Raw genomic sequence first — 57,061 nt, 5'->3', positions numbered from 1 at the left:
CCGTGGTCGAGGTCAGCCCGAGCCGTTTGTTGGCCGCTTCCAGACCGGGAGCCATCCCGATCCGCCGCCACAGCGCGTTCGCCGCCGCGTTGTCGCTGTGCTGGATCATCTCCTCCGCCTGGGTACGTTCCTGCTCGGAGAGGTGACGCCCGGCGTCCTGCGCCTGGAGCAGCGTGGCGGCGAGAATGTCGACCTTGATGATGCTGGCGGTGTCGTAGGGGACGTCGTCGCCGTAGACCTGCGGCTCCCGGCCAGGCAAGTCCAGGTCGAGCACCGCGGCCGTGACCCGTGTCTTTCTCTGCGGCTGGACTCGCGGGGCGTCGGAGTCCGCGGTGTCGGGACGCGCTGACACCGTAGCCGCGACCGCGGGGGCGACCGTGCCCGTCGCGATGAGCGTGGCCACCGATCCGGCGAGCAGCGCCGCGCGGAACCCGGCACGCCTGCCGCCCGGGGCATGGCTTCCCACACGCTTCGGGGACGGCTGGGACGACAGGGGGTACGGCATGAAGGGCCCTCGGCGGTTCGTGGTCTGCGGCTCGCGGTTCGTGGTCTGCGATCCGCGCTTCGTGTTCTGCGGCTCATGGTTCGGCGGTCCGCGGTCCGCGGGTCGTGACTCTCGGCTCGCGGTCCTTGTGACAGGGCGGACCCTGCGAACGTAGACAAGACGCCCGCCCTACGACGTGACGAATGCCACGAAAAGGCCTGTTCAACGGCATTTGTGACGATAGCCACTGCCTGCGATGGGGACGGCATGACGGCCGACGACGCCCCCCTCCATGCCTCCCGCCGAAGTCACCGCAGCGCTCCTCCATGACACCGGCGGACCTGCCTGGCACCACTGGGGATTGATACCTTTGCCCAGGTCGATCATGGTCACGGGGTCCCGCACGTCGGCAGGCCCGGACGGTCGGAGGGATGGGGAAGTGTCGGTCGCCGAGCTGATCGAAGAGGTCAAGCCGCGACTGCGCGGCTGGCTGCACGCGGGCATGGCGCCTCTGGTGTGCGCCGCCGGCATCGCGCTGATCGCGCTGGCGCCCGCGGGCAGGGCCAGAGCCGCCGCGACGGTGTACACGGTGTCCGGCCTGCTGCTGTTCGCGACCAGTGGTCTCTTTCACCGCGGTACCTGGTCGCCGCGCGTGTACGAGGCCCTGCGGCGCGCGGACCACTCGAACGTGTATCTGCTGATCGCCGGAACCTACACACCGATCGTCGTGCTGGGCCTGACCGGGACGGTCCGCACACTCCTGCTGTGGGAGATCTGGATCGGCGCCGGCGTGGGAATCGTCTTCCGCTGCCTGTGGCCGTACGCGCCGCGGATCCTCTACACCGCGCTGTACATCGTGCTGGGCTGGTCCCTCGCCCCGGCCTTCGGTCCGCTGGTGCGGCAGGCGGGCGTGGCGGTGTTCGTGCTGACGCTGGCCGGCGGAATCCTCTACACGGCCGGCGGCATGGTCTACGGGCTGCGCCGTCCAGACCCCTCTCCGGCCTGGTTCGGCTTCCACGAGCTCTTCCACGCGTTCACTGTCGCCGCGTGGGTGTGCCAGTACGTGGCCATCAGTCTGCTCACCTACCGGTTGAGGTAGCCCGGCAGGACGCCGGGGCCTTCGACGACGGGTTCGCCGACGCGCTCACGCCTCCCACCAGCTCATGCCAGCGGTTTGTGACCCGCCACGTCCCCGCCCGGGTCGTCCGCGAGCATCACCGAGGCGGTCGTACGTTTGCCGACCGGTTCCCGGTGCACCTCGAAGCTCTGGCAAACGGCCATCACGATCTCCAGGCCGTGCTGGCCCACGCGGCCGGGGTCGGCGGCACGGGCCACCGGCAGCACCGGGGCACTGTCCCAGACCGTGATGTGGACACTGCCCCCGGCCAGCTCGAGATCAAGGAGATTGGGCCCCGGCGCGTACTTGCACGCGTTCGTCACCAGCTCGCTGACCACGAGCTGTACGACGCCCAGCACCCGTTCCGACACGGGCAGCCCCTGCTCGGCCTGTACACGCGTCAGGAATTCACCGGCGAGATCACGGGCACGGGCGACGTCGGGCGGTCTGCCCTCGTACGCCTCCGACGCGCGGATCAGCCGCACATCCAGCTGATCCCGTTCCCGGGCAGCCTCGTCCATGAACACCGCCCTCTTCCTGAGCGCCTGCTGCTGGGCCACACCTACCCGCAAACCGAGATAACACCAGCGATCACCAGTATCGACCACGGTAACGGGCGAGTGATCCCCCCACTGTCCGGAGAGGGCGGAAGACAAACGCGGACGAGCTCGGCAAACCGGGTGCGCTCGGGTGCGAGTGGCGTGGGCCGTACGCAGGACGCGGTGGGGAGCCGCGCGGTCAGGCGGTCTGTGCCCGGCGAGAGCACCGATGTCCGCACCGCAGGCCGGCCGACGGGCGTGAACGCCCAACTGAGTGGCGCGGCCGCCCGGGCCGCCGCGCCACTCGTCCGGTGCCGGGTGTACGTCGGTCAGTTCGTGCCGCAGGTGACGGTGGGCCAGGTCCAGGTGCCGTTGGCCTGGAGGGTGACGCCGAAGGTGTTGCCGCTGCCGTTGGGCTTGGCGGTGAGCACCTGCGCGCTGGGGTAACTCGCGCTGACGTTCCAGGTCGACAGGACCTTCTCGGGTGACGGGACGTTCATCGTCACCGTCCAGTTGCTGGAGCCTGACACCGCGACGTTCAGGTTGTACCGGTCACTCCACTGCTGCCCCGCGGACAACGTCGCGCTGCAACCACCACTCCCCCCGCCACCACCGGAACCGCCGTCCGGGGCCACGGCGCGGCCGGTCTGCGGGGAGATCATCCCGGCGCACAGGCCGCGGGAGGCCAGCCCCTGCGCGATGCGCGGGATCGCGGCGAGTGTGTTGGCGGGCCAGTCGTGCATGAGGATGACCTGGCCGTTGGTGAGGCGGTTGGCGGCCTGCACGATCGCGTCGGTACCGGCGCCGTTCCAGTCCTGCGAGTCGACGTCCCAGATGATCTCGGTCAGGCCGTACTTGGCCTCCACGGACTTCACCGTCGAGTTGGTCTCGCCGTACGGCGGGCGGAACAGTTTCGGTGTGCCGCCGCCCCCGTTGGCGATGGCCTGCTGCGTCCGGGAGATCTCCGAGTCGATCTGGGACTGGCTCTGCTGGGTCAGGTGCGGGTGGGTGTAGCTGTGGTTGCCGACCCACATGCCGGCGTCGACCTGTGCCCGGACCTGGGACGGGGAGGAAGCGGCGTACTGGCCCTGGTTGAACATCGTGGCCCGCAGCCCGTTCTGCTTGAGCGCGTTGAGCAGGTTCGAGGTGGTGGCGGACGGGCCGTCGTCGAAGGTGAGTCCGACGTACCCGTTGCAGGTGGCGGCGTGCGACGGGGTGGCGTCGACGACGCAGATGACGGTGCCGGCCACGGCGGTCGCGGCGACGGCCAGTCCCGTGGTCAGGGAGCGTAACGACAGAGTCGGTCGGGTGCGCATGGCAAAGAGTCCTCCTCTCGGGTGTACGTCGGTCAGTTCGTGCCGCAGGTGACGGTGGGCCAGGTCCAGGTGCCGTTGGCCTGGAGGGTGACGCCGAAGGTGTTGCCGCTGCCGTTGGGCCTGGCGGTGAGCACCTGCGCGCTGGGGTAACTCGCGCTGACGTTCCAGGTCGACAGGACCTTCTCGGGTGACGGGACGTTCATGGTCACCGTCCAGTTGCTGGAGCCCGACACCGCGACGTTCAGGTTGTACCGGTCACTCCACTGCTGCCCCGCGGACAACGTCGCGCTGCAACCACCACTCCCCCCGCCACCACCGGAACCGCCACCGTCGGACGAGCCCAACGTGATGTCGGAGTTTCCGCTGCTCTGGTATCCCTCGGTCGCGAGGATCATGTAGTTGAAGGTGCCCAGGTTCATTCCGTGACTGGCCCACGCGTCGAAGTGGTTGCCGGTGGTGATGGTCCCGCCGGTCCGCTTCGACTGCCGGACACTCCAGTACTGGTTGAACGTCCTGGTGCCCTCGATGGAGGGGGCGTTGTACCGCGTCGTCTCGTAGATGTCGTACGTGCCGCCGTCGCTGGTGACCGTGCCCTTGTACGTTCCCGTGGGCCGGTAGGTGCCCCAGTTGTCGACGATGTAGTACTCCACGAGCGGATTCGTCGACCATCCGTAGAGGGCCAGGTACGCGTTGCCCGACGGGTTGAAGCTGCCCGAGTAGGTCACACTCCGGCGTCCGCCGGTGCTCCAGCCCTTGCCGGCGACGAAGTTGCCGCTGTTGCCCCATGAGGTGCCGTACTTGCCGCCGGCTCCCAGGTTCATGGAGACCGATCCGCCGCCATCGGTCCAGAAGGAGTAGAAGTAGCCGTTGTCGGTGCCGGTCTGGTTCGAGGTGATGACCGTGTCGGCGTTGGCGGTGCCGGGAAAGGTCATCGCGGCCACAGCGACCAGCACTGTTGCGCAGGCACTGCTGAAGAGCAGCCTGAAACGGCTGAGCAGCTCGAAGCGTCCGCGTCTGCGGCTCGACGTGTGTGCGGGTGCGTCGTACATGTGCGTGCTTCCTCCTCGTCCTCGTGAGGCCCGTGGGCGCGCCCTCGTAAGGCTTCGTGGGGCTGGGCAGCGTGACACGACCCTGCGGGTTGTCGCCGGACAGCTGTCACTGCGATGACGTCGCGGCGACCGCGAGCCGGCGTCGCGGAACACGGCCGGGCCCGGCCGGTCGCCCCGCGCTCGACGACCGCGGTGACCGGGTCGTGATGACGACCCGGATCAACAGTGAGTGAGCCCTGTCGATGGCGAACAGTGTTGACCTGACCCCGTCAAGTGTCAACTGTTTCGACACGAATTACGAAAGCTTCGCCGAGCCCTCGTCTTGGAGGATGCGATAACTGTGCAGCTCACAGGGGTGATGCAGAGCACCAGCCAACCGCAGCAGTGCCGCCCCTCTCGCGATCGTGATCATTTTCCGAGTCGAATATCTCGAAAGTTTCGATGGGTTTCCGGATTGATCTGCTTTCAAGGGGGACGGGGAACGGCACAGCGACGCTCCCGACGGCCAAGCCCGTCGGGAGCGAATGGCGCCCTCACGTCAGATTGAGCCCGCCGTCGAGCATGATGACCTCGCCGGTGAGATAGGTGCTGGCGATCACCGACGCCACCAGGTCGGCCACGTCGGCGGGTTGAGCCGGGCGGTGCATGGGCGCCCGGTCCCGCCACAGCTCGTGTGCCTGTGCCCAGTCCTTCGTCATCGGCGTGTCCACCAGCCCCGGAGCCACCGCGTTGACCCGCACCTCGGGCCCGAGAGCGGCCGCGAGCAGCCGGGTCACGTGGTTCAGCGCGGCCTTGCTCGCCGCGTACGGCACCGACGATCCCTTGGGACGCACCCCGGCATGGCTGGTGACGTTCACGATGCTGCCGCCGGCGGGGGCTCGGCGCAGCGCGGGAAGTGCCGCGGTGCACAGTACCCACGGCGCGATCAGGTTGACCTCCAGCAGCTGCCGCCAGTCCGCCGGCGTCGCCGCGGCCAGGTCGTCGTGCGGGATCGGCCAACTGATGCCCGCGTTGTTCACCAGCACGTCCAGCCGCCCGTACCGGTCGACCGCGGCCTCGGCCAGCCCCCGGGCCTCGTCCTCCACCGCGAGATCCGCCCGCAGATACGCCCCGCCGAGCTCCGCCGCCAGCGCCTCTCCGGTCTCCACGCTGCTTCGCGAGTGCACGATCACGCGCATGCCGTCCGCCGCCAGCCGCCGCACGACGGCTTCCCCGATCCCCGACGTGGACCCGCTGACCAGGGCGACGGGCCGATCCGTCTGTTCCGTCCTCATGGTGGCGGATCTTGCCACGGGTTCCGTGTGCCGGATCGGCCGGTGCCCGAGATGGACGCCCCACGTTCGTCCGGAGGCGGGCGGCGGTCAGCGGTCAGCGGTCAGCGGTCAGCGGTCAGCGGTCAGCTCATGAGACCAGCTCCGAGGAGCCTTGCGATGCCGTACGGATACAACCACGCGCTGTGATCGCCGGCTTGGAGTCGGTCGAGTGCGATCAGGGCGTCCGCCGCGGTCTTGCAGTGGGGGTGCCGCGCGGCGAAGGCGGTGACGCGGGCGCGTTGGGTGGGCAGCCAGTCCGCGATGACTTGGGGGTCACCGTCGTACCACCACGAGAACCGCAGCTCCTCCCAGAGAAGGTCGATCGCCCAGTCGCAGACGAGCCGGACGAGGCCGGCGTCCGCGGTGGGACCCGGAAGCCCGGCGAGGTACTCCAGCCACGGCTCCATACCGCCCGTCGCGTGAGCGATTCCCTCGATCAGTTCGGTCATCTCCACCGGCTCCCGGCCATCGACCAGGGCGATGGCCAGCAGCGCCCGGAACGCCTGCTCGGCGGCGGCGCGTTCGGGGGCGGGCCAGTCGACGAAGTTCGCCCCCCTGCTCCCCGAGATGACCCAGTTCGGCGGCCGCATCGACACCATGGCCCTGCGGCCCCCAGTAGCGCAGCGCACGAGGCATGAGGCGCCGCCACAGCAGGGGGTACTGGTCCGCGTCCCAGTGGCTGGGGACCTCACGCATGAAGTGTCCGAGGAGATCATCCGGTACGGCGTCGGGAGGACCGCCGAGCACCCGCAGCTCGGACTCAGGAGTGCAGTAGGTGCAGCCGCCCACCGGTCTGTCGAGGACGGGGGACGACGCGAAGACGCGGTCGGCCTCGACGAGGGAGCGCTGCCACATCGCGTAGGGATCCGGGTCGGCGTATGCGGACACAGTAGGACCTGCCAGAGGGACTCCGCGCGGTGAAACCGGCGAAGAGAGGGACTCTACACCGGACATGGCCAGGTGATCACGGTGGCCGAGAGGCCCCTCCATGATCCATCCCGGCTGCCGTGCAGCGGCATTTGGTGGCCCCCGCGCGAGGAAACCCGCCGCGTGTGCCGCGGCGCCCGCTTCCGATCGGTGAGGGAGCACGGGAAGAGAGCACTGGTACCCCCAGGCTGCCGCCGCGGCACACCAGGGGCCCTGCCCGGACGCTCCGCGTCCCCGACTGAGCCGGGTGACCGGACCGCGACCGATGCCGGGGCCCGGCGGATGCGCCGGGCCCCGGCCTGGAGTCATCGCCGTCGCGGCTCAGGCTCCGTCCTGACGACCGTCGTCAGGAGACAGCCGGACCGGCGGCCTCGGTGCCGGACAGTTCGGCGAGGAACTCGTGGCAGCGCGCCGCCCGTTCGGAGTCCTGGTCCATGACCGTACGGAAGAACTCCGCGATCTCCTTCTTGTTCGCGTTCTCCGCGTCGCGTACGTACTGGCCGTAGTCGTGCCCGGCCTTCAGGGAGTGGTACTGCACGGAAACCAGGTCGTACACGACGTCACTGAATCCGGTTTCACCTGTCGCCATGGGTGGTCCTCCTGAAGTGGGAAGAGTAGGACGAGGACCGGGTAACACCTTCCCGGCGGCCGAAACGGCCTGCGGCCCCCGGTCCGTCACACCGAGGTAGGCGCACCGGGACCGGCGACCGATCTCGGTCACCACCTTCCGTGCCGTCCGGCGCCGTGCCGCACCGGACGGATCGGTCGGAGCGCGGTTCCAGGAGGCCGCCAGGTGGAGGCCGGTCACGAAGGCCATGGCCTCCTGAGGCGAACCCGCTGGTCACAACCGTCGACGAGCGGCTCCCCCGACCATCGGCAGGCGCCCTGAGGCATGAGCGATTGACATTAGGCAGGCAATCACCTGCATAATGAGGATGTGAGCCTCGAAGCGAGAGCGATGGACTCGGCCTTCAAAGCACTGGCCGACCCCACCCGACGACTACTTCTCGACCGGCTGCGCGAGCACAACGGCCAGACGCTGCGCGAGCTGTGCGAGCGCCTGGACATGGCGCGCCAGTCGGCGACACAGCATCTCGACATCCTCCAGAAGGCCAACCTCGTGACCGTCGTACGGCGGGGACGCGAGCGGCTGCACTACCTCAATCCGGCACCGATCCACGAGATCGAGGAGCGCTGGATCTCAGGGTTCGACCGGCCCCGGCTGCAGGCGATCAGTGCCATCAGGAACCAGGCAGAGGAGTACGCCATGACCGACACCACCGCATCCGTCCCGACCTACGTCTACGTCACCTACATCCGCGCGAGCGCGGAGCAGGTGTGGCGGGCGCTGACGGACGCAGACCTGACGGCACGCTACTGGGGACACGCCAACGTCTCGGACTGGCAGCCGGGCTCGGCCTGGGAGCACCGGCGCGTCGACGGATCGGGGGTCATCGATGTCGTCGGCCGGGTGATCGAGACCGAGCCTCCCACGCGCCTGGTCATCACCTTCGACGACGTCCCCGACCCGGAATCACCGAGGGAGCCGTCGGTCGTCACCTTCCTCGTCGAACCGCACCACGACATCGTCCGCCTCACCGTGACCCACGAGAAGCTCCCCAACGAGGCGATGCTCAAGGGGATCTCCAACGGCTGGCCGGCCGTGCTGGCAAACCTCAAGTCACTGCTCGAGACCGGCGAGGTACTCCCCCAGGCACCTTGGGAGATGTCCGGCACGCACACCTGAGACGACGGCCACCACAGAGAGGAAGACGCGATGGACACCACACCGCTTCGCGACGCCTACCGCGCCCTGCTGGACGCCGCCGGCACGGTGGCCGACTCGGACGCGACCACCGTCCCGCCCGCCGGCGAGTGGAACGCCGACCAGATCCTGGCCCACGTCAGCCTCGTCAACGCCGCCACCATCACCGCCGTCTCCTCCGCGGCCTCGGGAGGAGTCACGACATACGACAACCGCATCGCGCTCGACACCTGGACCATCGAACGCGTCATCGCGCTCGCCGGCGGCAACAAGGGGCTGCGGGACCGCATCCGCCTTCAGGCCGACGCCTTGTGCGCCCTCGGCGGGCCGATGCTGAGCGAGGCGGAACTCGACACACCGGTGCCCACCCTGCTGCTGTCCCACGACAGCGTCCTGGTCGATGAGCCCGTGCCACTGCGAGGCCTGATCAGCGGCCTCGCGGAGGTGGAGCTGCCCGGCCACAGGCGACAGCTCCTGGCCCTGCTCCCCGACGGCGCCGGAGCCGAAGCCGGCAGGTGATCTCCCGGCGGCCGGCTTCGGCCGGGTCCCGTAGGCGTGGCCCAGGCAGTAAGGCGGCGGTCCGCGCCACCGCCTCGGTCCGTCAGCGGAGGGCAACGGCCTCGGCGAGTTGCGGCCTTCGGGGCTGGCGGGGTTCCACCTGGGCGACGACGGTGGCGTAGAAGCGGTCCACGGCATCGTCGACGCTGCGGATGAAGCCGGACTCGGCGTTGCCTCGCGTGCTGCCCATGCTCTTGAGGAGAGACAGGCGGAAGCCGGTGATCTGGGAGCCGTCCTTCGGCAGGAGGTCCCCCGGCTCGGGGCGCAGGTGTTCCAGTGTGCCTCGCGGTCCCCCGCTCTGGCCGTGGACGAGGGTCTCGATGTGCAGCGCGGCGGGCGCCTCGGCGAGTTGACGGATCAGGCGCTTCGCCCAGGTGAGGGGATAGCCGTCCTCGGGCGCGGGAACCTCGATCGCCGTCCGGAGCTTGCCCGTGCGCAGGTCGGCCACGATGGCCATGGTGCCCGGCGTGCCCTCGATACGGATCTCGGCGTTGAGACGGCCGTCCTCGCAGAAGCTGTCGGCGAGCGCGGTGCGGCGGGAGTGGGGGTCGGTGCCGCGCTTGGCCCGCTGCACGGGCAGCACCTTCTGCCCCAGCTCGCCGCCCAGCCGCAGGCAGACCTGGCGCACGAGCCGCTCCCAGCTCTCGACTACCTCGACGGCACGCTTGTCGCCCTGGCACAGCGTCTCTTCCTCGATCCCCCGGCGGGCCGGCACCCAGGCGGGACCCATGTTCTGGAAGCCGTGACAGCCGGAGTTCTCGTGCTGGAGATAGTGGAGCAGCTCGTGCAGGAGCCAGGCATGGGCCGCGTTCCCGACGCCCTCGTGGCGAATCAGCATCTGCGCCTGGTGCGTGACCTCCGCCCAGGACAGGTGCCACAGGGTCACCTTGTTCTTGCGCCTCTTGTCGATCTTGACATCGACGAGCGGCCTGCCTTCGAGCTCCACGTCGTTGGACAGCGTGATGACGGCCTCGTAGCCGCGCCGGGCGGCGATGTCCACGTAGTCCTGCACCTGCTCGGACCTCAGAGAGTTCCCGTTGGTCTTCGTCTCCACGAGCGCGGTCCACAGCTTGCCGGCCCGCTCGACCCGGATGACGCCGTCGGGGCGCTTGGGTGTGTCCCCATGAGGCAGGGACACCTCGGTGAAGGTCTCCATCCGTCCCGCGGGGGCGCCGAAGGCGGCGGTGAGCCTGCGCCCGAACTCCGGCACCTGGGCCATCACCGAGAGAAGGACGGAGGTCGCCCGCATCTCCCGTTCACGGTCGTTCTTGAGCGAGGACGCCGGGAAGAGCCGGGCCTGCCGCCAGGCCTCGTTCTCGGCAAGGGACTTACGGGCCGTCCTGGGCAGCGTGACCTTCCTCTTGGCGGTCCGGGGACGCCGCTTCCGCTCGACGGTCCGCGTCGTCTCACCGGCCTCGATCGCCGCCGCCTGCGCCGGTACGGTCACCGGGGACTCGGCCGGTGCCTCGACAGACGTGGCAGACGGCGACGTCCCCGTCTCCTCCACTGGGTCCTGGGACTCCTCCGGGGCATCGTCCACGTCGATACCGAAGTCCGTTGCCAGGCCCGCCAGTCCCGTCTCGTAGCCCTGGCCGACCGCGCGGAGCTTCCATCCCCCGTCCCTTCGGTAGAGCTCCCCGAAGACGACCGCGCTCTCCGCTCCCGCGTCGGTGATGGAGAACCCGAGGAGTGCCTCACCCGTGCGGTCGGCGATCGTCATCCGCAGATCGTCGAGGTCCCCGAACCGCGCGTCCCCGTAGCGGCTCGCCGCCACCACGACCCTTTCCACGCCCGAGGACATTGCGGTCAGATCGAGGCTGATGCGGTCCTCGCTGCCGTCGGCGGTCGGCGTCTTCCCCAGCAACTGCACGCTTCCGTCAGGGGCTGCCGGGTTGTTGTAGAAGAAGAAGTCGGCGTCGCTGCGCACCTTGCCGTCCGCGTCCAGCAGCAGGACGGATACATCCGCGTCCCCGTCGCCCGTTCCACTGCGCCAGGCCAGGCTCACCACCACCGAGCCGACGTCCTCGCTCAGCGAAGCGAGTCCCACATTGGCGCCCTTGACCATTTCCAGCATGTCGCCCCCCAGCACATCGGCCGGCGCCGAACCCCCCAGGGCAGCCCGACCGATCATGAAACGTGTACAGCACATCTTGCTGTGCGGACTGAACTTTAGCGCCCCATGGGCGTCTTGCGGCATTTACCTCGAAGAATCGGACGGGACGCCCTGACACCCGGCGGAGTCGACCTGCCGGCGTCACCGCCATAGCGCGGTCGACTCCGGGGGGTGGCTCGTGCCGGGCCTCCGGACGTCCCGGCACACCCTCACGCGCCGACTGGATACGGACAAAGTTGCAGGTTAGCGCGGTGTTGCAGGTGCGTAAACGTACACGTGGCGGTTCAGCGCCGGCCCTCGTCGACTCCCGTCGCGGTGACCGGATTTCGGACATCGATCTCCGCAGTGGTGACACCGCGGCGGACCGCCTGGAACGATCACCGCACACCGAGCCGCACTCTCGTGCCAACCCGTCGCCCGCCGCCCCGCACAGGGCGCGGTGATCCCTGCCCGCGTCGGCTGCCCCGTGGCATCCGGCGAGAGGAGATGTACTCGTGTCGAACCTTCCCTCGTGGGGCCGAAAGCCCCACTCGCCCTCGTACTCCACCACCCGTCACAGACGCACGGCCCTGACCGCGGCCGCCCTCGCCGCGTTCCTGGCCCTGCCCGTCCCGGCCTACGCCGGGCCCGCTCCGACCGCCGGCACCGTCGCCGAGGGCACGCCCGCCCCGCAGCGCGTCGACGCCCGTCCGCGACCGGGTGCCCAGGCGGTCCCGTTGACCGGCGCGCAGCGCCGGCGGATGCTCACGCAGGCCACCGGGGACAGCGCCGGCACCGCGCGCGAACTCGGGCTCGGCAGCCGGGAGAAGCTGGTGGCGAAGGACGTCGTCAAGGACGCCGACGGCACGGTGCACACCCGCTACGCACGTACGTATGCCGGGCTTCCGGTGATAGGCGGCGACCTCGTCGTGGCGGAGCGGGACGGCGAGCAGAGCCTCGCCGGCGCTTCCGCGACGACGCTGTCCGTGGCCACCACGAAGGCCGCCGTGTCCGCGGCGGATGCCGGGAAGTCGGCTCTCCGCGCCGCCAGGAAGCAGAGCTCACCCGCCGAGGCGCGAGCCGTCGCCTCCTCGCGGCGGATCGTCTGGGCGGCCACCGGGATAGCACGACTCGCGTGGGACAACGTTGTCACGGGCACGGACGAGGACGGCACACCGAGCCGTACCCATGTGATCACGGACGCCGGCACAGGCGCCCGACTGACCTCCTACGACGAGATACGCACCGGCGAGGGACACAGCCAGTACAGCGGAACCGTGCCGGTGACCTCTGTACGCGGCGGCGCGCTCTACGAGTTGGCGGACCCTCAGCGAGGCGGCCACCGCACCTACGACGTCACCGGCGGCACACGGACCCTCCTCACCGACACCGACGACGTGTGGGGCGACGGCACACCCGCCGACCGACAGACGGCGGCCGTGGACGCGGCGTACGGGGCGCAGCGGACCTGGGACTTCTACCACGACCGCTTCGGCCGCAACGGGATAGCCGACGACGGTGTCGGCGCGACGTCACGCGTGCACTACGGAAGCGGGTACGCCAACGCGTTCTGGGACGACCTCTGCTTCTGCATGACCTACGGCGACGGCCTCGACGACAAACGGCCGCTCACCGAACTCGACATCGCCGCACACGAGATGACGCACGGCGTCACCTCCGTCACCGCGGGCCTGATCTACACCGGGGAGTCCGGTGGTCTGAACGAGGCCACCAGCGACATCATGGGCACCGCCGTGGAGTTCTTCGCCGACAGCCCCGCGGACACGCCCGACTACCAGATCGGTGAGCTCGCCGACGTCCGCGGCACCGGCAAGCCCCTGCGCTACATGGACCAGCCGTCCAAGGACGCCTCCGCGAAGGGCACTTCGCAGGACTACTGGACCACCGGGACGAAGAAGCTGGACCCGCACTTCAGCTCCGGCGTGGCCAACCACTTCTTCTACCTGCTCACCGAGGGCAGCGGCAGCAGGACCGTCAACGGCATCGGCTACGACAGCCCCACCTACGACGGCCTGCCCGTCGCCGGCCTGGGCCTGCACAACGCCACCAACGTCTGGTACCGGGCCCTGACCCGGTACATGACCAGCACCACCGACTACGCCGGCGCACGGACCGCCACCCTGCAGGCCGCGGCCGACCTGTTCGGCACCACCAGCGACGCCTACGAAGCGGTCGGCAACGCCTGGGCCGCCGTCAACGTCGGCCCCCGCTACGTCAGTCACATCGCCGCGGACGCCCCCTCCACGAGGGCTGCCGCCGTCGGCCAGCCTGTCGACCGGCGCATCAGCGCCACCTCGACGCGGCCCGGCGCGCTGGCCTACGCGGCGACCGGCCTGCCCGACGGACTCACCATCGACCCCGCGACCGGCCGTATCTCGGGCACCCCGACCCGGGCCGACGACTTCGCCGTCACCGTGCGCGTGACCAACTCGGCGGCCGAGACGCGCAGCCTTCCCTTCACCTGGAGCGTCCTGGCGTCCGGCGGCGACCACTTCGTCAATCCCGACCGCTACGACATCCCCAACTGGCGCACCATCGAGTCGCCTCTGACCGTCAGCGGCCGCTCGGGCAACGCCTCCGCCGACCTGAAGGTGACCGTCGACCTCGTCCACGACTTCATCGGCGGGCAGGTCATCCAGCTCGTCGCCGAGGACGGAACCGCCCTGCTGGTCAAGGACTTCGTCTGGGACACCGGCACCGAGCTCCACGCCACGTTCACCGTGGACGCCTCGACGCTTCCGGCCGACGGCACCTGGAAACTGCGCGTCACGGACAACACCCCCGGCATCTTCACCGTCGACCCCGGCTATCTCGACCGCTGGAGCCTGACGTTCTGATCGCCGCCGCGGCAACGGTGTGGCGTTCCGGCGAACCGGTCCGGAGCTCACACCGTTGTGTGACACGGCGAGGTGGCGGGGAAGGCCGGGTGGTCAAGCGGCCCATCGCCGTCGCCCGCTGCACGGCGGCCCTGTCCTCTCGTCCGACACAGACCGGCCGCCACCCCTGGGGGATGGCGGCCGGGCCGGCTGCTGCCGCGTTCCGAGCACAGGCGGACGGGGTGAGTGTCAGCCGCCGCTCTTGCGACGGAACGACCGCTGGCTGGACGCCGGGCCGTGCGCGCCGCGGATCTTCGACGCGTCGGTGCTCGCGGCTTGGGCGGCGGCGTCCGCCTGCTGACCACGCTTGCGCGCCAGGCTCTCGCGGAACTTGCGCTTCAGGTCGTACTGGCCGTCCTCGTCGGGTGCCAGGGCAGGGCTTGGGGCGTCAGCCGGTTCGGGACTGTCCTGCGGGGCAGACTCGGCAGCCATGGTGACCTCCTGAGATCGGGCAGTGGGAACCACAGCTTGTCATGCCGGGCGCCGTGCCGGGGCCGCGTCCCGCGGCGACCTCGGCCGCGGGAACGCCGCGAGAGCTGCCTTCAGGCCTCCGGAATCCGCAGGTCGGTGACGACGAAGCCGCTCTGCGGCCGCGCCGGGACGCGCCGCAGCGAGATGCGCAGGTCCTGCTCCGGGACCGTGTACTCCAGCCGCGCCACCCGCACGGCCAGCGCCTCCAGGAGCCCGATGGTGATGCCCTCGCCCGGGCAGCGGTGCCCGGTTCATGGATCGCCGCCGCCCTGCGGGATCAGTTCGTCGCGCTCGACCGGAGACTCCAGGAACCGCTGCGGGCGGAAGGCGTACGGATCGCCCCAGAGTTTCTCGTCGTGGTTCTGGCCGTGGATGTCCAGGAGCACCATGCCGCCGGTGGGCACGCGCTCGCCGTGCCAGGACAGGTCCGTGACGGCCCGGCCGCCCAGGAACGGCGCGAACGGGTAGGAGCGGCGGACCTCGTGCGCGAAGGCCGCGGCGAACGCGGCGTCGTCGGCCCACAGTCGCTCCCGGTTTTCCGGCCACCGATGCAGCGCACGCGTGTCTGGCCGACCGGCTGGGCGGTGGCACCGCTCCCGCGGAGAAGTGACGCCCTCCCGCGCCGGCGCCACGAGCGCCGGGCGCGCGAACCCGTTCCTTACAACCGGGCCGTGGGGGTCAGCCGGCGGAGCGTGGCTGGGCCGGGTTCTCGGGTGTGCCGTGGGAAGGCGGGTTCATGGGCGGGCCCGACGTGGCGGGCGAGACCGGGGAACCGGTGTCGGCCGGCGGCGCGTGCTCGGGAGCGGACGCGAGCGGCGAACCACCTGACGGCTCCGCCCCCTCGCTCAGTTCCCGAAGCCTGGTCCGGAGCACCTGCAGGACGGGGAGCCGGTTGCCGTGTGCCTCCTCGTAGGCGATCAGCGTGCGCAGCCCCGGCTCGTCGAGCGTGCGGATGCGGTGCTGAAGGCTGCCCAGCGGAAGGTGGTCGTAGTCCGGCAACGGCAGGGCGTCGTGCTGGGCTACGTACGTTTCGGATTCCTTCTCGGACATGACGATGTCCTCTCTGTGCCGGCTTCCTCGCGGACCACGGGCGGGTCACTTCCGGGCCCTGGGGGACACGCGGCGGACCGGCCTGGGATCTCGGGCGGACGGGTCGATTCCGAACGCCGCGAACGGCAGACCTCCTCGGAAACCGCGCCTCCGGGTGATGGGCAAGTCCCGCACCCGGGACCGTCCAAACCTGTCTCCCACGATCTTTTGCGGTGGCGTCGGTGTGGTGCTCCCGCTGTCGGTCAGGCCGCGGAGGGCACCCGTGGGCGGGGTGCCTCGCAACGTCACACCGCGTGACCCATGCGCGGAGTTGATCAACGACATCGGCGGCTGCCCGCTCGCTCCCGACCAGGGGACTTCGCGTCCCGGCCCGGAGCGGCCCGCCGCCTACCGGCGTGCCGCCTTACGCAGGGGCCGGCTCGTACGTCCAGCGCAGCAGCGCTCCGAGGCCGCCCGTCGGGATGTCGATGTCCGGACCGTCCTCATCCGGCGGAGGGACGACCAGTACGTCGGCGGCCGTGGCCGCGGCCGCTCGCAGCAGCGCGTCGTCCGCACGTACCGGTGTCGGATCACCCTCGCCCAGGGTCTCGGCTTCGGTGCGGCGCACGGCCACCCGCTCGGGTCGTTCACCCACCCAGGTCTCCCGTCCCAGGTCCGGTCCGTCAGGACGTACGAGCAGGGTGTCGATGCGGTGTTCGCGGGCCGCCTCCACCAGCGCCGGGACGCCCTCCACGGCGTCGGTGGGCCGGTCGGTGCCCGTGCCTCCACGCCCCGCGCGGAAGCGGTCGAGGGCCTCGTCGAGGCGCCGGCGTGCGTACTGCTGCCGGGCGCGCTCGATGTCCTCTTCCAGGGCGGCGGAGGACGACCCGGCGGCGCGGCCTCCGTGTTCGGTCTCCACCGTGACGTCGCGGACCGCCTCGGGAAGCTTCTCGTGTACGGACGGCCGCTCGCGCGGGTCTCCGACCAGCACGACCAGGTCGGCTCCGGATTCCTCGTACGCCGTGCTCAGCGCCTCCGCGATCTCGCCGGCGTTGTGCTCCCAGGTGTTCTCGACCTTGGCCTGGAAGTGCCGCTCGGACCAGTCGGCGGAAGCCGTCCGGTGAATGGGGTACTGCCGCCCCTCCACGTGCCCCGCGTCCTGCGGGCCGGCCGCCGTCCGGAGCTGGAAGTCGGCGCCGGTCCGGTCGACGAACGCGACGAGGCAGGCCGGATCCCGATCCGACAGCTCCAGCAGCGGCGTCAGCCGGGGAAGCGGGGCCCAGTAGGCGATCTCTCGCCGCGGCCGCCGGGAGAGCCGGTGGCTGAGCACCACTTCGCCTCCGGTGGCGAAGACCACGCGGCCCGCCGGGTCCTCCGCGGGCACGATCCGAGTGAGGGCGTCGCGCACCGCTTCCGTGGTCGCGGCGTCCGCCCCCGACTCCTCCAGCGTCCGGCACGCTTCGCGGACGGACAGCTCATGGCGCTTGGCACCCGACTCGTCGCTGTGGTCGGGGCCGAAGTACACGGTGGCCCACGGGCCCGCGCGGTCGAAGAGCGGTTGCAGGAATGAAAGATGCACGCTTCCTCCTTCTTCGTCCCAGTTCTCGGGCCGAGTGCCCGAAGGACTGCGGAGGACACACGGCGGTCCACCCCGGTCCGGCAGTCGGGCAAGCGGCGCCTGGAGCGCTGTCGCCGGCGCCGCTAGGCACGGGAGGTCGTCACGCCGAGGAACCGGTGGGCGGTTCGACGTGCCGGACGACGAGGCACCCGAGGCCGGCACCACCGATCAGTCGGCCGGTGGGCCCGCAGGCGTGCGGGGTACGGGCGGCGACCCGATGCGGCCCCCACACCCCGCCGACGCGCTACTGAGGGCCGGTAGGTGCGGGGGCCGGACGCGGCGGACGGCTGCCGGCCGTGGACGCGACACAGCACGCTGGGGACCGGCCCGTCGGGCGCACGGGTCGACCGGCCGGGCGTCCGAGGGCATGGGGGCGGACGTCAGGGCAGCGGGGTGCCGCCCGTCGCGTTGAAGATCTCGGCGGTGACGTAGCTCGCGTCCGCGGAGGCGAGGAACACGTACGCCGGGGCCAGCTCGGCGGGCTGCGCCGGCCGACCCCAGGGGGTCTGCTTGCCGAACTCCGCCGTGTCGGGCATCGTCGCGGGGATCAGAGGAGTCCACACCGGGCCCGGCGCGACCGCGTTCACGCGGATGCCGCGCTCCGCGACCATCTGCGCCAGCCCTTGGGTGAAGGTGACGATCGCGCCCTTCGTCATCGCGTAGTCCAGCAGGTGCGGGCTCGGCTTGTACGCCTGCACCGACGTGGAGTTGATGACGCTGCCGCCCTCCGGTATGTGCGGCAGGGCGAACTTCGTGAGCCAGAACATGCCGTACAGGTTCGTGTGCATGACCCGGTCGAACTGCTCGGTCGAGATCGCCTCGATGCCCTCCGGCTGCGACATCTGGTACGCCGCGTTGTTGACCAGGACGTCGATGCGCCCGAACTCCGCGACCGCCCGTTCGACCAGGTTCCGGCAGTTGTCCTCCTCGCGGATGTCGCAGGAGACGGCGACCGCCTTACGGCCCGCGTCCTCCACCAGACGGCACGTCTCGCGAGCCTCGTCCTGCTCCTCGTCGAGGTGGGTGAACAGCACGTCCGCACCTTCACGGGCGTACGCGAGGGCCACCGCCCGGCCGATGCCGGAGTCCCCGCCGGTGATGACCGTCTTACGGCCCTCCAGCCGGCCGGAGCCGCGGTACGACTCCTCGCCGTGGTCGGGCGGCGGGTCCATCGGTCCGGTCCAGCCGGGGTGGGGCTGGTCCTGCGAAGCGAAGTCCGGGCGCGGCTGCTGGGTGGCCGGGTTCTGCGCGGAGTTGCTCTCATCCGCCACGACGGGCTCCTGTCTCTCGTACGGTCGGACAGGCCCCGGGTTCCCGGATCGAGTCGGCCGAAAAGCGCCTTTTCCCCGCGAAAACGCCAGACAGCGGTGCGCTTACGACGCCCTCACACCCGCGCGGAACCGGGCGGCGGTGTCGCCCTCACGGCGCCGTCGCCGCGCTGCCACCGGTCGGTCGCGGCCACCGCGACGCCGGTGCCGAGGCGGCTGTGTCCGGGACGCCAGGTGGCCACGAGGGCCGCGGCGAGCAGGAGTTCGGCGATGTCACCGCCTCCAGCACGATGCCCGGCAGCCGGAGGGAGCCCGGTGCCACGGCTGCCCCGGCCCGGCTCACCTCGGACGCCATCAACCTGTCTCGGTCCCGTCGGTTCACGGTCGCGGCGCCTCCGGTGGCCGGCACACCGCCGGGTGCGAGGTGGTGTTTCCGCCTCGCTGTCCGGCTCCTGCCGGGCACGCCCGTCGGTCCGCTCCCCTCAGCGTCGCGCTGAGCGCCGGGTGCCCTGGGGCGGACGCCGAAAACGGCGCCGGGTCAGCCGGCCGACCGTTCTCGCCAGGTCTGCGCAGCACCGCGAGCAGGTCGTCGCGCCCGGACACCGCCTCCAGGGCGAGCGTCCGGTAGCCGGCCTGTTCGAACAGGACGGTGATCCGGTCCCTGTCCTCGCTCAGGACCGTGCCGTCGCCCCACTGGTCGTGCCGCACCTCGGTCCCGACGGGGTAGGAGTGCGCCGCCGGATGGTCGGGCCGCTCGCCGTCCTCGCTCCCGGCGTGCTCCTCCTCGCAGGTGTCGCAGTTCCCGCACGGCGCTTCGTAGTCCTCGCCGAAGTAGCCGAGCAGGAAACGCCGTCTGCAGCCGGTCGTCTCGGCGTACGCCCGGGCCATCTCGACCCGCGTGCGGTCGGTACGGCGATGCGCCAGCGCGGCTTCCGCGGCCTGCTCGGCCGCCTGGCCGGGAGACACTCCCGGGGCCGGACGCACCTCTCCGTCCTCTCCGGTGGCGACGGCGCCGGCCTCCTCCAACAGGTTCACCGCCGCGGTCACCCGGTTCCTGGACAGTCCCGTGTCCTGGCGCAGCCGGTCCAGGTCGGCGGGGTCCCCGCGGTGGTCGTGGACGGCGTCGGCCACGTTCGACAGGGCGTCGTGGCCCGGCGCGCGGGCAGCGAAGAAGGTCTGCATCCCCGTGTCCTCGGACCGGTGGTGCAGGGCGGCCAGGGCCGGGCTCCCGTCCCTGCCGCAGCGGCCGATCTCCTGGTAGTAGGCGTCCAGGGAACCGGGCAGCGACGCGTGCAGGACGAACCGTACGTCCTCCTTGTCGATGCCCATGCCGAACGCCGAGGTGGCCACCACGACGTCGGCCTCGCCGGACAGGAAGGCGTCGTGGATCCGCGTCCGTTCGGAGGCGCGCAGTCCCGCGTGGTAGGCCTCGGCGGTCAGTCCCAGGGCGGCCAGTTCGCCCGCGTAGAACTCGCTGTCCTTGCGGGTCGCGGCGTAGACGATGCCCGGCTTGGGCTCGCCCGCGGCCCGCTCGACCACGGCCCGGCGCCGGTCGTCGTCGTCCAGGAAGCGGCGCACGTCCAGCCTGATGTTGGGCCGGTCGAAGCCGGTGACCATCTGCCGGGGCCGGCGCATGCCGAGCCGCTCGGTGATCTCCTTGCGGACCGGTGCGGCGGCGGTCGCGGTCAGCGCCAGCACCGGTGGCCCGCCCACTCGGCGTACCGCCTGCTCCAGGCGCAGGTAGTCGGGGCGGAAGTCGTGGCCCCACGAGGACACGCACTGTGCCTCGTCCACCACGAACAGAGCGGGGCGCAACCCGGCCAGCCGCTCCACCACCTCGTCCTTGGCCAGCTGCTCCGGCGACAGGTACAGGAACCGGGCCGCACCCCGGCGCACCGCGTCCCAGGCCTCCTCCGTCGCCGTCGCACCGAGGTCGGAGTTGACCGCGACGGCACGGGGAGCGTGGTCACCGTCCGGCAGGCCGGCGATCTGGTCCCGCTGGAGGGCCAGCAGCGGCGACACGACCACGACCGGCCCGGGCAGCATCAGCGCGGGAACCTGGTAGACGGCGGACTTTCCGGACCCGGTCGGCATCACCACGAGGGTGTCCTCGCCCTCCAGCACCCACTGCATGGCGGTGAGCTGTTCCGGCAGCAGGGAGTCCCAGCCGAACACGTCGGCGGCGATCTGCTGGAGACGCGTGGCCCGTTCCGGCTCGGTCCGCGGCTGCTTGCGTGCCATGGCAGGCTCCCCTGGTGCTCGGTGCGGACGCGTGGGAGCGCCCGCGGCGAGCCATGGGTACCCACAGCTCGGGACACGTATCAGCGGGTCGCTTCCGGCCGCGGTGGGCAGGACACCCCTGGTCGGAACTCGGCGGCGGGCCGCCGGGGCCGGGGAGCCCATGACGGACGTACGCCGGTCGTCCGACGAGACACCCGCCCGCCGGGTCCGCTGCCGGGGCGCCTCGGTGTCGCGTCAGCCGCGCGCCTTGAATGCCGTGGGGATGCGGTCCGGCACAGGGAACGGGAGCAAGTCGACGGCGTCCGCCCGTCCGGGACCGGTGGCCGCCGCCGTCTTCTCCGCACCGCGCACAGAACCTGCGTTCATCGAAGCTCCTCAGTTCGTTCGGGAGACGCCGGGCCGGACGAGTGGGCCGGGCGTCGGTGAGTTGGGGGACCCGAGTCGGGACCGCGGTGGGTCGTCGCCCTCCCGTCCCGCGCCCGGTCTCACACCCGCCCGGACGCCGGCCGCCGTGCGAGGAAGACGAACTCCCGGCCGGGGCGGTCAGGGGCGTCACGCACGTCGTCCACCGCGAACCCGTGGGCGGTCAGGTCCGCCTCGATCTCGTGCCGTTCGCGGAAACGCAACGTCGAGTCCGACGTCAGCACCTGCCCGTCCGCCGCGAAGACGTAGGTCCACCGAAACGTCACCAGGGGTCCACTCGCCTCGATCACCTCGACCCAGCTCTCCACCGCGCCGACGCCCCGGATCTCGCTCACGCGGTACGACCGCTCCCGGTCCCACTCCTCCCAGGCTCTCCGGGCGGGATCCCGGGTCTCGAACACCAGGAGCCCTCCCGGCCGCAGTGCTCGACAAGCGCCCCGGAGGGTCGCCCGCCACACCTGTGGATCGACGATGGCCTGGGCGACGTTCGCCGTCATGGTGGCCAGGTCGACGCGCAGCGGCGGAAGTCCGGTCGCGTCACCGTGGATCCAGCGCACCCGTTCGCTGCCCGGCTTGCCTCGCGCCACTTCGAGGGAGGCCCTCGCGGGGTCGACCCCGACGACCTCGATGCCGCGATCGGCCAGGAGCAGGGCGAACACTCCGGTCCCACAGCCGATGTCCAGGGCCTGACGCGCCGGAAGCTCCTCCGCGATGCGGACGTACGCGTCGAGGTCACCGCGATCGGGGTCGAGCGGGTCGTAGATCGCGGCGAGCCGTGGATGCGTGAAGCCCTCGTCAGCCATGCCGTCGAACGTACGCGGAGCCGACCTCGCGCCTCCACGGGTTTTGTCGGCGACCCTCCGAAGGCCTCGTGGCCACGGCGTTCACAGTTCCCGGGCGGGCCAGTCCAGCAGCCGGGCGCCGATGACCGCCGTCTGGAGCATGTAGCGGTGGGCGGGGTCGGCGGGGTTGGCGCCGGTGAGTTTGTGGATGCGCTCCAGGCGGTAGGTCAGCGCGCGCACGCTGAGCGTGAGCCGTCGGGCGGCCTCGGCGGCGACGCAGCCGCAGTCGAAGTAGGCGGTGAGCGTGTCGAGGAGGGGCTCGGCGCGCCGCGGGCCGTGGTGAGCGGGCCGAGGGTGTCGAGGACGAGGTCGGCCATGGCCTGGCGGTCGCGGGTGAGAACGGGGTAGACGAGCAGGTCGGCCGCGCGCAGGACGGGGTCCTCGAGGTCGAGGCGCTCGGCGAGTTCAAGGGTGTTGAGCGCTTCTTCGTAGGACTGGACGACGCCACCGGCCCCGGCCTGGGGGCGTCCGATCGCGACCCGGCCGCCGTCGGTGGCCGCGTGTGCCTGTTTGGCGAAGTGGGCGAGAACGTCGTCCTGGTGGCCGGGGGCGATGCACAACAGGCGACCGTCCTTGGTGGTGAGCAGGATGCTGCGGTCGCCGAAACGGGCTATCAACGCGCGCTCCACCTGCCGGGCCACGGGGTCGCCCTCGCCGTAGGCGGCAGCTCCCTGGGCGACGGCGACCGCGTGGGCGTGGGACAGACGCAGACCGAAGCGTTCGGCGCGTTCGGCGAGCCGTCCCAGGTCGCTGCGGCCGTAGAGCAGGTCGTCGATGAACTCGCGGCGCGCGGCCTCCTCCTGGCGCACGGCCAGCCGCTGGGCCCGTTCGTAGCCTTCCGCGAAAGCGTCCACGGCCTGCTGTACGGCGGCGAGCGCGCGGTCGGCCGGGCCGGCTGAGCCCGGCCAGGCCGTGCGGGCGGCGGTCAGGTGGGCGCTGACCAGTTCACGCAGGCCACGGCCCGCCTCCGCGGCCTGTTCTCCCAGCGCGCGCCGGGATTCGAGCTCGTCGCGGGTGAGTCGTCGTCCAGTGGCCGCGACGTCCGCCAGGATGTGCGCGTAGCCGTCGAGATAGTGCTCGGAATCCTGCCGGTCCGTCATGCTCTCCCCCGTCTTCGTGCCACGCCGATGACGGTTTCTCAGCGGCCCTCGGCATGCAGACCCTAAGGAACATTGCCGGGAACCGGCAATGCGGGGAAGGGATTCAGCCGTGCACCATGGCTCGCGGGGAGCACTGCGGATGGTTCCGGTGCCGGACACCGGCAGGTGCCCGGCACCGGAACCCGGAGGGGAGCGGTGTTCCGTCGATGCGCGGCACGAGGGGACGGGGGCGGGCCACGGGGGTTCGTGCGACGGTCGCCACCGGGGCGGCGGCGATCCCGTTCGCCGCCGCTCCCGTGTGCTCACCCGGTTGTCGAGGGGCCCGTGACACCGAGCAGTTCGTGCAGGAGGTGCGAGGCGGTGATGACGCCCAGCAGGCGTGTCGTCCTCCGCTCGCGTCCGACCCGCACCCGTTCCGCCACGGCCACCAGCGGGCTGCGCACCCGCGCCATCAACGCGGCCACCTCCAGCGCGGTGTCGTCGGGGTCGGCGATCGGCGGCGGCTCCGCCCCGCCGGAAAGGCAGTCACCGACACGTCGGCCCGCCAGCGCCTGACAGAGCCGGTCGGCGTGTTTCTCGTCGACGACCGCGGCCAGGGTCGGGTCGTCCACCACGTAGGAGGGCACCAGCAGCTTGACCATCTGCGAGGCGGGCAGGATCGCCTTCGGCTCCCCCCGCTCGTCCAGCACCAGCAGACCGGGCAACCCGTGCTCGGCCATCAGGCGGGCCGCCTCCAGGGCGTCACTGTCGACGCTCACCGTCCGGTATCCGACCGCCAGGTCACGGGCGCGCATGGCGGGCTCCTCGTCTGCGGGACACGTACCTGTGCTCAGAGTGGTACAGCGGTGGAGCCGAAGCCAGGACCTTGACCCGAAACTTACGCGGCGAGCTCAGCGGTCCCGGGATCGCAGGGCTGCCGGCCACCACGCCGGGTGTCGCGGTCAGGCGACGGCGAAGTAGCGCAGCCACACGTATCCGGCCGACAGTGCCACGGTGACGGCGGTGACGACGAGGCCGTACTTGGTGAACTGCCAGAAGGAGATGGGCTGCCGGTTGCGTTCGGCGATGCCGAGTACGACGACGTTGGCGCTGGCGCCGATCGCGGTGGCGTTGCCGCCGAGGTCCGCGCCGACGGCCAGGGCCCACCACATGACATGGTCGCCGGAGGTTCCCATGTTCCGGACCAGATCGGCGGTGATCGGAGCCATGGTGGCGACGTAGGGGATGTTGTCCACGACGCCTGACAGCACGGCCGAAGCGCCCAACAGGAGCATGGAGCCGCCGAGTTCGTCGTCACCGATGGCGTCGGCGAGGGACCTGGAGATCTCGCTGATGACGCCGGTCTCGATCAGACCGCCGATCATGATGAACAGTCCGGCGAAGAAGGCGAGGGTGGGCCACTCGACCTCGCCCAGTACCTCGCCGGTCTCCGCGGAGGAGACGGCGATGAGCAGACCGGCTCCGAGCAGGGCGACGACGCTGGGCGCGTAGTGCAGTACCGGATGGAGGACGAAACCGGCCACGACCAGCGCCAGCACCGCCAAGCCCTGTACGAGCAGGACGGGGTCCTTGATGGCCTCCTTCTCCTCCAGCGCCATGACCTCCTCCGCGCGCGCCTCGTCGTAGACGAACGACTTGCGGAACAGGAAGCGGCACAGGACGACGAGCACCACGACCAGGAGGGCCGACAGCGGGGCGAGGTGGACCAGGAAGTCGTTGAAGGTCAGGCCCGCCCGGCTGGCGATGATGATGTTGGGCGGGTCGCCGACGAGGGTCGCGAGGCCGCCGATGTTGGCGGCGAACACCTCGGCGATCAGGAAGGGAGCGGCGGACAGCGCGAGGCGCTCGCAGACCAGCAGCGTGACCGGGGCGACGAGCAGGACCGTGGTGACGTTGTCGAGCAGAGCCGAGGCCACCGCAGTGATGACCACGAGCATCACCATCACCCGGAAGGGCCGGGCCCGCGCCCGCTTCACCGCCCAGATGGCCAGGTACTCGAACATACCGGTCTTCCTGAGCACTCCGACGATCATCATCATGCCCATCAGCAGGAAGATGACGTTCCAGTCGACGCCGCTGCGCTCGGAGAAGAAGGCCGACTCGTCGTCGGTGGCGCCGATGGCCAGCATCAGGGCGGCGCCGCCCAGGGCCGCGCCCACGCGGTGGATCTTCTCACTGATGATCAGGGCGTACGTCGCGACGAAGACGGCGATCGCCGCCCAGCTCTGCCAGCCGTTCACGTTCCTCCAACGAATCTTCCACGAGGCGGGCGACCGCGAGCCCGCGGGCCGGTCCGGTCAGGGGCCTGTTCGACGACCGTGACCGGTGGGGTCCTGGGTGCGGGAAGGACGCCGAGCCTACCTGCGCGCCTCGCGGCATCGGCAGGTGCCCTGCGCGCGATTCGGCGGGCCGGTTGTTGCCGGATCCTGGCATGGCGCTCCCGCCGCATCGGTTTGCCGACCGTCGCCCGACAGGCAACTTCCCCATGCCGACGGTCAAGCGAGTGGCGAGCGCTGGGGTCGGCGTCGGGGAGCGCTGGTACAGCGGATGCCGATGAGAACGATCACGGTCCATTCGGCTGGGGAACGGGACTGCGGCTATTCGGGCAGCGGTCTGTCTGGACGACGTTCTTCACGACATGCACCCGCGGGAGAGCACGCGCGTGAGTGGCGCGGGCCGGGCAGGTCAGCCTGCTGCCGGCCGGGCGTGTTGCAGGAGATGGTCGGCGAGCATCTCCAGAACGGCCTTGCTGTGCTCGCTGTTGCGGTCGACGAGCCAGGTCATGTTGAGGCCGTCGATGAGCGACTGCACGTACCGCGCGAGCACCGGCACGGGCTGGGTCCATCGGATCCCGGCGTTCTCGGCGGCCAGTTCGAGCAGTGAGGCGAAGGCGGCGAGGAAGATCTCGTACTGCCGTTTCGCGACGTTCTCGAGGCCCGGGGTGCGCAGCGCGTACTGGGTGAGCTCGTAACTCATCTGATGCTCGCCGGGATTGGCCTCGAAGCCCTTCCAGAAGGCGTGCAGGCTGTCGAGGACGCTGTCGCGGATGTCCTTGTGCGGCGCGAACAGGCCGCGAACCTCGGCGACGTACCGCTCGGTGAGGGTCTCGGTGACGAGTTCGAGCATCTGCGCACGGGATGCGAAGCAGTAGTGGAAGGCACCCAGCGTCATACCCGCCTCGCTGACGATCGCGCGGGTGGTGGCCTTGGCCACGCCGTCGCGCGCCATGACCCGGATCGCCGCTTCGAGGAGCTCGGCCCTCCGGTCGCTCGCCGCCATGCGGGGCACGCGCACTCCTCTCGCTTCACCTGCGGGTTCGTCGGCGCCCGCAAGGATAACCAACCACGCGTGGCGATCCCGCGGCGGGAAGTACGGCGGTGGCCGACACACCTCGGGGCGGGCGTTCCCAGAAGTAAGTCATGCGTCCTGGACGCTTGACTTACTTCTGGAAGGTGGGCGACCGTAGCGGAAGCCAACGCCTGGCAAGAACACCCGCAGGAGGCACGCGTGCGACCGAAGGCCAGTGTTGTTCCCGACGGATCCGGCGCTGTGGAGTCGTCACGCCGGCGTGCACGGACACGGAGGCCGGACGCACCGCGTGCTTCCCTGCAAGGAGGCGGGCGATGACCGTCCAGACCGCCTCCGCGCGTGCGGCCCAGGGCCGCTTCGACCGCCTTCAAGCCGCGACCGCCGGGCTCGAACCCCCCTTCGGCGTCATCGACCTGGACGCCTTCGACGCCAACGCCTCAGACCTGGAACGCCGGGCGGCCGGCAAGCCGATCCGGCTGGCCAGCAAGTCGCTGCGCTCCCGGGCCCTCATCCGGCGCGCCCTCGACCGCCCGGGATTCCAGGGCGTCCTCGGCTTCACCCTCCCCGAAGCCCTGTGGCTGGCCGAGGAGTTCGACGACATCGTCGTCGGCTACCCCACCGCCGACCGCACGGCACTGCGCACCCTGGCCGGTGACGAACGCCTCGCCTCCCGTGTCACGTTGATGGTGGACTCCGTCGAGCACCTCGACCTCATCGACGCCGCGACCGGCCCGCGCCCCACCCGCGTCCGGGTCTGCCTCGAACTGGACGCCGCCCTGCGCCTGGCGGGCGGCCGCGTCCACCTCGGCCCGCGCAGGTCCCCGGTGCACACACCGCAGGAGGCAGCTGCCTTCGCCCGCGCGGTCGCGGCCCGCCCCGGATTCGAACTCGCCGGAATCATGGGCTACGAGGGCCAGATCGCCGGCCTCGGCGACAACCAGGCGGGTTCCCGGCTCAGGCGGGCCGCCGTCCGGGCGATGCAGCGCTCCTCCGTGGAGGAACTGAGCAGCCGGCGGGCGGCCGCGGTCGCCGCCGTCCGGGCCGTGACGCCCCTGCGGTTCGTCAACGGCGGCGGCACCGGCAGCCTGGAGACCACCACGCGGGAGGACGCCGTCACCGAACTCGCGGCGGGCTCCGGCCTGTACGGTCCCGGCCTGTTCGACTTCTACCGGACCTTCCGGCCCGCACCGGCCGCGTTCTTCGTGCTCCCCGTCGTACGCCGTCCCACCGCGCGGATCGCGACGCTGCTGGGCGGTGGCTGGGTGGCGTCCGGCCCGCCCGGCAGGGACCGGCTGCCCACGCCGGCCTGGCCGCCAGGCCTGCGCGTCACCGCCACCGAGGCCTTCGGTGAGGTACAGACACCGCTGGTGGGCACGCCCGCGCACGCCCTGCGCCTCGGCGACCGGGTGTGGCTGCGGCACGCGAAAGCCGGTGAACTGTGCGAGCGCATCGGCGAACTGCACCTGGTCAGCGGCGGCGAAGTGGTCGAGACCGTCCCCACCTACCGTGGCGAGGGCCGCCACTTCCTGTGACCGCCACTTCCCGGTGACCGCCACTTGCGGCGAAGTGGCGGTAGCGCACCATTCCACCTCCAGGCATCCTCACCAGGATTCGAGCAGACCGCGTACCCGGGAGCCGGCGGGTGATGCCTCCCCATGCCTCCCCGAAGCCGGTGGCCTGCCGGTGTGGTCGCGGTCCACGGCCCCACGTCAGACGGGATTCGTCGGCACCGACGCGGCTATGCGATCGAGCCGGCGGCCGATGCCGGTGAGCCAGGCGTCCAGGTCGACGAGCACGGGCTCCACCGCAGCCGGCTCCGGCACCGTGGACGCCCTCGGTTTCCCGTCCGACGCCGGTGGTCGCGGATGCGCGTCAGCACCATCCGTGGGACTCCCCCGGACAGGTGGAGGAAGGCCGGGGGCGATGAGGTCGAAGCGCAGCAGGCGGTGTGTTCCCAGCAGGGTCTGGTGGGCGACGATGAGGATCGCGTGCCAGTCGGCGGGCTCGCCCCTTTGGTCCGCGGGCGGTTCGTTGCGGTACTGCGCATACGCCGCCTCGGCCAGCCGCAGCCGGTGCAGCAGCGGGAGGGTGGGCAGCGAAGCGCGCGATGACGAGGGACTCGTCAGCAGATTGGTGGTGGGCGGGATGAGGGCTCCGCACGCCCGCAGCAGGTCGGCCATCGTACGGCGGACCTCCCGCCGGCCTCCGGCGGGCCAGGCCAGCAGTCCGCACAGCAGACCGATGACGCTGCCGGTGACGACGTCGAGCAGACGCACTTCGGACAGGCGCCAGTTCACCGGAGTGACCTGGGCGAAGACGAGTGCCACCAGGAAGGTGAACAGGGCCTGGGCGCAGGCGATGCCCCAGCGTGGCCCCAGCACGAACGCCACCAGCATCGCCGGTACGAGCAGGGCCGCGTAGACGTCCGTGTGCCGGCCCACGGCAAGCAGCAGGGCGCCGGCGGCAGCGGCCCCGATCAGATTGCCGGCGACGGCCTGCCGGACCGCGCTCCACGTCGCTCCCACGGTGGTGCGCCCCAGCGTGAGCACCGCGAGGAGTACCCAGAACCCGTGGGCGAGGTCGAGGCTGCCCGCCACCAGCCGGGCCGCCGCCAGTCCCAGGGCCACCCGCACCGCGTTCTGGAACCACACCGAACGCCGGGTGAGGTTGGCACCCGCACGACGTGCCCACAGCCGGGGTGTCGGGAGGTCCGCGTACCAGAAGACGTCGCCCGCCGCCGGCGGTGCCGTCCGCCCGCGTTCCGCGATGCCCAGTGCCGTGACGGCGACCCAGGTGGCCGCCGCGATGTCCAGCACCATGGTCTGCTTTCGCAGGACGCCGATGTCCGGCCGCAGCGGCGGTGCGGTCCCGCGCACGCGCTCCGTCTGGATGTGTTTGATCGACGCTTCCAGGGACGCGACCGACGGGGTGCCCACGCCGGCCCGCAGCGCCGAGCCGGCCGACGCGCACACGTCGGCGACTCGGGCGAGCAGCACGTCGCACGGCTGGTCCGTGCCCGGGACGGCACGGTGCGGCGCCGACAGTTCGGCGAAGCCTTCCATGAGACGGCGGCTCGCGGCCCCGGCCTGGGTGAGCGCCCGGTCGGTGCGCCCCGGGCCGGTGGGGCGGTCCCCGGGCGGCACGTGCGAGAACCTCAACTGCTCACCCCGCTCACGGAGGTCCCCGACCGGAACACGGCCGCCCGCGGCCGCCGCCGCTGTCTCGAGGGCGTCGGCCAGCCGTTCGCGGTAGCTTCGCGCGGGCACGCCGGGGAACAGGAGGGAACTGCCGGCGGCCAGCACCAGGACGCCCACACTGGCCCCGGCGAGCCGGGCCGGCAGTGTCTGCGGGGCGTAGGGCGGGAAGCACGCCAGGATGTAGAAGAGCTGGAGGCCCGGTGCCGCTCCCGCGCTGCGGGGGCCGCCGGCGGGGGCGAACCCCAGCACGAAGCCGACGATCGCCATCCCCGCCACCGCCGTCCAGGTGCCGGCCGCGAGAGCCGTGCCGAGGGCGACGAGCGCGAGGCCGAACGGCAGCGCGCACAGCATCACCCGCGCCCGCTGCCGACCGGATCCGGCGATGGAGGACAGGGGTCCCAGCGCGATGGGGGCGAACAGCGCGTAGAGCGCCGCCACCGGCTCCTTGAATCCGTAGAGACACAGGTAGAAACCCGTGGCGGCGGCGACCGTGGTCTGCACCGCCGGACGCAGCAGCGTCGTCCATGCCACCTTGCGGACCATCGACGCCTCCGGCCGCGTCACTGCCGTATCGCGGCGTCGGTACCGACGGTGATCCGGCGTCTTCGCGTCATGCCTGCCTCCGCACCATTGTCGGACGGCGACCGCGAGAGTGCATGTCACAGCGGTGGACAGGAGCGCGAAGGCTTGCCGCGGGCCGTCCGGTCTGGTTGGGTGACGCGCGCCGGACGCGAGGGGCGCGCAGGCGGGAGGGAACGGTCGGAGTGCGATCTACGGTGCGGCAGGACATCGGGGGGCCCTTGCCCGACGGGCTCGAGACAGCGATCCGTGCGACGGCCGGCGACATCGCCGCGTTGTTGCGGGACGTGTCCGACACCGCGGTTCCCGTGCCGGAGTCGGAGTGGACGGTCGGTGAGGCCGCCGCTCACCTGGCACTCGCCAACGAGTTGATGGCCGACCTCGCACTGGGCCGTGAACGCCCCTACGGGGACGGCACACCACAGAGTCTGGCCGCGGCCAACGCCCAGTCCCTCGCCGTGTTCGGTGAGCGCGGGGCGAAGCCGCTGGCGGCGAGGATCGAAGAGCAGGCCGATGTGTTCCTGAACGCCGTGGGCGACGCGGCGAACGACGGGACCAGCACCTCCCGGGCGCTCGTCACCCCACTGGGCAGCATGGACACGGCCGTCCTCTCGTCCTACCTGCTGACGCACATGCTGGGCCATGGCTACGACCTCGCCCGCGCCCTGAACCGCCCCCACATGATCGACCCGGACCGGGTCGGACTGTGCATGCCGTTCATGCTGTCGGTCATGCCGTACGTCGCCGACGCGGCCGCCACGGCCCAGCTGACCGCCCGCTACACCATCCGTCTCAGGGGCGGCGGCGGTACGGCGTTCGGCGTCACCGTGGCCGACGGCGTGGTGGACGTGACTCCGGAACCGACGTACCGCCCGGACTGCACGATCCTGATCGACCCCGTCGCCTTCCTCCTCATAGCGCTGGGCCGTCGCAACCCGTGGCGGGCCATCGCCCAGGGCCAGGTCTTCACCTGGGGCCGCAAACCGTGGCTGGGGCCCCGGTTCCCCACCCTGTTCACGGCACCGTGACCGTCGCCAGAGGGGCAACCTGACGTCATCGCGGTCGCCCGGGGCACCTCTCAGGGCCGGCGAACAGGCAGTGGCCGCGGGGCATGCGGCGACTGCCGTCGGTTCAGCCCCGCCACCAGTCGTCGAGCGGGGTGACCGGAACGGTCCGCTTGTGCCGGGTCGCGAGATAGACCGACTCCACCTTCGCCGCCAGGTCCGGCGTGACGTCGGCGCCTTCGAGGTAGTCGTCGATCTGGGAGTACGTCAGCCCCAGTGCCACTTCGTCGGGCAGCGCGGGCCGGTCGTCCTCGAGGTCGGCGGTCGGCACCTTCTTCCAGACGCTCGGCGGCGCGCCCAACTCCTGGAGGAGGGCAGCGCCCTGGCGCTTGGTCAGCCCGGTCAGCGGGGTGATGTCGACACCGCCGTCGCCATACTTGGTGAAGAAGCCGGTCACCGCCTCGGCCGCGTGATCGGTACCCACGACGAGCAGGCTCAGCTGCCCGGCGATCGCATACTGGATCACCATGCGTTCGCGGGCCTTGATGTTGCCGCGCACGAAGTCCCGCAGCCTGGGCTCGTCGCCCAGCAGCTCGCGCAGGCCGAGCGCCGCCTCGTCGGCGACGGCGTCCGCGCTCGGCTTGACGTTCACCGCGACGGAACGGTCGGGCCGGATGAACCGGAGCGCGATCTGCGCGTCCTCCTCGTCGGCCTGCACACCGTAGGGCAGTCGCACCGCGACGAAGGTCGCCGCGTGCCCCTCGGCACGCAGCTCCTCAACGGCGAGCTGGCACAGCCTGCCGGTCAGCGTGCTGTCCTGGCCGCCACTGATGCCGAGGACGAATCCCTTGGCCGGAGTCGACCGCAGGTAGTCCTTGAGGAAGTCGATCCGTTGCCGGACCTCGACCTTGGGCACCATGGTCGCCTTGACGCCGAGTTCGGCAAGAATCTGCTCACGTAGCTTCGCCATGCAGGCACTGTACTTGGCCGCAATCGGGCCGCGGGAAGCACCCGAAGCCGTCACCGGCACGGCCGGCCCGGTCCCGCCTCGCGGGACCGGACCGGCCGGTTCAGTGGGGCGCCGTCAGCCCTGGCGGGCCTTGAAGCGCGGGTTCTTCTTGTTGACGACGAAGACGACTCCCCGTCGACGGACCACCTGGGCCCCTGGTTTGGACTTCAGCGCACGCAGCGACTTGCGCACCTTCACAGCTGTGCCCTCCTCTTGCTCGACCCTTGAACAGCGGCCCTCGAACAGCGGCCCTCGACACTCAGGCCACGGCCTTCGGGCCTCGGGGCTCGGTCAGCGCCGGGCCGCCGGCTGACGGCCGTAGCGGCGCTCGAAGCGCTCCACCCGGCCCGCGGTGTCCACGACCCGCGTCCTTCCGGTGTAGAACGGATGACTCGCCGACGAGATCTCGACGTCGACCAGGGGGTAGGTCTTGCCGTCCTCCCACTCGATCGACCGGGTCGACTCCACCGTGGAGCGGGTCAGGAACGTGGCGTCCGCGGCGCGGTCGCGGAAGACGACCGGCCGGGAACCGGGATGAATGCCAGGCCTCATGGTGTTTCCTTCCTCATCGTCCTCCACCCGCGGGGGGAGGACTGCTTCAGCGTTCCTCGCGGAAGGGGACGTGCTCCCCGACCACCGGGTCGTACTTGCGCAGGACGAGCCGGTCGGGGTCGTTGCTGCGGTTCTTGCGCGTCACGTAGGTGACGCCGGTCCCGGCCGTCGACTTCAGCGTCACGACGGGACGCGCTGTGGTGCGTGCCATGAGGTGCTCCTTTCGACCACATCGCCGGCATTGAACGGTGCATGCCAGCCACATGGGAGAGAACACCGGTTCCCTCTGGAGCATTCCCGCCCCTCAACCGCGAGAAGGTACGACGCCCAGCCAGGCTGAGACGGCGTCCCGGGGCGGTCAGTCCGCCGCGCCGAACCGGCTGCCGGTGATCCAGCCGTCCTCCGTGCTCGCCGCGCCGACACAGCGGAAGACGCGCAGGCCGTCCGCCCACTCCTGGGCGGACGGCGGAAGTATGTCGGCCTTCCACGGGACGGTGACGTCACGGCCTTCGGCCGACCTGGACCCGAGCAGGACGTCCTGCGAGCACAGCGACCTGACGTCGGGGTGCTTGATCAGGTCCCGGGCGTTGTTCGTCATGCCGTCCTTGGGCAGCGGGGCGATGGCGAAGGTCTCCCAGACGTGCTTGACCTGGCAGTCCGCGCGGCTGACGGTGACGCTCCCCGAGATGTCGGTGATGCCGCTCCAGCACTCCGGGGTCGTGACACATCTGCCGCCCACGCCGTCGACCGCCGCGGCCGGACAGTCCCGCGTGCTGGTCGACACCCCTCCCAAGCCCGCTTTCACGCCGGTCCCCTGGCTCGAGGAGGCCGCGGGGGTGTCTGTGCCCGCGCCGTCGTCCGAGCCCGACGATCGGTTCTGGTAGGTGATCACGGTGAAGGACACGCTCACCGACACCGACACCGCCGCCAGCACGGCGATCAGCCGGTAGCGCTTCCGGTTCGGCTTCCGCTCGTCCGGCCGCGTGACGGCCCCCGCCGGATCCGTTCCGTCGGGCCTAACGGGCGGTCCCGGAGCCACCGTGGTGGGTACAGGGGCCTGAGAGGTGTGGCGCGGAGAGCTGTGGTGCGGCGGCGCCGCGTCCCGATGGGCGGGAACCGTGGGGGCAGCGGACGGTGTCCGCGCGAAACCACCGTGGTGGACGGTGCCCGTACGGACGGCGGCGAGGGCCTCGCGCAGTACACCTGCGTCGGACAAACGGTGTGCGGGGTCCGCTGCCAGGGCGTGCCCGAGGATCTCGTTGAGGTCCGCCGGTACCCCGGGCAGTCCGGGGTAGGGCCCCGCGTGCCGCACGATCAGCTCCGCGATGCTGAGCTGGCTGCCGTCCTCGGGGAAGTGGGGCGGGCGGCCATGCAACAGGGCGTAGACCGTCGCGGCGAGTGAGTACACGTCGCCGGCCGGAGTCGGCTCGGCCAGATGAAACGCCTCAGGCGGTGCGTACGCCGGGGTCAACGCCTCTCGGGTGACCGAGAGTTCCTGGCCCGGCCGGGGCATCGCGGCGAGTCCGAAGTCGGTGAGGGCCACGGCACCGTACCGGTTGATCATGATGTTGCCCGGTTTGATGTCGCGGTGCAGCACCCCGGCGGTGTGGGCCGCGGCCACCGCGCCGCTCATGGCCACGCCGACGTCACACGCCTCCTCCACGGACAGCGGCCCGCTGTGCCGCAGGCGGTCGCCGAGCGAGCCGCCGGGGCACAACTCCAGCACCATGTAAGGGCGGTGGTCGGCGAGCACGCCCGCGTCGTACACGGACACCACGTGCGGGTGCCCGGACAGCTGCCCGGCCGCGGTGACCTCCCGCAGGAAACGCTGCCGGTCCCGGGGCGAGGCCAGGGTCCTGCTGTCCACCTTGAGCGCCACCTCGCGGCCCACGGCGAGCTGGGACGCCCGGTACACCGTGGCGAAACCGCCCTGCCCCAGGACGCCGTGGATGTCGTAGCCGGGCAGTTCAAGTCGTTCGGACCACATCGTGCCGACATCCCCCAGCGCGAGAACACCCGCGACGGAGTGTCTGACCGGGGACGCGCCGACTCTAGCGCGCTCGCCCGGCGCCCGGACCGCCTGCTCGCCCACCGGCCGCCATGCGGCAGGATGACGTCGTCATGAGCGTAGTCAAGATCAACGTACTGACCGTTCCCGCGGAGCAGCGGGAGACGCTGGAAAAGCGTTTCGCCTCGCGTGCCCACGCCGTGGAGAACTCCGACGGATTCGAATGGTTCGAGCTCCTGCGTCCCACCGAGGGCACCGACTCCTACCTCGTCTACACGCGGTGGCGCGACGAGGCGGCCTTCCAGGCCTGGATGGAGGGCCCCATGAAGGCGGCCCACCAGGGTGGCGGCACGGAAACCGGTGAGCGTCCCAAGCCGGCGGCCGCCGGCTCCACCCTCTGGTCCTTCGACGTGGTGCAGCAGGCGGAGCCGAAGCCCACGGAGTGACGGGCGGCGAACTCGCCGACCGCGAGTGCCGCGGACCAGCCGGTTCGCCGCCCGCCGGTGCGCACGCATAAGCGTCAGGGCGGCAGGACGGCGGCGAACCGGCCCCGGTCCAGGTGTTACTGCTCGAGCATGGCGCGGGTCAGGACGTTTCCGCCGATGCCCCATCCACCGTCGGTGACCTCCTCGACGAGGACCATGGTGGTGGCGCGGGCTCGTTCGCCGTAGATCTCGACGTACAGCTCGGTGGTGCGCGTGACGATGTGCTCCTTCTGCTTCTCGTCGAGGGTTCCGGCCGGGACCTTGAAGTTCGCGAACGGCATGGTGGTTCTCCTTAATGGGTGGGATGACAGGGATTACAGGGAGCTGCCCGCGGTGAGCAGGTCGTCCAGTCCGACGCGGCGGAAGAAGTCGGCGCGGACGCGGTCGGCGACCGCGGAGACGACTTCGCTGCCGTCGCGGCTGGGGTCCACGTGCGTACGCAGGGGTCGGCGGCCGGCGGGCGTGGCCACCAGGCGTACGACGGCGTCGGCGACCTGCGTGACGTCCGCGTCCGGTGGGATGAGCGCGGCCAGTCGTTCGTCGAGGCCGGCCAGCAGTGCTCCGTAGCGCTCGTCGTACGCGGCCGCCCGGTCGGTGTCGGCGGGCGTGCCCGCGTGGGCGAAGTGGTTGGTGCCGGAGGTGAAGGCGCCGGGGACGACGATGGCCGTGTCGATGCCGAACCGCAGTATCTCGGCGGCGTAGCTGACGGCCAGGGCGTCCATGGCGGCCTTCGCGGCGAAGTAGGGGCCGAGGAACGGCGGGCAGCCGCCGCGGGTGCTGGAGCTTCCGATCCACACCAGCAGGCCCTCGTTCTGGGCCCGCAGTCGCGGGAGCGCGGCACGGTTGACGCGCTGGGCGCCGAGGACGTTGACGTCGTAGAGGCCGCTCAGCTGCTCGGGCGTGAAGGCCTCGGCCGGGCCGGAGGCCATGTGTCCGGCGTTGTGGACGACCACGTCGAGACGGCCCTGGGCGGCCACGATGTGGGCGACGGCGTGGTCGGCGGACTCCTGGGAGGTCACGTCGAGTTCGACGGCGTGCAGGGCGAGGTCGTGGTCGGCGGCGTAGCGCCTCAGGTCGTCCACCGCGGGCGCGTTGCGGGTGGCCGTCTGCCGGATTCCGGCGTGGACGGTGTGACCGGCGAGGGCCAGTGCCCGTGCGGTCAGCGCGCCGAAGCCGCTGGAGGCCCCGGTCACAAGAACGGTTCTGGGCGTGTCGGAAGGCATGGGTTCCTCACGGGATGAGGGGAAGGGGGTTGGCGGAGCGCCGCGGCCGTCAGATGATCCCGCCGTTGGCGCGGACGACCTGGCCGTTGACCCAGTGGCCGGCCGGCGAGGCAAGGAAGGCGACGACCTGCGCGATGTCGGCGGGGGTGCCGAGTCGCTCCAACGGGGCCTGGGCGGCCAGCCGCGCGACGGTCTCCTCGTCCTTGCCTTCGAGGAACAGGTCGGTGGCGGTGGGGCCCGGGGCGACGGAGTTGACGGTGACGTCCCGGCCCCGCAACTCGCGGGCGAGGATCGGCGTGAGCGCCTCGACGGCACCCTTGCCTGCGCTGTAGGCGCCGTATCCGGGGAAGGCCAGGCCCACCACGGACGTGGAGAACGTGATGATCGCTCCGCCGGCGCGGATCCTGCGGACGGCCTGCTGGGCGACGACGAAGCTGCCGCGGATGTTGGTGCGGTGGACCGCGTCGAGCTCCGCCAGGTCCAGCTCGGCGACCGGGGCCACATACAGCCGCCCGGCGGCGTGGACGACGACGTCGACCGCGCCGAACTCGGACTCCGCGGTCGCGAACAGATCGGCCACCTGCTGCTCGTCGGCGACGTCGGCCCGGACGGCGAGCGCCCGGCCACCGGTGGCCGTGACCTCCTTCGCGGCGGTCTCGGCCAGATCGCGGTTCCCCGCGTAGCCGACCACGACGGCGTATCCGTCCGCGGCCAGCCTGCTCACCACCTCACGGCCGATGCCGCGGGAGCCTCCGGTGACGACGGCGACGCGGGGCCGGCCGGTTCGGTGGTCGAGCGCGGTGCGGCTCTCCGCGACTTCCTGGGTGGACATGGATCCTCCTGATCGGTGTGAGGACGGCCGGGTACGGACCGGGTCGGACGAGGGACGCCACGACCGCGGACGAGGCCGGACGCGGGACTCCGCGACGGCGGAACGTGCGGCGACGAGTGACGCGTCCGTCGTCGGCGGTGCCCTGCTCGGTCTTCAGCGTGAGTCCGCGTTCCCGGGCCGGCCAGGGCTGTCCCCACCCAGGGGTTGTCATCCCCTGGCTCAGCGCGCCGGTGCCGGGCGAGGATGGAAGGCGTGAACCATGCCGAACTCGCCGCATTCCTGAAGTCCCGGCGCGACCGGGTCCGCCCGTCCGACGTGGGGCTGCCCACGGGGCCGCGGCGCCGGGTGCCCGGACTGCGGCGCGAGGAGGTCGCGCAGCTCGCGGGTCTGTCCGCCGACTACTACACCGAGCTGGAACGCGGACGTGGCGCCCAGCCCTCGGCCCAGGTGCTCGCCTCTCTGGCGCGGGCGCTGCGGTTGAACGGCGACGAACGCGACCACCTGTTCCACCTGACGGACCGGGCGGTCCCCCCGGCGGCACACGGCCCCGCCGCGCATGTCCAGCCGGCCCTGCTCGGCCTGCTGGACCAACTCGCCACCACTCCCGCCCAGGTCATCACCGACCTGCACGAAACGCTCGTCCAGAACCCGCCGGCCGCAGCGCTCCTCGGCCGTCCCCCGGCCGTGCGAGGTCCCGCGGCGAGCTTCGTCCACCGCTGGTTCACCGACCCCGACGCCCGCGCCATCTACCCGGTCGAGGACCATCCCCATCATTCCCGGGTGTTCGTGGCGGACCTCCAGGCGGTCGCCGCCCGACGCGGCCGCGACAGCGAGGTGAGCCGGATGGTGTCGGTGCTGCGACGCCGTAGTCAGGAGTTCGCGGGTCTGTGGGACACCCACGACGTCGCCCTGAGACGGACCGACCACAAACGCATCGTGCACCCCGCGCTGGGCGTCATCGAGCTGGACTGCCACAGTCTGTTCAGCGAGGACGGACGCCAGCGTCTGCTGTGGTTCGCCGCCCCGCCCGGCACGGAGGGCGCCGCACAGTTGGAGCTGTTGTCGGTGATCGGCACGCAGGACATGACGCCCAGCACGAACGAGCTGGGGCAGTCACCGGCGTGACGTCTGGACGGGTGCGCGTCAGAGGTGGCCTGGCACGGGACGGGGCCGACGCGGCGTCGTCGTGATCCCGCTCCCGCCCCCTCGCGCGGTCCCGGCTTCTCCGCGGTCCTCCACACCCTGGCTTCTACGGCGGTCTCCGCATCCCGCCTGGTCCCGGTCGCCCAGGGGTGCGACGCTGGACGGAAGAGGTGTCCGAGGAGGGAAACCCGGGAGGGCCGATGGGACGGGACGTCCCGGCGGTGGTCTTCACCCGTGAGGACCGTCGCCGGTACCGGATCAAGATGCAGGAGTGCCTCGACGCCTTCGCGCAGATGCTGCGCGAGTCACGGTTCGAGTCCGAGCGGCCCCAGGTGGGGCTGGAGATCGAGCTGAACCTGGTCGACGACGAGGCGGAGCCGACCATGCGCAACAGCGACGTGCTCGAGGCGATCGCCGATCCGACCTGGTCCACCGAGCTGGGCCGGTTCAACCTCGAGATCAACGTTCCGCCCCGCCATCTGACGGCCGGTGGGCCCGACTCCTGGGCGTCCGAGATCCGCGACGCGCTGAACCACGCGGAGGAACGTGCCCGCTCGGTCGACGCGCGCCTGATCATGATCGGCATCCTGCCCACCCTGCGGCAGGAGCACGCCGGCGAGGCCGCGTTGTCGGAGAACCCGCGCTACCGACTGCTCAACGACCAGGTGTTCGCGGCCCGGGGCGAGGATCTGCGCATCGAGGTGGACGGTGTCGACCGGTTGCGGACCTACGCGGACACGATCACCCCGGAGGCGGCCTGCACCAGCACCCAGTTCCACCTCCAGGTGTCCCCGGAGGAGTTCGCCGGCTACTGGAACGCGGCTCAGGCGATCGCCGGGATCCAGGTCGCGCTGGCGGCCAACTCGCCGTTCCTGTTCGGCAAGGAACTGTGGCACGAGACCCGTATCCCGCTGTTCGAGCAGGCCACCGACACCCGCCCGCAGGAGATCAGCGTGCAGGGAGTGCGGCCCCGGGTCTGGTTCGGGGAGCGCTGGATCACCAGCGTCTTCGACCTCTTCGAGGAGAACCTGCGCTACTTCCCGGCGCTGCTGCCCCTGTGCGACGAGCAGGACCCCGCGCAGACCCTGGACCGCGGCGACATTCCCGAGCTGGCCGAGCTCAGCCTGCACAACGGCACCATCTACCGCTGGAACCGCCCGGTCTACGCCATCGCCCACGACAAGCCGCACGTCCGCGTGGAGAACCGGGTGCTTCCCGCTGGTCCGACCGTCGCCGACACCCTCGCCAACGGCGCCTTCTACTACGGGCTCACCCGCGCTCTGGTGGAGGAGGAGCGACCGGTGTGGTCACGGATGTCCTTCTCGGCAGCCGAGGACAACCTGCACACGGCGGCACGGCACGGTATCGAGGCACGGCTGTACTGGCCGGGCATGGGCGAGGTGCCGGTGGCCGAACTCGTCCTGCGGCGTCTGCTGCCGCTGGCGCACCGGGGGCTGGAGCGCTCCGGGATGGACGCGGCGTGGCGGGAGCCGCTGCTCGGGATCATCGAGCAGCGGTGCGTCACCGGCCGCAACGGAGCGGTCTGGCAGAAGGAGATGTTCCACGCGATCGACTCCTCCGCCCATTCCGGCCGCCACGAGGCCCTGCGGCGGATGACGCAGCTGTACATCGACTACATGCACCTCAACGCCCCGGTCCACACCTGGCCGGTCGACTGACCGAGCCCTCCGCGGGTGAAGCCGGCCTCTTGACGCGTCGCGCTCTCCGACGGCCTGAAAGCGACCAAAGCGACCGGTCCGTATCCAGGCCGCTGCGTGAACGCTTCCGCTCCGGGCCGCTGCGTGGACGCTTCCGCTCCAATGCGTTTTCGGGCGCTTCTCGGACGCCATCACGTTCAAGTCAGTGAACAGCAATCACGTACACGACTATTGACGCGTTCACAGCAAGCCTTTAGCGTCCCGAGAAAGCGCTTTCCCTTTACTAGTGCCCACCCTGGCCACTCGGCCTGTTCACGCACTCGAACCCGTCACGCTGCCACACCCGGACCGGTGGCGGAAAGGGGCGCGGCACCGCCTCACCGGCGGTGCGGACGAACCGATACGCCATCGCCGCACAGTTCCTCGAGCACCGCTCTCAGCAAACCTCCTGGTCAGACGAACCAATCAGCTTGGAGACGAACGATGCAACTGAGACCAGTCATCGCGTCCGTCGGCCTGCTGGCCGGCGCACTCGTCGCGCTGTCCGGCACCACGGCGCAGGCAGCGTCCGCCCGTTACGAGGCCGAGAGTTCCCCGGCGGTCTGCACCGGCACCATCGACTCCGACTGGTCCGGCTACTCGGGCGGCGGGTTCTGCAACGGCACCAACGCGGCCGGCGCCCACGTCCAGTTCACCGCGAACGCCTCGGCCGCCGGCACGGCGACGCTGAAGGTCCGCTTCGCCAACGGAACGACCGCCGCCCGGGCCGCGACCCTCACGGTGAACGGTGCCGGCGCCACGTCGCTGTCGTTCGAGAGCACCGGCGCGTGGGGGACATGGGCGACGAAGACCCTCACGGTGCCGCTGACCTCGGGCAGCAACACCATCCGGATCAGCCCCACCAGCACCGGCGGTCTGCCCAACATCGACTACCTCGACGTCGAGACGGGCGACACCACCACACCGCCGTCGGCCACCGCGCTGTACGTGGCGCCGAACGGCAGCGACAGCGCGGCCGGAACGCAGTCGGCCCCGACGACGCTCACCTCGGCGATCACCCGCATCACACCCGGCGGGACGATCTACCTGCGCGGCGGAACGTACGCCTACGCGCAGACGGTCACCATCCCGGCGGCCAACAGCGGCACCGCCGCCGCCCGTACGAACCTGTCCGCCTACCCGGGCGAGACCCCGGTCCTCAACTTCTCGGCCATGACCGAGAATTCGGCCAACCGCGGGCTCGCCGTGAACGGTTCGTACTGGCACGTCTACGGCATCGTCGTCGAGCGGGCCGGGGACAACGGCATCTTCGTCGGCGGCAGCAACAACGTCATCGAGCGCACGGTGACGCGCTTCAACCGGGACACCGGGCTTCAGCTGTCGCGGATCGCCTCCAGCACCCCCAAGGACCAGTGGCCGTCCAACAACCTCGTACTGAGCGCCGAGTCGCACGACAACGCCGACTCCGACGGCGAGGACGCCGACGGCTTCGCCGCGAAGCTCACGGTGGGCGGCGGAAACGTCTTCCGCTACGACGTCTCCCACAACAACATCGACGACGGCTGGGACCTCTACACCAAGACCGACACCGGAGCCATCGGCACGGTGACCATCGAGGACTCCCTCGCCTACGACAACGGCACCCTCAGCGACGGCACCGTGAACTCGAACGGTGACCGCAACGGCTACAAGCTCGGCGGCGACGACATCGCGGTCAACCACGTCGTCCGGCGCAGCATCGCCTACCACAACGGCAAGCACGGGTTCACCTACAACAGCAACCCCGGCACGATGGCGGTGTCGAACAACGTCAGCGTCGACAACGCCCAGCGCAACTTCTCCTGGGATGCCGGGACTTCGGTGTTCCGCAACAACACCTCGTGCCGCAGTGCCGGCGGGTCGAACGACAAGACCGTGGGTGACGCGGACAGCACGAACCAGTTCTGGTCCGGCACGAACGGGTCCAGGTGCTCCTCGTACACCGGCGCCCTTGGGTGGTCCTACGCCACGGACGGCCGTCTCGTGGTGACCTTCGGCGGCAAGCAGGTCACCCCGTAGGAGGCCCGGCCCCCTGCCGTGTCCTCGCCCCGGCCCGCCGGCCCGCACCAGGTCGGCGGACCGGGGACTCCTCGTCGGTGTCGCGGATTTCGGCTTCCGCCTGACGCGGTGTCATTCCTACAGCCTGAAATACGATGAAATTGAGATAACTCCTTTATCGTCCTTTGACATGATTTCACCTCACGCAACTGATCTGAACGAACACAGTGGACCGAACAGGGGGCGCCGCCTGGCGCTCGGACTGTTCCTGCCGGTCACGGCGTTGCTGACGCTCGTGACACCCTCCGCCCAGGCCGCGACACCCACGGGCCTGGGCGCCGACTGGGAAGCCATCGCGAGATGCGAGGCGGGCGGCAATTGGCACGCCAACACGGGCAACGGTCACTACGGCGGCCTCCAGTTCAAACAGTCGAGCTGGGTCGCCGCCGGCGGCCGCAGGTTCGCACCCCGGGCCGACCTGGCAACGAAGAGGGAACAGATCACAGTGGCCCGGCGCCTCGCGGCCCTCCAGGGCATGAACGCCTGGGCATGCGCGTGAGGCCCCGGTGAGTGGAGCCGGTCCCCGGTCCGGCGGGGAGGGCCGTCCGCACCGCGACGGCGCGACGACCGTCCCCGCCTCCCGGTCCAGGCTCAGGGGCTGCCCTCTCGCGCCGGCCGCGTCTCGAGCACGGAGCAGGGTTCACCGATGGCGACCTTCGTTCACAGCCTCCAGGTGCGCAGCTGGTCGGCGACCTGCTCGACACCGACACGGCTGTCGCGGATCTTGCGGACGAGATCGGAGAGGGCGCCGTACGGCGGATCGACCCCTTCGCCGGACTGGTCCATGTACTGGGCCGCCACGAAGGCGGCGTACAGGCTGTTGCGGTACGGGAGGGGCTCCAGGCGCACGATGGTGTGCATCAGCGCCGCCGCACGCCAGGCCGCGTCCGGGTCGGCGGCGGCCAGGGTGGGGAGCCGGGTCCGGTGCCGGGCGACGGCGGCCACCAGCGCGGAGTAGTCCGAGACGGTGAGGTCTTCACGGTCGAGCGCGACTTCCTGGACGTCGAGCAGCCACGAGACGTCGATGGAGAGGGGCATCAGGCGGCAGCGGATCCGCCGCCGCGCCGGGCGGGCGGCACCTCGTCCGGAAAGGCGTCGTCGAACTCCGCACGCAGCCGGTCCGCCCATCCGGCAGCGCCGGCGACGAACTGCCTGCGCTGCATCTCGCGCACGCCGAGGTCGTGCAGGTACTGCTTGAGGCTCTTGCCCTCGGCCGCGGCCGCGGCCCGCACACCTTGGAGTTCCTCGTCGGTGAACGACACGTTCAGGGATGGCATACACCGATGGTACCTACTAGGTGCCAGCCGCGCGAGGGCCGTTCCCCGCCCGACGGCCGGGGCTCATACCGAGGTCGTGTTCGCGGGGTATTCCAGAGGGCTGAGATAGGGCAGGTCCGTCAGGGGCTGGTCGGTGCAGAACCGCACGATGAGGTCCGCGTGGGCGACATCCTGTTCCAGCGTGAACATGTGGTCGGCGTCGAAGAAGGTCGCGAAGGGTGCGCGCAGTTCCCGGGCCAGTTGTCGCCCCAGGCCGGGCGTGGTGAGGTGGTCGTGCTCGCCCGTGTAGACCACCACCGGAACCTCGAGAGTTCCCGGCTGGTACCAGTCGTGCAGCATCATCCGGGCGTTGTGGTCGCACGCGTTGTCGAGGTCCCGCTGGCTCTGTGTGCGGAACTGGTGGCTCAGCATCCGCCAGACGGCCGCGTGCCGGCGGATGCCGCGATCGGGCGGCACCACGAAGGTCGACATGAGACTGTCGGCGAGTTCACCGCGCTGATCCTCGGCGACCATCTTCCGCCATTGCGGGATCATGTGAAGGTAGGACTGCGGAAGGTGTCCTGTCATCGCCCCCAGCATCAGCCGCGAGACGTGCCGCGGAAACCGCTGGGCACAGCGCAACGCGATCGCGCCGCCGTAGCACGTGCCCAGCAGGTTCGCCGTTCCGATCTCCAGCTCGACCAGCAGGTGGCGCAGGGCTTCGGCGAGGAAGTCGTACCCGTAGCGGGCGGGCAGTGCGTCGGCCGCTCCGAAGCCGGGCAGTTCCACGGTCACCAGCGAGGTGTGGTCGAGCAGCAACTTCTCGTAGTTGCTCCAGGAGTTGCGGTCCTGCATCATGCCGCCGACCACGACCAGGGGCTCGGTGACCGCGCTGGCCGATTCCGCCACCCGGCACAGGTACGCGAAGCCCTCGAACTCCAGCCGGTGCTCGCCGCCCCGCCCGTTCACCGACGGCTCCTTGCGGCAGCCGGGCAGCGGTCCCGACACGGGCGGGACCATGGGCTGCATCGTTCGGACGACATCGGCGGGGCCGCGGTGTGCAGGGCTGTGTTCACGTGCGCTTAACGCCTGCCGGTCCTCATTGTCACGGTCCATCGCGGGGGACCTTGGGAGACCTCGGGAACACCCGCTCGGTGAACGGATCGGTCAGGCCCGGCTGACGCCGGCGTGGGTGCCCTCCTCCTCTCGCGCCGTCGGCCGGCGTCGTCCTCCCCGGCGCTCAGCAGGTGGGGACGCCGGGCAGCCAGGCGGCGCCCTTGACGTAGATGTTCGTCAGCCACGAACCGTCGGTGAGCTTGGCCCAGGCGTCGTTGGTGTAGCCCTCCGCGGTGACCTCCTGCGCATGCGCCTGGCAGACCACGTTGACGGTCGTCGGCTGCGGGAAGTAGTCGACCACGGACGCGTTGACGTTGGGTTCCGTGTGGGTGCGGACGCCGGTGCCCCAGGTCTGGAACGCCGTACTGTCTCCCGTGGGCGGCGCCGGAGTGGTGCCCGCGCAGTCCGGCACTCCGGGCAGTTCGGCCGGGCCCTTGATGTAGATGTTGGTCAGCCATGAGCCGTCGACCAGCTTGGACCAGATGTCGTTGGTGTAGCCCTCCGCGGTGACGGTCTCCGCGTGCTCCTGGCACAGGACGGACACCTGCGTGGGGCCGGCGAAGGTGCTCACCGTCGACGCCCGGACGCTCGGGGCCTCATGGGTACGCACGCCGGTGCCCCAGGTCTCGAAGGTGGTACCGCCGTTCGCCGGGGGCGGGGGCACGGTGCCGCTGGAGTTGACCCGGATCGCACCCGCGTAGTCACCGCCGGTGCGGGCGGGGGCCACCCGGATGCGCGTGCCCGACTCGTACGCCTCGACCATCTGTCCGGCGCCCAGGTACATCGCCACATGGTGGATGTGGCCCTCGCCCCAGAACATCAGGTCACCGGGAAGCAGCGGCGCCGTTCCCTGAGCCGCCGAGAAGCGGGCGGTCGCCTGGGAACTGTGGAACTGGTCGTCGGCCGTGCCGTTCAGCACGTCCTTGCCGGTCGCCCTGTAGTACGCGTACCGGGCCAGCCCGGAACAGTCGAAGCCTTTGCGTTCCCCGTCGTGCAGGCTGTCGGGGTCCACGCCGTCGTAGTAGCCGTACGACGCCCCCGGTGTGGCACCGTGGCCGCCTCCCCAGCTGTACCAGACGCCGATCTGTGAGCAGGCGGCGTTCACCGCGGCCTGGGCGGTGGCCGAGGCGCCCGGCGCGAGCACACCGCAGGCGGTGTCCTGGGCCGCGGCGGGCGCGCGGGAGGTGGCGGCCTCGGCCGTGGAGGGAACGAAGCCGGTGAGGGCCGCCGCCAGAGCCGTCGTGGTGAGGGCGGTCGCGGCCAGGCGGGTGGTGGTCCGGGGCATTCTGTCGGTCATCACGGAGTACTTCCTCTGCGGGGGGTGTGTCGTCGTCGGTCGTGCTTCGTCGCATGTGCTTCGTCAGGGGTGCTGGTGCTTCGCCGGCGGGATGGCGGCGGGTGCTCGGGTCGCCGGTGGGGCCACGGGGCCGTAGCGGGCGGCGGGCGCCTGGCGCAGCACGGCCCAGTACCGTTCTCCGTACGACCAGTGCCACCACTCGGTGGGGTAGTTGACGAAGCCCACCGCCTCGAGGACGCGTTCCATGACCTGCCGGTTGGCGCGGGCCTCGGCACTGATCCGGGGAGCAGCGGTTCGGCAGGCGCCCCCGCTCTCCTCGGGGGTGGCGTTGACGTCGGTGCCCAGCGGCAGTTCCGTGCCGTCGTCGCGGCACAGGGTGAGGTCGACCGCTCCCCCGCTGACGTGCGGGGCGACCTCCGGTGGGGAGATGTAGGCGCTGGCCAGTTCCCTGATGTCGGAGGGCGGCAGGCCGGGGTGGCCGGCCCGCAGCGCGGTGGCGTACTCCTCGAAGTAACGGCGTTGCAGTTCCGGCGGCCGGTAGCCCTCCACGACGAGGAACCGCGTTCCGCTCGGCAGCATGCGCTGGGCCGCGAGCAGTCTCCGCAGCACACCCGCCCGCACATGGCAGTAGTGGCCGTCAGGGTCCGCCTGCCGGGAGTCGAGCCGCAGGCCCGACCGTTCACGCAGGTCGACCAGCGGCTCACCGCAGTCGGCGAGCGGGACGCCGGCCACACGGGGATCGGAGAGCGGGATGATGTCTTCCACGTGACGAGACTGGCGGAGCGGTCTGCAAAAGGTCTGCAGATCCTCTGCAGGACGCGGTGCAGGGCGCGGTGCAGGACTCGGTGCAGGGCGCGGGACCGGCATCGGTGGACGGCAGCAACTCAGGTTCGGCCCAACGGGGTTGGTGATCCGGCCCGCCCCACCACCCGACCGGGGTCACCCCGGCCGGCCGCGTTCCGTCGCCTCTCGGCTGTCCAGCGCCCGGAACATCTCCAGCGCCTTCGCGCGTCCCTCGCGCGCCGCCTGTTCGTCGCCGGTCAGCCCGTTCGCCTCGGCCAGGTCCCAGACGGTTCGGGCCTGCCACAGCGGCAACCGGAGTGTCTCCCACGTCTCGAGTGCGAGGCGGAGCGGAGCCTGTGCGCCCCGTGCGTCGCCGGCCGCGAGATGCCACTCGCCGATGGTGCGCAGCACCAGCGCGTGACCGAACCTGTCCTGGCGTTCGAGCGTCACCTCAAGGCAGTCGTCGAGCCGCTGTGCCTCCGTCAGGCGCCCCTGCCGCAGCCGCACCTTCGCGAGCGCCTGCCCCGTGTACATCCGGCCGAATCTGTCACCGAGGTCGTCGAAGATCCGCATCGCCTGCTGGAGCAGCCGTTCCGCCGCGTCGAGTTCACCCGCGGCGCGATGGCACAGTGCCAGGGAGCGCAGCGCCAGCGCCTCCCCGCGCCGGTCGGCCGCCGAACGGTACAGGCCGAGGCAGCGTTCCAGCGCCGCCCACGCCTGGGCCGGACGCCCCTGTTCGCGGTGCACGTAGCCGATGCCGGACAGGACCCCGGCCGCGCCGGGCACGTCACCCACCTCCTCGTAGGCCGGGAGGGCAGCCTGCAGCAGGCCCAACGCCTCGGCGAACCGGGCCTGTTCGCGCCGTGCCGTCCCCATGCCGGCGAGCGCCGCGGCCCTCCCCCGCGTCGCGTCCGCCCGCACCGTGCGCTCGGGTCCCGCGTCGCGAGCCGTGTCGTCGAGCGGGTCCAGCGCCTCGTCGAACAGGCCCAGGGCCTGGGCGAAGAACAGATACCCCTCCTCGAAGCGGTCCTGTTCGTACCGGAGTTGCCCGAGTCCCAGGAGCAGCCAGGCCTCACCGGCACGGTCCCCGGTGCGACGTACCGCTTCGAGCGCGACGGTGTGGGAGTGCGACCAGGCGTCGAACTGGTTGTACAGCACCGCCGAACTCGCGATCAGGGCGCCTGCGAGGTCGCGTGCCGCCCGTGTCATCCCCTGGTCGGCGCAGTGGGTGACCGCGGCGACCAGACAGGCCTGTTCGGCTGCGAACCAGGCGGCGGGCTGGGCCAGGAGCGCCTCCGCCGTCGCGTCGTCGAGGAGGTGACGGGCCCGGTGCGGCGGGAAGAGCCGGGCGGCGCCGCCGCCCGGGCCGCGAACGGCCGCCTGGTCGGCCAGTCCCAGCCAGCACGACACGAGCCGCAGCACCGCGCTCGTGCGTTCCGCGGGACTCTCCTCCGCGAGGCAGCGCTCACGGGCGTGCTCACGCACCAGGTCGTGAATGCGGTAGCGGGTGCGTCCGGTCCCGTCCACCCCGAGCACATCGACGAAGTGGCAGTCCACCAGCCTCTCCACGGCCTCCTCGGCGTCGTCGGTGTCGATGTCGAGCAGGGGCGAGGCGATCCACGAGGCGAAGTCGGGCAGGTCCATCAGCGCGAGCCGGCGCAGCGCCGCCCGCTCCTTCGGCCGTAGATCGGAGTAGGCCAGTTCGAGACTGGTCCGTAACTCCAGGTCTCCGGCGCGTAGTTCGTTCACCCTCTGCCGTTCGTCACGCAGCCGTGCCGCCAGGCGGCCGGGAGGCCAGTGGGGTCGGGCGGCCAGCCGGGCACCGGCGATGCGCAGCGCCAACGGCAGACGGCCGCAGAGCGCGACGATCTCCGCGAGGTCGTGCCGGCCCGCCTCGGTCCGCGCGGGCCCGGCCACCGTGGTGAGCAGTTCGAGGGCGTCCCGCTCGTCGGGGGCGGCGAGGTCGAGGTGCTGGGCACCCTCCAGACCCGCCAGCCTTCTGCGGCTGGTGATCAGCACGGCGCAGCCGGCGCCGGGCGGCAGCAGCGGACGCAGGTGGCTCTCGTCCGCGGCGTTGTCGAGGATCAGCAGGATCCGCCGGGGTGCCACGTGGGTGCGGTAGAGGCCGACCAGGTCCTCCGGTCCGCCGGAGGCCTGCTCGGGGTCGACTCCCAGCGCACGCAGCAGTCTGGCCAGCGCGTCGGAGGCCTGCACGGGAGCGGAGTCCGAGGCGCGAAGGTCGAGGAAGAGCCGGCCGTCGGGGAACAGGGTGGCCGTGCGATGGCCCACGTGGACGGCGAGCGCCGTCTTCCCGACGCCCGAACGGCCGGAGATCACCGCGATCGGCGGCGCCGTCCTGCCGGGTTCCTGAACCCGGCGCAGCAAGTCCGCGGCCCAGTCGGCCTCCTCGTCGCGTCCGACGAAGTCGGCCACGTCGGGGGGCAGATGGGACGGTGTGAGGGGCGCTGCCTCGACGAGAGCGGCACCCGTGGGCGCGCTCGGCCTGTCCCGGTCGCCGCCGCTGTCGGGGCGGTCGTCGGCGTCACCCGGCGAGGGCGCGAGGGGCGGATCGGCCGCCCCTCCCGCCGGGTCGACGAGCGCCGCGCGGGGCCGCGCGGGTACCTGTCCCGGCCCGGCAGGCAGTCGTCCTCCTCCCAGGAGGGTGTCGTCGTGGTTGAGTACCGCGCGGTGCAGTGCGCGCAGTTCGGCGCCCGGTTCGATCCCCAGTTCCTCGCGGAGGCTGTCGCGCCCCTGCCGGTAGACCCGCAGGGCGTCCGGTACCCGGCCCGTCCGGAACAGCGCGGTCATCAGCTGTCCGCGGGGCCGCTCGCGCAGCGGATGTGCCGCGACATGGGCGAGCAGGGGTGCGATCACGCGCTCGTCGCGCCCGAGTACGAGCCCGAGGCCGAAGCGCTCCTCGTGGGCCACGAGCCGTAACTCCCCGAGGCGCGCGGCCTCGATCCGCGCGAACGACTGCTCCATGCCCTCCAGCGCGTCGGGCCCTCGCCACAGGTCGAGCGCGTCAGAGAGGACTTCCGCGGCGTCGGCCGCGCGCCCCTGCCGGGCGAGTCGCTCCGCTTCCCGGAGCAGCGTCTCGAAGCGGCGGCTGTCGATCCGGCCGGGGTCGAGGTCGCAGACATAGCCGGGTGCCCTGGTGCGGATCGGTGAGTCCCGCGGGGCACCGCCGAGTTCGCGCCGGGCGGCGGAGACATGGGAGGCGACCAGGGCGGTGGCCGTGACGGGTGCCTGTTCCTCCCACACAAGGTCCACCAGACGGCCTGTGGCGAGGACTTCGCCGAGGTGGACGACCAGGGCCGACAGCACGGTCAGTGGCTTGCCGCCGAGCCGCAGTCGCCGTCCGTCCCCCCACACCTCGACGGAACCCAGTAAGCGCACTTCGATCATCGTCCCCCGATCGCAACGGTCGACCCGCGCATCGTGACAACGATATCGGCAGCCTCTGACACGGGAGGTTCGCCGCAGGACGATGTTCCGGGAGCGAAATCCGGCCCCTGGGAGAGTGGGTGCGTGACCGCCGTCAGTCCGGACCGGGGTCATGAGGCGAGCGCCCCGCCGGACTGGTCCTGCCCGGCGACCGTACGCATCAGGTCCCGGGGTTCCCCCCGGGACCTGATCACATGTGAAGGTCAGGCAGGCGTGATGTTCTCCGCCTGCGGGCCCTTCTGGCCCTGGGTGACGTCGAACGTGACCGCCTGGCCCTCCTGCAGCTCACGGAAGCCGGAGGCGTTGATGTTGGAGTAATGGGCGAAGACGTCCGGGCCGCCGCCGTCCTGGGAGATGAATCCGAAACCCTTTTCGGCGTTGAACCACTTGACAGTTCCGCTGGCCATGCTCGTGCCTCTCGGTCGATGTCAGGAACCGCACCGCGCGGCCCTGGAGGTGATCGCCCTGGTCCAGCACTGCACAGCAAAGCGCCCGCGCCAAAGCGCGGGCAGGTACTGCGAACCACGACATCTGAGAGGGACGCTACACGGCGAAACAGCCTCTCACCAGAGAGCAACGTCCATGATCTGCACCGGGTCGCACGATTCCCCGCGGTTTCGGTACAACCCTTCTGCCTCTCCGGAGGTCTTCTGGTCGCCGACCGTGCCCATGACACACCGGTCAACCGCCTTTGCGCAGGTCGGTGCGTCGCCCTTTGTTCCGGATGCCCCTTTCTGGAGGAGCCCCGTGCGTAAACGCACTCTGTTGCTGTCCGCGACTCTGCTCGCCTCGGGGCTCACCCCGCTCGTGGCGGTGCACGCCGAGGCCGCCGCCGGCACGCCCGGCGACATCAACAAGGACGGCTACCGTGATGTCGTCGCCTCCGCCCCGGACGCGAAGGTCGCGGGTCACGCCACAGCGGGTGCCGTGGTCATCCTGTACGGCACCTCGCACGGCATCGATCCGGCCAGGCGCACCGTCGTGACCCAGAACTCCACCGGCATCCCGGGCGCCGCCGAGGCCGGTGACCGCTTCGGCGCCGCCGTCGTGGTGTACGACCTGAACCGCGACGGGTACAGCGACCTGGTCGTCGGCGCCCCCGGCGAGGACGTCTCAGGAGACGACGGCGGCGGCTCGGTCACGGTCGTCTACGGCACCGCGTCCGGGCCCACGAAGGGAAAGCTGGTCCACGACCCCTGGCCCTCCTCGCACGACGCGTACGGCCGGACGCTGGCCGTCGCCACCTTCAACGGCCTCAACCCGGTCAACGACGGCAGACTCACGATCGCCGTCGGCGCCAACGACGCCGACGTGACGTTCATGCCGGCCGACCTGTCCGCGCAGTCCAACACCTCGGGCGGCGGCTACGCCTTCAATCCGGCACACGGCATCGTCGCCCTGACCGCGGTCGACCGGCCCAACACCGACGACGACCGTCTCATCGCCCACGGCCGGGGCGTCTCGGACGGCGGCTGGGGCTACGACGGGACCGGCGACGACCCGAACGTCCTGTTCCACGACCCGGCCGGCTTCGAGAGCACCGCCCTGCCCGCCGGTACCGCTTCCGCCGTCGGCGATCTCAACGGCAACGGCGCCCCCGACCTCGTCATCGGCAACCCCGAGGATCCGTCACAGAGCCCGGACACCTCGCTCGGCGGCCGGGTCACCATCTACTTCGACGCCGGGAACACGGGTTCCCCGAGCCGGATCCAGACCATCACGCAGGACACCGCGGGCGTGCCGGGGGCCGGCGAGGCCCATGACCGCTTCGGCGCGTCGGTCGCGATCGGTGACACCGACAAGGACGGCCGGGCCGACCTCGTGATCGGCACCCCGGGCGAGGACAACGGCCGCGGAGCCGTCACCGTCGTACGCGGCACCACGGCCGAGCTGGACACCGCGCACGCCCGCAACTGGACGCAGAACAGCGCCGGCGTCGCGGGCGCCTCGGAGGCGGGCGACGCGTTCGGCACGGCCGTACGCGTCTTCGACACCACCAAGGACGGGTACGCCGACCTCCTGGTCGCCGCCCCCGGCGAGAACGGCGGCGTGGGCGCCCTGTGGTCGCTGCGCGGCTCGGCGGCCTCCATCACCGCGACCGGCTCCACCAGCGTCGGCGCGGGCTCCGCGGGCCTCGGCTCGGCCGGTGCCGCCCGCTTCGGAAACGTGGTGACCGGCCCGTGACACGCCCCCGACCCGCCCTGCCCCACGACCCCGGAGCCACCATGCCGTCCCGCGCCTCCGCCCGCGTCCAGTCCGTCTTCACCTCGCGTTTCCTCGCCTCCGCCATCGCCGTCACGGCCTCCGCCACGCTGACCGCCGTCGTGCTGCCGGCCGGGCACGCGGCGGCCGCGGCGCCCTACCGCGGCGCCAACACGGCGGCCGTGCAGAACGACTTCAACGGTGACGGCTACCGCGACCTGGCCGTCGGCGCGCCCGGCGCCGCCAACGGCACCGTCGACGAGGCGGGCGCGGTGGTCGTGCTGTACGGCTCCGCGAACGGGGTCCGCGCCGCCCACCGCACCGTCATCACCCAGGCCACCTCCGGCATTCCCGGCACCGCGAAGGAGTGGGACCGGTTCGGCTCGGCGGTCGCCTCCGCGGACCTGGACCGCGACGGCTACGCCGACCTGCTCATCGGCACCCCGGACAAGTCCGCGGGCACCATGTGGGGCGTCGGATCACTCACCGTGGTGTGGGGAGGCTCGGGCGGCCTCAGGGGCGGTGCCGCCGTCGCGCCCCCGACCGGCCTGGACGAGGGCTGCGGTTTCGCCGCCGGTCTCGCCGTGGGAGACGTCACCGGCGACGGAGCCCCCGACATCGGCGTCACCGGCGGCTGCGGTGCCACCACCTACACCGGGCCCTTCACCCGTTCCGGGACCCCGGCCCGGCGGGCCTTCGTGAACGAGCTGGGCACCAACCGCGGGGTCGTCATGGGTGACGTGGACGGCGACGGAAAGGCCGAGCGCTTCTGGCTGCCCGGCCCCACCGACGGTGACATCAGCGGCCCCGTGTACGCCGAGAGTCACTCCGGCACGTACACCGAACTGCCCCTCGCCGACGGCTTTTCCGGTCAGATCGGCGACATCGACGGCGACGGCTACGGCGACCTCGTCACCGGCGTGCCCTGGGACGTCTCCCTGACGCCCGGCTCCACGCCCGCCCACCGCGGCGGCGAGATCCAGGTCCTCTACGGCGGCCCCCAGGGAATCACCCCCGACCAGAAGCCCCAGGTCGTCCACCAGGACACGCCGGGAGTACCGGGTACCGGTGAGAACGGCGACCAGTTCGGGACGTCGCTCAGCGTCGGCGACACCAACGGCGACAAGTACGCCGATGTCCTGGTGGGCGCTTCCGGGGAGTCCGTCGGCTCCGCCTCGGGAGCGGGCCAGGCCACACTGGTGCGCGGGTCGGCCGCCGGTCTCACCGGCACCGGCTCCCGCGGCTACTCGCAGAACACCAGCGGCGTGCCCGGAGCCGCCGAAGCGGGCGACACGTTCGCGGGTTCGACGTACCTGGTCGACCTCACCAAGGACGGCAGGGCGGAGGTGACGGTCGGTGTTCCGGGCGAGAACGCGGACGGACAGCTGTGGGTGGCCCGTGGAGCCACGAGCGGACCGGTGACCAGCGGGTCGACGGCCGTCAGCGGAACCGCCGCCGGGCTCGAGCGCCGGTACGCGGACATCAACTTCGGCGAGGCCCTCCCGGCAGCACGGTCCCCATTTTTCTGACGGCCCCGTCGACGGGGCGCCGCCCGCGGGTCGGGCGGTCCCCCGGCACCGGGCCGCCGTTGCCCGCGCCACGAGTCGGTCAGTTCCCGGTGGGAGGGGGCAGGGGGTCGTCGAGCAGCGGAACGTAGGCCGTGATGCGCTTGCCGACCGGCTCACGCCGCACGTCGAACCGCTGCACCACGGCCATCACGATCTCCAGGCCGTGCTGGCCCACGCGTCCGGGGTCCGCCGCCCGCGCCACCGGCAGCACCGGGTCGCTGTCCCAGACCTCGATCTCCACCACGGAGCCGACCGCGCGCAGGCACAGCAGGGCGGGGCCCTGCGCGTATTTGTACGCGTTGGTGACCAGCTCGCTGACCACCAGTTGCGTGAGGTCCATGGCGCGCGCGGTGACCGGCAGTCCCTGCTCGGTCTGGAGGCGGATGAGGAAGTCGGCCGCGAGATGGCGGGCCTCGGCTATCGAGCCACCGTCTCCCTCCAGAGCGGCGGTGAACTCGAACGGGTCGGGATACGGCACGGGGGAACCCTCCATCGACCAGTCGGGTTCCGGCCGTGCCACTTCTTCGATGCGCTGCACGCTCGCTCGCTTACCCCGGTTCTCCCTGCCTACGCACCCCGGCGGGAAACCTGTGCATAGTCCCTTCACCGGCGTCAGTCGTAAGATCGCTGGGCACAGATGACCGGAGAAGCGTCGACCGGTGCTTTTGACCGAACATTGCAGAGGGAGACCGTGGCAGAGAACCCGGACATCGCGGGGCACGGCGGACTGTCGGTCGTCCGCGACACCGTCGACGGCGTCACCGTCCTCCGTGTCCGAGGCGAGATCGACCACGAGACGGCGGCCCCCCTGCGCGGCGCCCTCCCCCCGGCCGACGAGTCGGCCGGCCCGCGCATCGTGATCGACCTCGGTCAGGTCACCTTCATCGACTCCAGTGGCATCAACGCCCTCATCACCGCGCAGCGCGCCATCCCGGAGAAGGGCTGGCTGCGCCTGGCCTGTGTCCAGGGCAGCGTCCTGCGCACCCTGGAACTCGTCGGCCTCGACACCGTCATCCCCTGCCACCCCACCGTCCAGGACGCCCTCGCCTGACCGGGGTGACGCGCGCCGGGCAGCCGTGGCTTCCTGCTGAACCCCGTGCAGCAGGGGCCACGGCGACCGTTACGCGGGCCGCCCGACGCGCGTTCGGGCGGGTTGCGACCGTCAGCGGCTCCCGCGTCGGGTGATTCGTGCGGCAGTACGACTGACGGCCGGTGAGCCGAGGTTCTACGGTGGACCTTGCGAAAACCTTGTGACGGCCGGTGCGTTCGCCGGCCGCTGAGTGGACGGTCCGGAGGGCGTGTTGGAACACCGGCTTCAGCGCGGCGGGCGAGGAACGCCGCCACGGTACGGCCGCCCCACGGCCGGAGCCGTGTGAGCCGTGATGCACCTCCACTTGCTCGGCCCCCTCGAACTGCGGGTCGCGGGGCGCGCGTTGGACCTGGGACAGCCACGCCGTCGCGCGGTCCTCGCCGCCCTGGCCGCCGACGCGGGCCGGCCCGTCACGGTGGAGTCCCTGATCGACCGGGTCTGGGACACCACCCCGCCGGGTGGGGCCCGGTCGGTTCTCTACTCGCACATCAGCCGGCTGCGGCAGCTCCTCGACGACGCGGCGTCCACGGGCGACGGCGAGCGGGCGCCCGCTCCCGGGGCGCCGATCCGCCTCCGCAGGATCTCCGGCGGCTACGTGCTGGAGGCCGAGGAGAGCGCCGTCGACCTGCTGCGCTTCCGCTCCCTCGTCACGCGGGGGCGCGGGTCTCACCTCTCCGACGTACAGCGAGCGGACCTTCTGGAAGAAGCGCTCGGACTGTGGCGCGGAGTGCCGCTGTCGGGGTTGCCGGGCGTGTGGGCCGAAAGGACCCGGACCGCCTGGCGCCATGAACGCGTCGAGGCGGCGATCGCCTGGGCCCGGGCCGGTCTGGGCCGGGGCAGGCCGCAGGATGTGCCCGCCCTCCTCCACCCGCTGATGGCGGAGCACCCGCTGTCCGAGCCCCTCGCGGCGGTGCTCGTGCGAAGCCTGGCCGCCGCGGGCAGAACCGCCGAGGCGGTGGTCGCGTACACCGAGGCGCGCCGGCGTCTCGCCGAGGAGCTGGGAGTGACACCGGGTCACGAACTCCGTTCGGCGTACGAGGAGTTACGGCGCGAGTCGGTGGAGGTGGAGCGGTCGCGAGCAGGACATGTCCCGGTAGTCGAAGAGGCACCCGCCGCCTCGACGGGCGCACCCGCTCCGGCCCAGCTCCCCATGGACGTACGTCCCTTCACGGGCAGGGCCGAGCAGCTGGCCGAACTGACCCGGCACCTCACCGCGGACACCGGCAGCGGCGGTACGGCCGCGGTGGTCGTGTCCGCCGTGTCCGGTACCGCGGGCGTCGGCAAGACCGCGCTGGCCGTCCACTGGGCGCACCAGGTACGTGACGCCTTCCCCGACGGGCAGCTCTACGTCGACCTCCGGGGCTACGACCCCGAGGAACCGGTGTCGGCGGCCCAGGCCCTCGCCGGGTTCCTCGGCGCCCTGGGCACCGCGGGCCGAGACATCCCGCCACGACTCGACGACCGGGCGGCTCGCTACCGCACCGCCCTCGACGGACGGCGCCTGCTCGTCCTGCTGGACAACGCCGCCTCCGCCGCCCAGGTCAGGCCACTGCTGCCGGGGAGTCCCACCTGCAAGGTGCTGATCACCAGCAGGGACGCACTGGCGTCGCTGGTGTCGGTGCACGGCGCACACCGCATGGTCCTCGACGTCCTCTCCCCTGACGACGCGCTCGCCCTGCTGCACACGCTGATCGGGCCACGCGTCGAGGCCGAGCGGACGGCAGCCCGCGCGCTGGCCGAGCAGTGCGGGCGGCTGCCGCTGGCGCTGCGGGTGGCAGCCGAACTGGTGCGGTCCCGTCCGGTCGAGCAACTGGCCGACCTGGTGTCCGAACTGCGAGACCACCAGCGGCGCCTGGACCTCCTGGACCTCGGCGACGGGGACCCCCGGGCCGCCGTCCGCGCCGTCTTCTCCTGGTCCTACGAGCGCCTTCCCGACCTGCCGGCGCGCCTGTTCCGGTTGCTGGGCCTGCACCCGGGGCCCGATGTCGACGTCCACTCCGCCGCCGCCATGGCCGGCACGTCCGTCGACAGCACCCGACGGGCACTCGATGTCCTGGCCCGCGCGCACCTGCTGCACCGCACCGGACCCAGCCGCCACGCCATGCACGACCTGCTGCGCGCGTACGCCGCGGAACTGGGCGGCCGTCACGACGAAGCGCC

General features: G+C 71.3%; 50 protein-coding genes and 2 pseudogenes (2 of these 52 running past the window's edge). 15 read left to right on the top strand and 37 right to left on the bottom strand.

Annotated elements, in window-relative coordinates:
• Nucleotides 1–505, bottom strand: the 5' portion of a protein-coding gene (locus OG985_RS41985; RefSeq protein ID WP_371673656.1) for a serine hydrolase. 401 nt of this gene lie to the left of the window's left edge; the window shows 505 of its 906 coding nt (coding positions 1–505); the start codon lies at nt 503–505; its stop codon lies beyond the left edge, outside the window.
• Between the two features lie 364 nt (nt 506–869).
• On the opposite strand from OG985_RS41985, the gene OG985_RS41980 reads away from it, so the two are divergent.
• Entirely contained in the window at nt 870–1,583 is a 714-nt protein-coding gene (locus OG985_RS41980) for a hemolysin III family protein (protein WP_371673655.1), read from the top strand.
• A gap of 62 nt (nt 1,584–1,645) precedes the next feature.
• On the opposite strand, the gene OG985_RS41975 is transcribed toward OG985_RS41980, so the two are convergent.
• From OG985_RS41975 to OG985_RS41950, 6 genes are all read right to left on the bottom strand, one after another.
• A complete protein-coding gene (locus OG985_RS41975) occupies nt 1,646–2,122 on the bottom strand; it encodes an ATP-binding protein (RefSeq protein WP_371674650.1) in 477 nt (158 codons plus the stop codon).
• A 347-nt stretch (nt 2,123–2,469) separates the two neighbouring features.
• Nucleotides 2,470–3,456, bottom strand: a complete 987-nt coding sequence (locus OG985_RS41970) for a polysaccharide deacetylase family protein (protein WP_371673654.1) — start codon at nt 3,454–3,456, stop codon at nt 2,470–2,472.
• Between the two features lie 32 nt (nt 3,457–3,488).
• Nucleotides 3,489–4,505, bottom strand: a complete 1,017-nt coding sequence (locus OG985_RS41965) for a glycoside hydrolase family 11 protein (RefSeq protein ID WP_371673653.1) — start codon at nt 4,503–4,505, stop codon at nt 3,489–3,491.
• 533 nt (nt 4,506–5,038) lie between these two features.
• A complete protein-coding gene (locus OG985_RS41960; RefSeq protein WP_371673652.1) occupies nt 5,039–5,779 on the bottom strand; it encodes an SDR family NAD(P)-dependent oxidoreductase in 741 nt (246 codons plus the stop codon).
• 122 nt (nt 5,780–5,901) lie between these two features.
• Nucleotides 5,902–6,408: a hypothetical protein gene (locus tag OG985_RS41955; protein WP_371673651.1), complete on the bottom strand. Its 507-nt coding sequence runs from the start codon at nt 6,406–6,408 to the stop codon at nt 5,902–5,904.
• Nucleotides 6,409–7,091: 683 nt separating this feature from the next.
• Nucleotides 7,092–7,334, bottom strand: a complete 243-nt coding sequence (locus OG985_RS41950) for an acyl carrier protein (protein WP_371673650.1) — start codon at nt 7,332–7,334, stop codon at nt 7,092–7,094.
• Nucleotides 7,335–7,703: 369 nt separating this feature from the next.
• On the opposite strand from OG985_RS41950, the gene OG985_RS41945 reads away from it, so the two are divergent.
• The gene (locus OG985_RS41945; protein ID WP_371674649.1) at nt 7,704–8,492 is read left to right on the top strand and encodes an ArsR/SmtB family transcription factor; all 789 of its coding nucleotides are present in this window, start codon (nt 7,704–7,706) and stop codon (nt 8,490–8,492) included.
• Nucleotides 8,493–8,522: 30 nt separating this feature from the next.
• A complete protein-coding gene (locus tag OG985_RS41940; RefSeq protein ID WP_371673649.1) occupies nt 8,523–9,029 on the top strand; it encodes a hypothetical protein in 507 nt (168 codons plus the stop codon).
• Between the two features lie 82 nt (nt 9,030–9,111).
• On the opposite strand, the gene OG985_RS41935 is transcribed toward OG985_RS41940, so the two are convergent.
• Nucleotides 9,112–11,133 (bottom strand): TerD family protein, encoded by a 2,022-nt coding sequence (locus OG985_RS41935; RefSeq protein ID WP_371674648.1) that lies wholly within the window; start codon nt 11,131–11,133, stop codon nt 9,112–9,114.
• Nucleotides 11,134–11,675: 542 nt separating this feature from the next.
• On the opposite strand from OG985_RS41935, the gene OG985_RS41930 reads away from it, so the two are divergent.
• A complete protein-coding gene (locus tag OG985_RS41930; protein WP_371673648.1) occupies nt 11,676–14,018 on the top strand; it encodes a M4 family metallopeptidase in 2,343 nt (780 codons plus the stop codon).
• Nucleotides 14,019–14,246: 228 nt separating this feature from the next.
• On the opposite strand, the gene OG985_RS41925 is transcribed toward OG985_RS41930, so the two are convergent.
• The 12 genes and pseudogenes from OG985_RS41925 to OG985_RS41870 all read right to left on the bottom strand — a co-directional run bounded on the left by OG985_RS41925 (nt 14,247) and on the right by OG985_RS41870 (nt 26,328).
• Entirely contained in the window at nt 14,247–14,489 is a 243-nt protein-coding gene (locus OG985_RS41925; RefSeq protein WP_371673646.1) for a DUF5302 domain-containing protein, read from the bottom strand.
• A 110-nt stretch (nt 14,490–14,599) separates the two neighbouring features.
• Nucleotides 14,600–15,085 (bottom strand): annotated as a pseudogene (locus OG985_RS41920) (cytochrome P450); the annotation flags it as partial.
• Nucleotides 15,086–15,206: 121 nt separating this feature from the next.
• Entirely contained in the window at nt 15,207–15,578 is a 372-nt protein-coding gene (locus OG985_RS41915) for a hypothetical protein (RefSeq protein ID WP_371673645.1), read from the bottom strand.
• A 403-nt stretch (nt 15,579–15,981) separates the two neighbouring features.
• Complete coding sequence (locus tag OG985_RS41910; protein WP_371673644.1) at nt 15,982–17,136, bottom strand: Vms1/Ankzf1 family peptidyl-tRNA hydrolase; 1,155 nt, start codon at nt 17,134–17,136, stop codon at nt 15,982–15,984.
• 419 nt (nt 17,137–17,555) lie between these two features.
• Entirely contained in the window at nt 17,556–18,446 is an 891-nt protein-coding gene (locus tag OG985_RS41905; protein WP_371673643.1) for an SDR family oxidoreductase, read from the bottom strand.
• Nucleotides 18,447–18,821: 375 nt separating this feature from the next.
• Complete coding sequence (locus OG985_RS41900; RefSeq protein WP_371673642.1) at nt 18,822–20,684, bottom strand: ATP-dependent DNA helicase RecQ; 1,863 nt, start codon at nt 20,682–20,684, stop codon at nt 18,822–18,824.
• Between the two features lie 234 nt (nt 20,685–20,918).
• Nucleotides 20,919–21,050 (bottom strand): hypothetical protein, encoded by a 132-nt coding sequence (locus tag OG985_RS41895; protein WP_371673641.1) that lies wholly within the window; start codon nt 21,048–21,050, stop codon nt 20,919–20,921.
• 119 nt (nt 21,051–21,169) lie between these two features.
• Nucleotides 21,170–21,910, bottom strand: a complete 741-nt coding sequence (locus OG985_RS41890) for a class I SAM-dependent methyltransferase (protein ID WP_371673640.1) — start codon at nt 21,908–21,910, stop codon at nt 21,170–21,172.
• A gap of 81 nt (nt 21,911–21,991) precedes the next feature.
• Nucleotides 21,992–23,049: pseudogene (locus tag OG985_RS41885) on the bottom strand (PucR family transcriptional regulator).
• Between the two features lie 302 nt (nt 23,050–23,351).
• Entirely contained in the window at nt 23,352–23,843 is a 492-nt protein-coding gene (locus OG985_RS41880) for a CBS domain-containing protein (protein ID WP_371673639.1), read from the bottom strand.
• A gap of 147 nt (nt 23,844–23,990) precedes the next feature.
• A complete protein-coding gene (locus tag OG985_RS41875; RefSeq protein ID WP_371673638.1) occupies nt 23,991–25,289 on the bottom strand; it encodes an SLC13 family permease in 1,299 nt (432 codons plus the stop codon).
• A 445-nt stretch (nt 25,290–25,734) separates the two neighbouring features.
• Nucleotides 25,735–26,328: a TetR/AcrR family transcriptional regulator gene (locus OG985_RS41870; RefSeq protein ID WP_371674646.1), complete on the bottom strand. Its 594-nt coding sequence runs from the start codon at nt 26,326–26,328 to the stop codon at nt 25,735–25,737.
• A 344-nt stretch (nt 26,329–26,672) separates the two neighbouring features.
• Here OG985_RS41870 and OG985_RS41865 point away from each other — a divergent pair, with 344 nt between their 5' ends.
• Nucleotides 26,673–27,890, top strand: a complete 1,218-nt coding sequence (locus tag OG985_RS41865) for an amino acid deaminase/aldolase (protein ID WP_371673637.1) — start codon at nt 26,673–26,675, stop codon at nt 27,888–27,890.
• A 177-nt stretch (nt 27,891–28,067) separates the two neighbouring features.
• Here the strand turns inward: OG985_RS41865 and OG985_RS41860 are convergent, their stop codons facing one another.
• Nucleotides 28,068–30,098, bottom strand: a complete 2,031-nt coding sequence (locus OG985_RS41860; RefSeq protein WP_371673636.1) for an FUSC family protein — start codon at nt 30,096–30,098, stop codon at nt 28,068–28,070.
• Between the two features lie 257 nt (nt 30,099–30,355).
• On the opposite strand from OG985_RS41860, the gene OG985_RS41855 reads away from it, so the two are divergent.
• Nucleotides 30,356–31,162 (top strand): maleylpyruvate isomerase family mycothiol-dependent enzyme, encoded by an 807-nt coding sequence (locus OG985_RS41855; protein WP_371673635.1) that lies wholly within the window; start codon nt 30,356–30,358, stop codon nt 31,160–31,162.
• A gap of 103 nt (nt 31,163–31,265) precedes the next feature.
• Here the strand turns inward: OG985_RS41855 and nadE are convergent, their stop codons facing one another.
• The 5 genes from nadE to OG985_RS41830 form a co-directional block, all read right to left on the bottom strand.
• On the bottom strand, nt 31,266–32,108 hold the full coding sequence (nadE, locus tag OG985_RS41850) for an ammonia-dependent NAD(+) synthetase (RefSeq protein WP_371673634.1): 843 nt from the start codon (nt 32,106–32,108) through the stop codon (nt 31,266–31,268).
• Nucleotides 32,109–32,222: 114 nt separating this feature from the next.
• Nucleotides 32,223–32,345, bottom strand: coding sequence for a type B 50S ribosomal protein L36 (gene ykgO / locus OG985_RS41845; RefSeq protein WP_189927182.1), 123 nt, complete (start codon nt 32,343–32,345; stop codon nt 32,223–32,225).
• Nucleotides 32,346–32,438: 93 nt separating this feature from the next.
• Nucleotides 32,439–32,699 carry a type B 50S ribosomal protein L31 gene (locus tag OG985_RS41840; protein WP_371673632.1) on the bottom strand — a complete coding sequence of 87 codons (261 nt, stop codon included), beginning with the start codon at nt 32,697–32,699 and terminating at the stop codon, nt 32,439–32,441.
• A 46-nt stretch (nt 32,700–32,745) separates the two neighbouring features.
• A complete protein-coding gene (gene rpmG / locus OG985_RS41835; protein ID WP_371673630.1) occupies nt 32,746–32,910 on the bottom strand; it encodes a 50S ribosomal protein L33 in 165 nt (54 codons plus the stop codon).
• A gap of 147 nt (nt 32,911–33,057) precedes the next feature.
• Nucleotides 33,058–34,686, bottom strand: a complete 1,629-nt coding sequence (locus OG985_RS41830) for a serine/threonine-protein kinase (RefSeq protein ID WP_371673629.1) — start codon at nt 34,684–34,686, stop codon at nt 33,058–33,060.
• Nucleotides 34,687–34,820: 134 nt separating this feature from the next.
• On the opposite strand from OG985_RS41830, the gene OG985_RS41825 reads away from it, so the two are divergent.
• The gene (locus OG985_RS41825) at nt 34,821–35,153 is read left to right on the top strand and encodes an antibiotic biosynthesis monooxygenase (RefSeq protein WP_371673628.1); all 333 of its coding nucleotides are present in this window, start codon (nt 34,821–34,823) and stop codon (nt 35,151–35,153) included.
• A gap of 116 nt (nt 35,154–35,269) precedes the next feature.
• On the opposite strand, the gene OG985_RS41820 is transcribed toward OG985_RS41825, so the two are convergent.
• Genes OG985_RS41820 through OG985_RS41810 form a run of 3 tightly spaced genes read right to left on the bottom strand, consistent with a single transcriptional unit; the run spans nt 35,270 to nt 37,247 of the window.
• On the bottom strand, nt 35,270–35,473 hold the full coding sequence (locus OG985_RS41820) for a tautomerase family protein (protein ID WP_371673627.1): 204 nt from the start codon (nt 35,471–35,473) through the stop codon (nt 35,270–35,272).
• Between the two features lie 33 nt (nt 35,474–35,506).
• Complete coding sequence (locus OG985_RS41815; protein ID WP_371673626.1) at nt 35,507–36,415, bottom strand: SDR family NAD(P)-dependent oxidoreductase; 909 nt, start codon at nt 36,413–36,415, stop codon at nt 35,507–35,509.
• Between the two features lie 49 nt (nt 36,416–36,464).
• Complete coding sequence (locus OG985_RS41810; RefSeq protein ID WP_371673625.1) at nt 36,465–37,247, bottom strand: SDR family oxidoreductase; 783 nt, start codon at nt 37,245–37,247, stop codon at nt 36,465–36,467.
• A gap of 252 nt (nt 37,248–37,499) precedes the next feature.
• Here OG985_RS41810 and OG985_RS41805 point away from each other — a divergent pair, with 252 nt between their 5' ends.
• The 4 genes from OG985_RS41805 to OG985_RS41790 all read left to right on the top strand — a co-directional run bounded on the left by OG985_RS41805 (nt 37,500) and on the right by OG985_RS41790 (nt 42,644).
• Nucleotides 37,500–38,372 carry a helix-turn-helix transcriptional regulator gene (locus tag OG985_RS41805; RefSeq protein ID WP_371673623.1) on the top strand — a complete coding sequence of 291 codons (873 nt, stop codon included), beginning with the start codon at nt 37,500–37,502 and terminating at the stop codon, nt 38,370–38,372.
• 218 nt (nt 38,373–38,590) lie between these two features.
• Complete coding sequence (locus OG985_RS41800; RefSeq protein ID WP_371673622.1) at nt 38,591–40,069, top strand: glutamate--cysteine ligase; 1,479 nt, start codon at nt 38,591–38,593, stop codon at nt 40,067–40,069.
• 462 nt (nt 40,070–40,531) lie between these two features.
• Entirely contained in the window at nt 40,532–42,106 is a 1,575-nt protein-coding gene (locus OG985_RS41795) for a carbohydrate-binding protein (protein ID WP_371673620.1), read from the top strand.
• 169 nt (nt 42,107–42,275) lie between these two features.
• Nucleotides 42,276–42,644 (top strand): transglycosylase family protein, encoded by a 369-nt coding sequence (locus OG985_RS41790; protein ID WP_371673619.1) that lies wholly within the window; start codon nt 42,276–42,278, stop codon nt 42,642–42,644.
• A gap of 161 nt (nt 42,645–42,805) precedes the next feature.
• Here OG985_RS41790 and OG985_RS41785 read toward each other — a convergent pair whose 3' ends face one another.
• From OG985_RS41785 to OG985_RS41755, 7 genes are all read right to left on the bottom strand, one after another.
• Nucleotides 42,806–43,183, bottom strand: a complete 378-nt coding sequence (locus tag OG985_RS41785) for a toxin Doc (protein WP_371673617.1) — start codon at nt 43,181–43,183, stop codon at nt 42,806–42,808.
• A complete protein-coding gene (locus OG985_RS41780) occupies nt 43,183–43,422 on the bottom strand; it encodes a hypothetical protein (RefSeq protein ID WP_371673616.1) in 240 nt (79 codons plus the stop codon). Before OG985_RS41780 ends, OG985_RS41785 begins: the two co-directional genes overlap by 1 nt.
• Nucleotides 43,423–43,485: 63 nt before the next feature.
• Nucleotides 43,486–44,421: an alpha/beta fold hydrolase gene (locus OG985_RS41775; RefSeq protein ID WP_371673614.1), complete on the bottom strand. Its 936-nt coding sequence runs from the start codon at nt 44,419–44,421 to the stop codon at nt 43,486–43,488.
• Nucleotides 44,422–44,641: 220 nt separating this feature from the next.
• The gene (locus tag OG985_RS41770; protein WP_371673613.1) at nt 44,642–45,814 is read right to left on the bottom strand and encodes a C40 family peptidase; all 1,173 of its coding nucleotides are present in this window, start codon (nt 45,812–45,814) and stop codon (nt 44,642–44,644) included.
• A 63-nt stretch (nt 45,815–45,877) separates the two neighbouring features.
• A complete protein-coding gene (locus OG985_RS41765) occupies nt 45,878–46,579 on the bottom strand; it encodes a M15 family metallopeptidase (RefSeq protein ID WP_371673612.1) in 702 nt (233 codons plus the stop codon).
• 174 nt (nt 46,580–46,753) lie between these two features.
• The gene (locus tag OG985_RS41760; RefSeq protein WP_371673611.1) at nt 46,754–50,002 is read right to left on the bottom strand and encodes a BTAD domain-containing putative transcriptional regulator; all 3,249 of its coding nucleotides are present in this window, start codon (nt 50,000–50,002) and stop codon (nt 46,754–46,756) included.
• Between the two features lie 242 nt (nt 50,003–50,244).
• Nucleotides 50,245–50,448, bottom strand: coding sequence for a cold-shock protein (locus OG985_RS41755; RefSeq protein WP_060899524.1), 204 nt, complete (start codon nt 50,446–50,448; stop codon nt 50,245–50,247).
• Nucleotides 50,449–50,788: 340 nt separating this feature from the next.
• Between OG985_RS41755 and OG985_RS41750 the strand changes: the two genes are divergently transcribed.
• Together OG985_RS41750 and OG985_RS41745 are read left to right on the top strand one after the other, a co-directional pair.
• The gene (locus OG985_RS41750; RefSeq protein WP_371673610.1) at nt 50,789–52,225 is read left to right on the top strand and encodes a hypothetical protein; all 1,437 of its coding nucleotides are present in this window, start codon (nt 50,789–50,791) and stop codon (nt 52,223–52,225) included.
• The gene (locus tag OG985_RS41745) at nt 52,222–53,772 is read left to right on the top strand and encodes a hypothetical protein (protein ID WP_371673609.1); all 1,551 of its coding nucleotides are present in this window, start codon (nt 52,222–52,224) and stop codon (nt 53,770–53,772) included. The genes OG985_RS41750 and OG985_RS41745 overlap by 4 nt, the downstream gene beginning before the upstream one ends.
• Before the next feature lie 79 nt (nt 53,773–53,851).
• On the opposite strand, the gene OG985_RS41740 is transcribed toward OG985_RS41745, so the two are convergent.
• Nucleotides 53,852–54,304, bottom strand: a complete 453-nt coding sequence (locus OG985_RS41740) for an ATP-binding protein (protein WP_371674645.1) — start codon at nt 54,302–54,304, stop codon at nt 53,852–53,854.
• Between the two features lie 198 nt (nt 54,305–54,502).
• Between OG985_RS41740 and OG985_RS41735 the strand changes: the two genes are divergently transcribed.
• Together OG985_RS41735 and OG985_RS41730 are read left to right on the top strand one after the other, a co-directional pair.
• Nucleotides 54,503–54,862 (top strand): STAS domain-containing protein, encoded by a 360-nt coding sequence (locus tag OG985_RS41735; protein WP_371673608.1) that lies wholly within the window; start codon nt 54,503–54,505, stop codon nt 54,860–54,862.
• 331 nt (nt 54,863–55,193) lie between these two features.
• Nucleotides 55,194–57,061, top strand: partial view of a tetratricopeptide repeat protein gene (locus OG985_RS41730; protein WP_371673607.1) — the 5' portion only. 1,282 nt of this gene lie beyond the right edge of the window; only the first 1,868 of its 3,150 coding nucleotides appear in the window; it begins with the start codon at nt 55,194–55,196; the stop codon falls past the right edge of the window.

It is taken from the genome of Streptomyces sp. NBC_00289 (assembly GCF_041435115.1).
Taxonomy (GTDB): Bacteria; Actinomycetota; Actinomycetes; order Streptomycetales; family Streptomycetaceae; genus Streptomyces.
This window is presented reverse-complemented; position numbering and strand designations above follow the sequence as displayed.

Coding starts and splice junctions, on each gene's coding strand:
- OG985_RS41795 (WP_371673620.1), top strand. CDS start 40,532: ATGCAACTGAGACCAGTCATCGCGTCCGTCGGCCTGCTGGCCGGCGCA.
- OG985_RS41890 (WP_371673640.1), bottom strand. CDS start 21,910: ATGGCTGACGAGGGCTTCACGCATCCACGGCTCGCCGCGATCTACGAC.
- OG985_RS41860 (WP_371673636.1), bottom strand. CDS start 30,098: ATGGTCCGCAAGGTGGCATGGACGACGCTGCTGCGTCCGGCGGTGCAG.
- OG985_RS41915 (WP_371673645.1), bottom strand. CDS start 15,578: ATGTCCGAGAAGGAATCCGAAACGTACGTAGCCCAGCACGACGCCCTG.
- OG985_RS41810 (WP_371673625.1), bottom strand. CDS start 37,247: ATGTCCACCCAGGAAGTCGCGGAGAGCCGCACCGCGCTCGACCACCGA.
- OG985_RS41815 (WP_371673626.1), bottom strand. CDS start 36,415: ATGCCTTCCGACACGCCCAGAACCGTTCTTGTGACCGGGGCCTCCAGC.
- OG985_RS41955 (WP_371673651.1), bottom strand. CDS start 6,408: ATGCGGCCGCCGAACTGGGTCATCTCGGGGAGCAGGGGGGCGAACTTC.
- OG985_RS41780 (WP_371673616.1), bottom strand. CDS start 43,422: ATGCCATCCCTGAACGTGTCGTTCACCGACGAGGAACTCCAAGGTGTG.
- OG985_RS41800 (WP_371673622.1), top strand. CDS start 38,591: ATGGGACGGGACGTCCCGGCGGTGGTCTTCACCCGTGAGGACCGTCGC.
- OG985_RS41790 (WP_371673619.1), top strand. CDS start 42,276: ATGATTTCACCTCACGCAACTGATCTGAACGAACACAGTGGACCGAAC.
- OG985_RS41840 (WP_371673632.1), bottom strand. CDS start 32,699: ATGAGGCCTGGCATTCATCCCGGTTCCCGGCCGGTCGTCTTCCGCGAC.
- OG985_RS41755 (WP_060899524.1), bottom strand. CDS start 50,448: ATGGCCAGCGGAACTGTCAAGTGGTTCAACGCCGAAAAGGGTTTCGGA.
- OG985_RS41880 (WP_371673639.1), bottom strand. CDS start 23,843: ATGCGCGCCCGTGACCTGGCGGTCGGATACCGGACGGTGAGCGTCGAC.
- OG985_RS41925 (WP_371673646.1), bottom strand. CDS start 14,489: ATGGCTGCCGAGTCTGCCCCGCAGGACAGTCCCGAACCGGCTGACGCC.
- OG985_RS41895 (WP_371673641.1), bottom strand. CDS start 21,050: ATGAACGCAGGTTCTGTGCGCGGTGCGGAGAAGACGGCGGCGGCCACC.
- OG985_RS41830 (WP_371673629.1), bottom strand. CDS start 34,686: ATGTGGTCCGAACGACTTGAACTGCCCGGCTACGACATCCACGGCGTC.
- OG985_RS41820 (WP_371673627.1), bottom strand. CDS start 35,473: ATGCCGTTCGCGAACTTCAAGGTCCCGGCCGGAACCCTCGACGAGAAG.
- OG985_RS41945 (WP_371674649.1), top strand. CDS start 7,704: ATGGACTCGGCCTTCAAAGCACTGGCCGACCCCACCCGACGACTACTT.
- OG985_RS41760 (WP_371673611.1), bottom strand. CDS start 50,002: ATGATCGAAGTGCGCTTACTGGGTTCCGTCGAGGTGTGGGGGGACGGA.
- OG985_RS41825 (WP_371673628.1), top strand. CDS start 34,821: ATGAGCGTAGTCAAGATCAACGTACTGACCGTTCCCGCGGAGCAGCGG.
- OG985_RS41960 (WP_371673652.1), bottom strand. CDS start 5,779: ATGAGGACGGAACAGACGGATCGGCCCGTCGCCCTGGTCAGCGGGTCC.
- OG985_RS41900 (WP_371673642.1), bottom strand. CDS start 20,684: ATGGCACGCAAGCAGCCGCGGACCGAGCCGGAACGGGCCACGCGTCTC.
- OG985_RS41935 (WP_371674648.1), bottom strand. CDS start 11,133: ATGGTCAAGGGCGCCAATGTGGGACTCGCTTCGCTGAGCGAGGACGTC.
- OG985_RS41740 (WP_371674645.1), bottom strand. CDS start 54,304: ATGGAGGGTTCCCCCGTGCCGTATCCCGACCCGTTCGAGTTCACCGCC.
- OG985_RS41775 (WP_371673614.1), bottom strand. CDS start 44,421: ATGGTCCCGCCCGTGTCGGGACCGCTGCCCGGCTGCCGCAAGGAGCCG.
- nadE (WP_371673634.1), bottom strand. CDS start 32,108: ATGGCGAAGCTACGTGAGCAGATTCTTGCCGAACTCGGCGTCAAGGCG.
- OG985_RS41870 (WP_371674646.1), bottom strand. CDS start 26,328: ATGGCGGCGAGCGACCGGAGGGCCGAGCTCCTCGAAGCGGCGATCCGG.
- OG985_RS41965 (WP_371673653.1), bottom strand. CDS start 4,505: ATGTACGACGCACCCGCACACACGTCGAGCCGCAGACGCGGACGCTTC.
- OG985_RS41865 (WP_371673637.1), top strand. CDS start 26,673: ATGACCGTCCAGACCGCCTCCGCGCGTGCGGCCCAGGGCCGCTTCGAC.
- OG985_RS41950 (WP_371673650.1), bottom strand. CDS start 7,334: ATGGCGACAGGTGAAACCGGATTCAGTGACGTCGTGTACGACCTGGTT.
- OG985_RS41770 (WP_371673613.1), bottom strand. CDS start 45,814: ATGACCGACAGAATGCCCCGGACCACCACCCGCCTGGCCGCGACCGCC.
- rpmG (WP_371673630.1), bottom strand. CDS start 32,910: ATGGCACGCACCACAGCGCGTCCCGTCGTGACGCTGAAGTCGACGGCC.
- OG985_RS41980 (WP_371673655.1), top strand. CDS start 870: ATGGTCACGGGGTCCCGCACGTCGGCAGGCCCGGACGGTCGGAGGGAT.
- OG985_RS41785 (WP_371673617.1), bottom strand. CDS start 43,183: ATGCCCCTCTCCATCGACGTCTCGTGGCTGCTCGACGTCCAGGAAGTC.
- OG985_RS41970 (WP_371673654.1), bottom strand. CDS start 3,456: ATGCGCACCCGACCGACTCTGTCGTTACGCTCCCTGACCACGGGACTG.
- OG985_RS41940 (WP_371673649.1), top strand. CDS start 8,523: ATGGACACCACACCGCTTCGCGACGCCTACCGCGCCCTGCTGGACGCC.
- OG985_RS41975 (WP_371674650.1), bottom strand. CDS start 2,122: ATGGACGAGGCTGCCCGGGAACGGGATCAGCTGGATGTGCGGCTGATC.